Here is a 57,671-nt window from a genome sequence, read left to right on the forward strand (position 1 = left end):
TCATTACTATAGCTGCGGTACTCAAAACTAACCTCCAATTACTACAAACTGATTTAACTAGCAAATTGTATTCTATCATTCTTTTAGCGGGCAGGCAACAAAATACTTTAATCATAGTCAATTCTGTGATAGTATTAAAAAAGTTTATTTTTATAGGAAGTAATAGAGGAGTATTTTTTTATGAAAAAGATGGCAGTAGCGATGCTTGCGGCACTTCTTACCGTTTCATCTCTTACAGGATGTTCAAAAGCAGGTAATGATACTAACGCAGCATATTTAAAAGACACAGATGTATCCAAGTATGTAACACTTGGAGATTACAAGAATCTTACAGTTGAGGTTGCTTCACCTGAAGTTACTGATGATGAGGTTGCTAGCTATATCCAGTACGTACAGAATTCAATGGCAGCTACAGTAGAAGTAACTGACAGAGCTGTTCAGACAGGAGATACAGTTAATATTGATTACGCCGGCAAATATGCTGATTCAGGAGAGGCATTTGATGGCGGTACAGCTCAGGGATATAATCTTACCATCGGTTCTCACACATTTATCGATGGCTTTGAAGATGGTCTTATCGGAGCAGAGCTTGGTCAGACCCTGGATCTTAACCTTAAGTTCCCTGATTCATACAGCAATGCAGACCTTGCAGGCAAGGATGTTATTTTTACAGTAACAGTTAACAAGATTCTCATTAAGCCCGATTTTGACGATGCTTATGTAGCAACTCTTGGAATCGAAGGCGTATCTACAGTTGATGAGCTTAGCAATTACATAAAAGGAAAACTCATGGAGGATAAGCAGACATCCTATGATACATCTGTTCAGAATGAGGCACTTGAGGCAGCTACAAACGGATGCATGTTTGAGAATCCGCCTCAGGCTATGCTTGACAGATTTGCAGGTCTTTACGCAGATCAGATGGAGCAGGTAGCTCAGTACTATTCTGCTAGCTACGGACAGTCAATGACAGCTGATTCAGTACTTCAGGTGCTTATGTCACAGGAAGGATATTCAGGAGAGGCTGAGGATTATAAAGCAGAGCAGGCACTTAAGCTTGCAAAGCAGTACATCATGCTTGGTGCTATAGCAGCACAGGAAGGCATTGAGGTTACAGAGGATGAGCTTAATGAGAAGCTTACATCCGATATGGAAACAGCAAATGCCAGCGCTGCTGATTCTGATAAGGTAGACAGTCTTGATGCATACAAAGAGACTGTTGATGTAGAGAATATCAGAGAGAGCCTTCTTAGCAAGAAGGTTATTGAGTTCCTTGCTGCAAATGCAAATGTAGTTGAGCCTTCTGATGATGCAGAGGCAACAGAAGAGACTGCAGCAGAGGAGAACACTGAGGAAGCATCAGATGCTTCTGAGGATGGAGAATAATTTTTGAACAACTAATGTTTAAATATGGAGGCATATTATGGAACTGACAGATATCAGAGAGCTTTTTAGAGAGCCGGATAAGTACGCAGACAAAGAAGTAACCGTAGGCGGATGGATTCGTAACATTCGTGATTCTAAGACAATTGGATTTATTGTTTTGAATGACGGTACATATTTTTCACCTCTTCAGGTGGTATATTCTGATGAGCTTAATAATTTTGCAGAGGTTAGTAAGCTTAATGTTGGTGCCGCAATCATTGCTACAGGTAAGATTGTAATGACTCCAGATGCAAAGCAGCCCTTCGAGATGCAGGCTACAGGAATAGAGATTGAGGGACCTTCAACTCCCGATTATCCCCTTCAGCCTAAGCGTCATTCACTTGAGTACCTTAGAACACTTCCTCATCTTCGTGCAAGAACAAACACATTTGAGGCTGTTTTCAGAGTAAGATCACTGGCTGCATATGCTATTCACTCATTCTTCCAGGAGAGAGGCTTTGTATATGTTCATACTCCTCTTATTACAGGAAGTGACTGTGAAGGTGCCGGAGAGATGTTCCAGGTAACAACTCTTGATCTTAACAACGTTCCCAAGAATGAGGAAGGCGAAGTAGATTACACCAAGGATTTCTTTGGCAAGCCTGTTAACCTTACTGTTTCAGGTCAGCTCAACGTTGAGACCTATGCTTTTGCATTTAAGAATGTTTATACATTCGGACCTACATTCCGTGCTGAGAATTCAAACACAACCCGTCATGCAGCTGAGTTCTGGATGATTGAGCCTGAGATGTGCTTTGCAGATCTTAAGGATGACTGTGATTGTGCCGAGGCAATGCTTAAGTATGTTATTAACTATGTACTTGAGAATGCACCTGCTGAGATGGAGTTCTTCAACTCATTCGTAGATAAGGGACTTATTGATCGTCTTAAGAATGTTGCAAACAGCGAGTTTGGTCGTATCACATATACAGAGGCAATTGAGATTCTCAAAGAGCATAACGATGAGTTTGATTATAAGGTAGAGTGGGGCTCAGATCTTCAGACAGAGCACGAGAGATTCCTTACAGAGAAGGTATTTAAAAAGCCTGTATTTGTAACTGACTATCCGAAGGAAATCAAAGCCTTCTACATGAAGCTGAATGAGGATGGTAAGACTGTTGCAGCAGCTGACTGCCTTGTACCCGGTATCGGTGAGATTGTTGGCGGAAGCCAGAGAGAGGATGATCTTGAGACTCTTGAGAAGAGAATGGATGAGCTAGGACTTAAGAAGGAAGATTATCAGTTCTATCTTGATCTTCGTCGCTATGGCTCAGTTCGTCACGCAGGCTTCGGTCTTGGTTTTGAGCGCTGCGTAATGTACCTGACAGGTATGGGCAACATCCGCGATGTTGAGTCCTTCCCTCGTACAGTTGGTAACTGCGAGTTATAATTTTTTAGCATCTTATGACTGTTGCTTCCTTGACAGGAGGCAACAGTTTTTTCTTTTTGTTTTCATGTGAATTTTTTTTGAAATATGTATAAGGATAAAAGCTGACAGCTTAATCATGTTATAATTAGATATAAAATTTTGTTGGAGATTTTGCGGATATCTATCTGCATGAATGATGGGGAAATATGCGAAGATTTAAATTCAAATCTTTTAATAAATATATATGTACAGTACTTGCTGCGACGATGCTTTTTAATTCCGGGTCACTTGCCTTTGCGACCACCAGTGAGGAGCTGAAAAAGCAGCAGAAGGAACTTGAAAAAGAACAGAAGGAACTGGAAAAGAAACAGGATGCGTTGGAATCCGAAAAGAGAAGTAGCCAGAGCGGACTTAACAGCGCAAATCAGAATATTAGTGCAATAGAGGGTGAACAGGCAGAAATTCAGGCGGAGCTGGATGCTGCCAATGAAGAACTTGTGGGACTTCTTACAAGTATCGATCTGATTCAGGCAGACATCACAGATACTGAAGAGAAAATTGTTCAGACCCAGGCAGAGTATGACGAGGCCAAGGCTCTGGAAGAAGAGCTCTACGAAGCTATGAAAAAGCGCATACGCTACATGTATGAAAAGGGCGAGCTTACTTATGCAGAGCTTCTTTTGCAGGCCCAGAGTTTTGATGATCTTCTTAATAAAGCAGAGTATGTAGAGTCTTTGTATGAATACGACAGAACAAAGCTCGGCGAATATGTGGCAGCCAAAAATGCAGCAGAAGAATACGGAGATCAGCTGGCAGAAGCCAAATCTGAGCTTGAAACCTCCAAGTATGAGCTGGAGGAGGAGCAGAAATACACAGAGACGGTTATTGCAAATTATAAGAAAAAATATGCCAACTTTGATGTACAGCTGGCTAAGGCAAAACAGGATGCGGCGGTATATTCTGCACAGCTTCAGAAGCAGACATCCGAGATTAAGGAATTGCAGGCAAAGATTGACTCCAAGGAAGCTGAAGTTAAGAAGACCAAGAAGGCCGCAGATGAAGCAGCATCTAAGGAGGCCGAGGAGGCAGCAAAGAAAAAGGCTGCCGAAGAAGCCAGCAAAAAGGCCGCAGAAGAGGCTCTTGCCAAGGCAAATACTGATGAGGATGATGAAGATGACGATGATGCAGACACTGATACAGATTCTGCATCTGCCGGTAATGCATCAGACAGCAGCTCATCAAAGAGCGCAGAACCTGCAGCACCTACAGGCTCAGCTACAGGGCAGAGTATAGCCAATTATGCTTGTAAATTTGTAGGTAATCCTTATGTGGCAGGCGGCACAAGTCTTACCAACGGCGCGGATTGTTCAGGCTTTGTATATGCGGTATATCAGGCATTTGGAATCAGTGTGCCAAGATCATCCTATGCGCAGGCAGCATACGGAAAGGCAGTGTCCTATGAGAATGCACAGCCCGGAGATGTTATCTACTACGGCGGTCATGTGGCGATATATCTTGGCGGCGGACGTATAGTTCATGCTAGTACCGCCCGTACCGGAATAAAATACGAAAACGCAACCTATAGAACAATTCTTACCATCAGAAGATTTATATAAGAGGATAGAGATTTGGAATGGAGTAAATTGCTTTGCGAGGACAGAGTAAGATCTATAAAAAAGAGAGAAGGCTCAAATGATCTACGCAGTGAGTTTGAAAAGGATTATCACAGAATAATCGGCAGTGCGTCTTTTAGACGCCTTCAGGATAAGACACAGGTCTTTCCGCTAGATCAGTCTGATTTTGTCAGAACCAGACTGACTCATTCTTTGGAGGTTTCCTCCTTTTGTAAGTCACTTGGACAAAATATAGCCAGAAAGATTTTGGCAGAGATTAAGGATGAGAGTTTTCTGCCCTCATATCAGCAGGATATCTGCGATATTTTACAGTGCGCAGGACTCCTTCACGATATAGGTAATCCGCCCTTTGGACATTTTGGCGAAACTGTTATCAGAGAGTGGTTCAAGAACAAGCTTCCTGATCAGGAGTTTTCAGGTAAGCCTATAACAGAGATTTTGAATCCTCAGATGCTGGGAGATTTTTATAACTTTGAAGGTAATACCCAGGCGCTTCGCGTGGTATCAAAACTTCACTATCTTGTGGACGAGCATGGTATGAACCTGACAAAGGCTCTGCTTGCAACTATCATCAAGTACCCTGTATCATCCCTTGAGGTGGACAAGAAGAGTCCCGACATCTGCTGTCATAAGATGGGATATTATTATGCGGACAGAGAGCTTTTTAATGATATTCAGGAATCCTGCGGATTAAACGGAAGAAGACATCCTCTTACATTTATTCTTGAAGCGGCAGATGATATTGCTTACAGAACTGCCGACATAGAGGATGCGTATAAGAAGGGACTCATTAGCTTTGACTTGCTGGTACGTGAGCTTGAGAGCAGATGCTTTGAGGATCAGTCCGATAAAATCTACAGACAGCTCCTTGATTCACTTAAATACAGATATGGAAAAGGTATCGAGCTTGGCGTAAGTGATCCGGGTGAATATGCCGTTTCGAACTGGGTTGTTGCTGTTCAGGGTAAACTCATTTATCTTGCTACGGAGGGCTTTGCTGCAAACTACAAGAGTATTATGGATGGTTCCTTTGGAAGTGAACTTCTTGAAGGAAGCGGTAAAGTCTATGGAAGTAAGACGCAAGAAGAGGCTGGTAACAGCAATGACGGCGGAGATAATTCGGGAGATAGACCGGATAATAAAGAGCATGTTGCCGAAGGTAAGCATATCGTTGATGCTCTTGGAGAAATAGCAATTAAGTATGCCTTCAATTCAGAACCAATTTTGAAGATAGAGGTAAGTGCAGATCAGATACTGACGTATCTTTTGGACAGACTGGTTCCTGCGGCAATTCATTTTGACACAGATTCAAAGCTAAGGCCTATTGATTCCAGAATGATTTCTTTTATCTCTAACAACTATAAGAAGATTTATCAGATTTACTCTGAAGGAAAATCTGAGGAAGAAAAGCTTTATCTAAGGCTTCTTCTGGTTACGGATTATGTATGTGGTATGACAGACAGCTATGCTAAGAGACTTTATCAGGAGCTTAACGGACTGATTTGAGTTGTTTTTTCTAATCTGTTAATTGATTACGGGTTAGTTAATGCATTTTTTATAATGGTTTTACTTGCAATTTTTAAGGTCAACATATATGTTAATTTAGTGGTGTGATGAAAATATTGTGTGTGCGATGTAGGTTTTACTTAGCATGAACATGATTCATCAGAAAAAAGATCAGAAAGAGAGAAAATATGGCAAGAGAAATGGTTGTAGTTCTTGACTTTGGCGGACAGTATAAGCAGCTGATAGCCAGACGTGTTCGTGAGTGCAACGTTTACTGCGAGATTCATCCCTATAACATCGGGCTTGATAAGCTTAAAGAGATGAATCCCAAGGGCATCATTTTAACAGGTGGCCCCAACAGTGTGTACGGCGATCAGGCAGTATTGTGTGAGAAGGAGCTTTATGAGCTGGGCATTCCGGTTCTTGGAATCTGCTACGGCGCACAGCTTACTGCATTTTTGAACGGAGGCGAAGTTAAGACAGCGCCTTTAAGTGAGTACGGTAAGACAGAGACTTATCTTGATCCTGCATCTGAATTGTTCGCAGGCCTTACGGAGAACGAGGACGGCGTTCCTGTAAGAGAGGATAGCGAAGGTCATAAAGTAGTTACAACCTGGATGAGCCATACAGACTATATAGCAAAGGCTCCCGAGAGCTTCAGGATTACAGCTCATACACCTAATTGTCCGGTAGCAGCTATGGAGAATGCTGACAGAAAGATTTATGCTGTTCAGTTCCATCCGGAAGTTATGCATACTGAGTGCGGAACTATTATGCTCAGGAATTTTGTAATGAATGTATGTAAGTGTGCAGGCGACTGGAAGATGGCAGACTTCGTTGAGAGAAGTATCGCCGAGATCAGAGAGAAGGTTGGAAACGGCCGCGCTCTTTGCGCTCTTTCAGGCGGCGTTGATTCATCAGTTGCAGCCGTACTTATGAGTAAGGCTATCGGTAAGCAGCTTACCTGCGTATTTGTAGATCACGGTCTTCTTAGAAAGAATGAAGGCGACGAGGTTGAGGCAGTATTTGGACCAAACGGCGCATACGACCTTAACTTTATAAGAGTAAATGCTCAGGACAGATTCTATGAGGCACTTAAGGGTGTTGAAGAGCCTGAGAAGAAGAGAAAGATCATCGGTGAGATGTTCATCCGTGTATTTGAGGAAGAGGCCAAGAAAATCGGAGCCGTTGATTTCCTTGTACAGGGTACTATCTACCCCGATGTTGTAGAGAGCGGAATCGGCGAAGGTGCAGTTATCAAGTCTCACCACAATGTAGGCGGTCTTCCGGATTATGTTGATTTTAAAGAGATCATCGAGCCACTTCGCATGCTGTTTAAGGATGAGGTAAGAGCATCAGGACTTGAGCTTGGTATTCCTGAGCATCTCGTTTTCAGACAGCCATTCCCCGGACCGGGACTTGGAATCCGTATCATCGGTGAAGTTACAGCTGAGAAGGTTCGTATCGTACAGGATGCAGATGCCATCTACCGCGAGGAGATTGGCAAGGCAGCAGCTGCTTACAAGGAAGATAACGGCAAGAATCCCGAATGGCTTCCTGCTCAGTATTTCGCAGCACTGACAAATATGCGATCCGTTGGTGTTATGGGTGATTTCAGAACCTATGATTATGCAGTAGCGCTCCGCGCAGTAAATACATCTGACTTCATGACAGCAGATGCTACTAACGTTCCATGGGAGATTCTGCAGACGGTAATGAACAGAATCATTAACGAGGTTAAGGGAGTCAACAGAGTAATGTACGATCTCACCTCCAAGCCTCCGGGAACAATAGAACTGGAGTAACGGATAATCGCCTGCAAGGCCTGTGTTTATCAGGTTTTGCAGGCTTTTTGTTTTGCCTTTGACGTCGTTTTGTCGTAGATTTGCTCTTTACAATCTATTGATCATTTTGTATAGTAGTCGATGGATTTAGGAAAGTTTTCTTTTCAATAATTCTTTTGAATGGTTGCTTTAATCATAAAGTGGCTAAGATATTCCAAACATATGGATTTATATACCTTTTTGTAAGCGGTGGGGTGAAGCTGGTATATAAGACAAAAATACTTATATGATTTATATACCTATTTGCAAGGTTGTGGAGTAGAGCTGGTATATAAGATAGAAATATACTGATTTCTTATATACTTTTTTCTGCGCTCAATGAATTATTTGAGGTAGGAAGTTAGGAAAAGCAGATAGAAAAGTATATAAGTTATATCTAATTATTTAATTTATATACCTGGCATCGAAGAGTTGTGAGAAATAGGTATATAAATATTGCTTAAGGAGTTCTCTTATATATGTTGTGTAAAAAGGATGAAACCGGCAAGTGGGCTTCTTGAAATTGGAATATAGATACCGTTTGTAATAAGGATTATTGTGAGGAATGAATTAGTATTAGAAATAGGAGATATCAAAACAAAATGGAGGAAGTAAATAATAAAATAGAACAGAGAACTGGATATGACAGTGAATGGATAAGCAAAGTCAGTAGAAGGAAAGCAGTGCTGGAAAAGCTGATCATGGATAGAGAAGCATCAATAAATAGTTCACCGGAAGGCCATTTAAGAGTGCAGGATAGAAACAGCTATGCCTTGTATTATTGGATAAAAAAGACGGGGGATACAAACGGAGAGCTCATACCTAAGAAAAATAGAGATATTGCTAGGAAGCTGGCTCAAAAAGACTATGATAAAAAGCTGGCTAGAGTGATAAAAAAAGAACTCAAGGAGATAACTAAGTATCTTGAGTGTATTAAGGAAAATGATATCAGTTCAATATATGAAGGTTTAAGTGATAAGAGAAAACTGCTTGTAAAGCCGCTTATAACATCGGATGAGGAATATATAAAACGATGGAAAGAAAAACCATATGACCCTATGGGATTTGATGAAGGTTCGGCAGAATACTATTCAGATAGCGGGATAAGAGTCAGATCAAAGTCAGAAATAATTATCGCAAATATGCTGGAGAAATATGGAGTGCCATATAAATACGAATGTCCACTCAAATTAGGGAAAAGAGGTATAGTGAGCCCTGATTTCACATGCCTTAATATTAGGACACGAAAAGAGTATATCTGGGAACACTTTGGGATGATGGACGATGAGAATTATGCTAACAAGAATGTTGCTAAAATCAATTCTTATGAAGAAAGTGGTTATCAATTAGGAAAAAATATGATTATGACTTTTGAAGCTTCTCAACAGCCCATAAATTCTAATATAATAAAGAATATGATTACATCCTGGCTTTTATGAGTAGGGCGGAATAAGGAGTTTGTTGGGTTACTATGGGGAAAGTAATATTCTTAGATATTGATGGGGTTCTTAATTCCAATTTCTGGAATGCTGATCATCAAAGAGAAATAAGTGACGGAAAATACATAGATACTGAAAAGGTTAGGCTGTTGTCGAAGCTTGTGAAAAAAGCTGAGGCAGAGATTATTCTGCATTCTGGATGGAGATTCTGGTTTGACACAGATTTAAAACCTCTTCGTTCAGAGGCAGGTTATCTTGCAGAGCTTTTGAAAAAGAGGGAATGCAATCTTTTGGACCGCAGAGGATGATGGAAAGCTAATTGGTGAGCTGTATGTGTTTCTGAATCTTGATGATAAGGACTTTGCAGATGGCACTAAAACAGCTTACTTATGTGCATTCCGTGTGCAGGAGAATTATCGCAGACAGGGCATAGGAACAGCACTGATCGAGAAGGCGGTAAAAGAGCTGGCAGATAGAGGCTTCACCGGAGTAACCATAGGCGTAGACGAAACAGAAGAACTTAATATAAAGCTTTATAGGCGTCTTGGCTTCAATACTAAGATTAAGGATTGCAATGTGGATCCCTGTGCAATGAACAAGGATATGGAACCTGATTCCTGCGACATATTTTGGCTATTGTATAAGGATATTTCAGGAGTAGAGAATTTGGATAAAGTAACCTTAAACATCATGACCAGAGAACTGTGTCATGAGCTATATAAAAACTGGGAAAACGATGATTCCATATATATGGATATGTCGCTGTTTAAACCGTATAATTATAGGGAGGAAGCGGTTGACAGATACTATGATTCCAAACAGGAACCATCCCGCAGATTGTTTGCAGTAATGCTTGGAGACAGGCCTATAGGCGAGGTCCAGCTTAAGCAGATTGATCAGGACAAAAAAGAATGCACTCTTAGCATTCACATGCAAAATGATGCTGTTAAAGGAAAGGGATATGGGACGCAGGCCGAACGCCTGGCTATCCAGTATGCATTTGAAGAGCTTGGCATGATTGCTGTAAACGCAGATACTGTTGTAAAGAATGTTAGAAGTCAGCATATACTTGATAAACTGGGATTTGAGTTTATCAAAGAGGAAGGCGATTTCAAATATTATAGATTGGAGAAATGATTATGAGTACACACATTGAGCCATTTGAGGCAATGGATTCCAGGCCCTGGAAGATAGTGAATACCTGTACTTTTTTGATAATGAATGGGCGCCGGGAATGCCTGGAACCGCACTTTGCCCGTTAGCTCCTGAGCTTGGTATTAACTGGCCCATTGATATTGACACAAATGATTTAAATCAGATCTCGGAGAAGGATTCAAAGGCTCCGACACTTACAGAACTTCGCAGTAAGCTTGGTATGGATTAGATTATTGCGAATACATAATTTTCTGGCGAATCTATGGAAATTATGTAGTTTACAGGTATGCTTTCAGAAAGAACAGTGCTATAATTGCAATGTTGCTGTCGATAATTAGTAAATTATTTTGGAGGATATCGATATGGTTATGTTTTTAAAGCTTCGAAATTTCTAATAGGCATGAGACCTTAATAAATAGTTTCGTGCCTTGTAATCAGGAACAATAAACTATTTAATTTAAGGAGATTACAAATGGAATTTCAAGACAATATAATAAAAGAGTATTTACGAAATGTTTATTTTATTACAGGTACACCTTGCGGAGGAAAAACTACTGTTTCAAGAGCACTGGGAAAGAAATATGGCATAGCGGTGTATGACATCGATGAGCGTTTTCCGGGGCATCAGGCTATTTCAGATAAAGAGCATCAGCCCAACATGAACAAAGCTTTCAGAGATGCAGATGAGTTCTTCGGAAGAAGTGTTGAGGAGTACAAAAAATGGCTTCTTGATAACACCAGAGAGCAGCTGGATTTTGTGATTTTGGATCTTATGAGACTATCTCAAAATGGTCGTATCATCTGCGATTGTCATTTGACATTGGAGCAGGCGGAAAAATTGACTGATCCATCAAGGATTGTGTTTATGATTCGCGAACCTGTCAATCTGATTGATGAGTATTGCAACAGGCCGGACCATCAGGATTTCAAGGAATTTATAGAAAGTGCTACAAATCCGGAAGCAGCCAAGGCTAACTGTAATGAGACTTTATGTAATCTTAACAGGAAGGTTTACGATTCCATTAAGAAGAGTGAATTCAATTGGATAGAGCGGGATAATAGCAGGTCTGTAGATGATACGGTAAAGCTTGTTGAAAACTGCTTTGGATGGAATTTGTAATAAGATTTTGTAATTAAGAGTGAAAGGAGTTATGCAGAAATACATGACTCCTTTTATTTGACTAGTGAAGCCTATGAGGACGGGCCCGGCAGAACCGGTATGAAAATGTATATCTGAAATCATAAATAATAAAAAGGGGAAAACATGCAGGAAACAACAGAGAAAGTACAAACGGACGATTACAGCGAGCAGCACAAAAAAGCATGGGAGTTTGATGCCTATAACTTCTGGGTTAGGACAGCGGGAACTCCTGCTGAGAGAGCAGCTAAGGATAAAGCGGATCCAAGAAAAATGCTAAAGCAGCATGCGGGTTATTTTGATTCTTTTGAGGGAGTAAAAGTAGCAAATATCTGCGGCTCCTGCGGAAAGAAGGCCATACCGCTGGCGCTTCTTGGATCCGAAGTTACCATATTCGATATTTCCGAGGATAACAAAAAATATGCCATGGAAACCGCAGATGCGGCAGGAGTATCAATAAATTTTGAGGTGTGTGACATCCTTAAGATTGATATGGAAAAGTATGCAGGGTACTTCGATGTGGTATTTATGGAAGGCGGTATTCTCCACTATTTTCATGACATTGGAGAATTCATGAACATCATGTATTGCCTTCTTAAGCCTTATGGAAAACTGATTTGCAGCGATTTTCATCCCTTCACCAAGATAGCTGATATTTTGAAATTCGGTCAGCCCACTCCCGGGTATTTTTATTCGGAGGTATTTGAAGGCGAGATGGCCCATGCCAGGTTCTATGATGAGGAGATTCGCAGGCAGATTCCTAAATGTAAGTACAGGAAGTATACGATTAGCGAAATTATAAACGGCATCATTAGTACGGGATTTACACTGGAGCGTTTTGATGAGCATCCTGCATGGGAGGATGACAAGCTTCCCGGTGAGTTTACCGCTATCGCCAGAAAAGCATAAAGAATTGTAGAAAATTGCAGATTCAATTAAGGTGTTAGTGGTTACTGATTACCGGTAATAAATACGCAGATTGGGAGAAAAAACAGAATGGATTATTGCAGAATTTCAAGCGACAAAATAAACGAACTATGGGAATTGCAGAAGGCCTACAAGAACGAAATAGGCGAGGATGCGCCTTCTGAGCAGGATATGAAGGCTTTGGGAAAAGCTATCGAAAGAGAAGTAATAGAATTTTACGGAGCCTTCGATGGTGAAACTTTGGCCGGCTGCTGCTCTGTTACTAAGGGCTTTTCAACCTTTAACTATGCTGTCAGCGGCGTTTTTGAGGATTTTTACATTGCCCCGAAGTACAGGCACAGTGGGATTGCAAGAGAACTTGTCAGCTATGCCTATACTGAGAGCCAGGTTTGTTCGTTGACAGTTGGATGCGCAGATTGTGACGTAAAAATGTATGAGTCTCTAGGTTTCTCCATACCCCTCGGCAATATGCTTGCCTACGAATAAATGAGGCGATGCTTGCTAAGACAAATGGAATCTTGAAGCTCCCAAAGGACCCGGGGATGTTTGTTGCCTCAAAATAAGAATAAGGTTAAAATATCGCTATGCAAACAAAAAAGATATTAGACCTGAGGATGACAACATGAAAAAACAAATCGGCGTAATTGGAGATATACACAGTAACTATACTGCTTTCAAAACAGCGGTCCAGTATATGACGGAAAGAGGAATAACAGAGTTTATCCTGCTTGGAGACTATGTCTCAGATACCACGGATACTGCCGAAACTATGCAGTATATTTACGAGCTTATAAAAAAATACAAGGTGACAGCAATAAGAGGAAATCGTGAGGATTACCTTTTGGGTCAAAGGAGGGTTCTTCGCGGTGAGTCGGATGCACCACTGTGGCTTTACAATTCTGCCAGCGGGAATCTTCTTTACACCTATGAGCTTTTGACAGATGAGGATTTGGATTTCTTTGAGTCGCTTCCGATCAGCTATAGATACAAATGTGAGGGATACCCTGACATAATCTGCTGTCACGGATCTCCGGTTAACAATCGTGAGCTTCTTTTATTTCACGACGATACTGCGAAAAAGTGGCTTGAAAAGATAGATGCAGATTACATTGTTGGAGGTCACACTCACGTTCAGGGCGAATGCCACCATAATGGGAAGCACTATTTCAACACCGGATCTACAGGTATTGCCATAAGTGCACCGGGGTTGGCGCAGTGTCTTATTTTGCATGGTTTTGATGAAAATGAACCGGAAGGTCCTTCCTGGGAAGCAGAGTTTTTGAACCTGCCCTATGATGTGGATTATGTAATAGATGCCCTTTATGAAAAAGGACTTATGGAAAAAGGAAAATGGTTTGTAGTCAATAATGAGCACATATTAAAAACAGGGAAGGATGTAACCCCTGAACTTATTAATAAGGCCATGATTCTTCAGGAAAAAGAAACAGGAAACCCTGTAGACTGGCCGTATATCGAAGAAGAATACTTTACACAAGCTGCAAAGATTCTTGGAATTCCGGACTACAGGGTTCCCCGTAAGGATGCTATTTAAAGCATTTAATTCAAAATAATATCAACGTTTTGCTGCGTCGCAAATAAGGTCTACACTTGTTTCGATTCCAAGGGATGAGCTTTTTACGCAAAGGTCATAATAAGCCGCATTACCGAATTCGGTATGAGTGTAGTACTTGCAGTATTTTTTTCTTGCCTTATCTACTGAGTGAAGGTGTTCAAGAACCTTATCCTCAGACAGATCGGGCATTTTTTTCTGCATGCGCTCAAGTCTGAAGCGTTCTGAGGCGGCGATGAAAACGTGGAGAGTTCTGTCAAACTCTTTAAGGATAATATTGGCATTACGTCCCACAATTACGCAGTTGCCCTTTTCGGCAACTTTTTTAATTGCTTCTCTTTGTGCTACGAAAAGTCTTTCATCAAGAGGCTTGTTGTAGAAATCAAAAAGGCTCTGTCCAAAGCCCCATTCTCTTGGAACTCGCTCGTCATAGTAGCGAACCTCTTCAGGTGAAAGTGAACCGCTCTCCATGGCTGCCTTTAATATCATATCCTTGTCGCAGTAGTAGTAGCCAAGTCTGTCGGCAACTGCCTGACCTATTGTGCTTCCACCTGCTCCAAATTGTCTGCTGATTGTAATAATATTTTTCATGAATCAATCTTAAAGAACCTTGTTCAGGAAATCGATGGTTCTTTCCTCCTTTGGATTTAATAAAACTTCCTGCGGAGTGCCTTCTTCTACGATGAAGCCTCCATCCATGAATATGACTCTGTCAGCAACTTCTCTGGCAAAGCCCATCTCGTGAGTAACGATAACCATGGTCATTCCGTCTGCAGCCAGGTCCTTCATAACCTGCAGAACTTCTCCGACCATTTCGGGATCAAGAGCTGATGTAGGCTCGTCGAAAAGCATTATATCGGGCTGCATGCAAAGTGCTCTTGCAATTGCAACACGCTGCTTCTGACCGCCGGAGAGCTGACTTGGATAGCTCTCGGATTTATCTTCAAGTCCAACCTTTTTAAGCATGTTCTTAGCTCTTGTTACTGCTTCCTCCTTAGAGCATTTTTTCAGCTGTACGGGAGCAAGTGTAAGGTTGTCCATTATGTTCAGATTGTTAAAAAGATTAAAGTGCTGGAAAACCATTCCGATGTTTTCACGGACACGGTTGATATTAACCTGTTTCTGAGTAATGTCATTTCCATCTATCACAATTGTGCCGGAAGTGACCTTTTCAAGCTTATTGAGACAACGAAGGAAGGTGGATTTTCCTGAACCGGAGGGGCCGATTACACATACCACTTCACCCTTTGTGATCTCTGTAGAAATGTCCTTAAGGACTTCAAGATTACCAAAGCTTTTCTTTAAATGCTCTACTTTAATTTTGATTTCGCCTTTATCTGCCAACGCTAAGCCTCCTTTCAACTACCTTTGCACTTCGTGAAAGGATAGTGATAACAATCAGATACATAATTCCAACGATAGCCCATGTCTGGAATGACATGAAGGTGTTAGCCTGGACATTTTTGGCTGTGTTAACAAGCTCCGGGAATCCAATTACTGACAGGATGGATGTATCCTTCAGAGTGATAATGAACTGATTGATGAATGTAGGAATCATAGTGCGGATAGCCTGAGGCAGTACGACCTTTCTCATGGCCATGCCGTAGGTAAGACCAAGGGAGCGGGCAGCTTCCATCTGACCCTTATCTACAGACTGAATACCTGCGCGGACAATCTCTGCCATATAAGCACCACAGTTAAGGGCAAGACAGATGGTACCAGCCTGAAGTGCAGTGAGACTTATGGAAAAACCGCCGATTATTGTATTAAAGAAATACGGTACTCCAAAATAGACAAAGAACGCCAGAACGATCATAGGCACGCCGCGGATCACATCGACGAAAATCTGGGATATTACATTAGATACTCTGTTTTTCAGAACACCCATGATTCCGAAGATCATACCGATTATACATGCAAAGAACAAACCTAAAAGAGCAAGCAGGAGAGTTCTTCCGAGGGCTACAAGTAGCATCCCTCCGTAAACTGAAATTATTTTAACCATAGAATAAATTCCTCATAGAACCGGGCAGGAAAGACCTGCCCGGCGGATTTGTTGAAACAGCAAACCTTTTATTCACCAAGATATTTAGCAATGATCTCGTCGTAGGTACCGTTTGACTTGATGTTTGCAAGACCCTTGTTGAACATATCAACAAGCTCCTGGTTGTCTGCATTGAAAATAGCGAAACCATAAGCTGCAGGATCGTTGCCCGTGCCATCAACAAGCTTCATTGAGATGCCTGTGTCCTTGATGTTAGCTGCCATGATCGGTGTGTCATCAAATACAGCAGCAACCTGTCCACCTACAACTGCCTGATACATGGTGGGTGAATCCTCAAAGTAAGTGATTGTGAAGCCATACTGATCAGCAAGACTCTCTGCGTATGTAGCACTCATAGAACCTGTCTTTACAGCAACTGCTTTTCCATCAAGGCCATCAAAACCTGTGATGTCTGAAGATGCTTCAACTGCCATACTCTGGTTTGCATCATAATAACCATCTGAGAAGATCCAGCCTGATTCTTTTCTCTCGTCTGTGATTGATGCGCCTGCGATCATACCATCAGCCTGTCCGGCCTGACATGCAGCGATTGAAGCGTCCCATCCAAGAACCTGTACTTCATATTCAAAGCCCTGGTCCTTAGCGACAGCATCGAGGATATCCATATCAATTCCTACGAAGTTGCCGTTGTCATCTGTGTACTCAAAGGGTTTGAAAGCTGTATCTGTTGCGATTTTCCAAACCTTGCCTGAAGCGTCTGATGTAGTAGCTTCTGCAGTCTCTGTTGTCTCAGCAGCTTCAGTCTGTGCAGCGCCATCAGCGGGTGCTTCTGATCCGGAACCACCGCAGCCGGTTGCAGCTACCATTAAACAACTCATTACCAGTGCCAACATTCTTTTTTTCATAACTATATACTCCTTCCTTTTCTGCATTCATCTACGAATGCGGTTACTATTTTCATGCTTTCCTCATTATTATAATAGGAAAACTCCGGGTGCCATTGCACACCTATTGCAAATCTGTGGTTATTCACAGCGATTGCCTCAATAAGTCCGTCTTCTGAAACGGCCATTTTAGTGACTTCCGGGGACAGCTCTTTGATAGCCTGATGATGGTAGCTGTTTACCTCGTGGATTCCACTGCCAATGATTTTTGCTAAAAGCGTGTTGTCAAAAACTTCTACGTCATGGGCTTTTCTATCATAGGGCGGCGTCATGTGATGTTCTACGCTGCACTGATATTCTGTGGGAAGATCCTGATACAAAGTGCCTCCAAGATGTGCATTTAAGAGCTGAATTCCGCGGCAGATACCAAGAAGCGGTTTATCATCACGAAGACATTTGTCTATGAGATAACACTCCATTGTGTCCCTTGTAATGCAGGGCTTTCCGCAGGTCTTTTTTGCTATCTCGCCGTATACATCGGGAGACACATCATGACCGCCTGTAAAAAGCAGACCATTACAAAGACTATATGCTTCATCAAGCTCATCTTCATCAGATGTAAGCGGCAGCATTATGGGCAGACCGCCTGCCTCTTCGATAGCTTTCATATAGCCGGGAAGCATCCAGTAGCTCTCTTTATCATCATCATAAAGCGGAATCAAACCGATAACAGGTCTCAAGATACCCCTCCTCCCAATAAAGACTGTAAGGTCTATAAATCCAAAAAAGGCGCCCACTAATTCTAGCAGACGCCTATGTCTTTATTAGTGAATAATATACCGAATTCCTGAATAATTTGCAAGGTTTTTTAAAGTGCAAATATATTTTCTACTATTTGCTTTGCAGAGCGGTAGATAATCAAATATAATGAAGTTCTGGGTTAATTTTTCTTGTAGGGGATAAAGAGAAAAGTTAAGGGGTAATACAAATGAATAACAAATCTTTTGATTCGAAAAGAATCGCTGAGGGTTACTTGAAGAGGCCATGGCTCCATAAAAGCGTAATGGACAGATTGCTGGAGGATTTAGAACTCTCTGAAGGCTATCTTTTCAGAAACGGTCTGGATGTTGGCTGCGGAGCTGGACTTTCCACAAAAGCACTTAAGCTTATCTGCGAAAAGGTAACCGGAACGGATATCGCTGATTCAATGGTAGAGGTGTGCAAAGAGATCTACAGCGATAAGGCTTTTTCTTTTTATGTGGCAAAGGCTGAGGAGACCAAAGTGCCGGATGAAAAATACGACATCGTCACGGCAGCAGGCTGCATAAACTGGGTTGATGAAAAGCGGTTCATGGAGAATATGAAAGAGGTAGTTTCTGATAAAGCTCTGATAGTTATCTATGATTTTGGTATCACTGATAAAATGGCAGGAAACAGCGCTTATACAACATGGTACCAGAATGAGTATCTTAAGAAGTTTCCCAAACCACCAAGAAAAGAGAATAAATGGAGCCAGCAGGATCTGATTGACGGATTCAGAATGGAAAAGCAGACAGAGTATGAGATGGAGTATGGTTTTACTCTTGAAGACTTTGTAAACTTTATGCTTATCCAGTCCAATGTTAATGCCAGAATTGAAGGCGGAGAAATATCGGAAGATGATGCCAGAAGCTGGATGATGGAGTCACTAAGACCTGTTTTTGAAGACCTTGAAAGGAAGCTGATTTTCTACGGCTACAGCTGGTATATAAGGAAAGAGTGATGTTATGCATTTTGTAGATGCAAAAGGAATACTCATAACAAGCGACGGGCGCTGTGGGATGAACATTTACAGAGGATGTACCCACGGCTGTATTTATTGTGACAGCAGAAGTAAGTGCTATCAGTTCACACATCCCTTTGAGGATATCGAGGTTAAGCAGAATGCGCCGCAGCTTTTGGAGGCTGCCCTTAAATCAAAGAGGAAAAAGTGCATGATAGGCACAGGCTCCATGTCTGATCCATATATGCACTGTGAGGAAGAGCTCGGACTGACAAGAAGGTGTCTGGAGATAATTCATCAATATGGATTTGGCCTTGCCATTCAGACAAAGTCCGACAGGATTCTCAGAGATATCGATCTTCTTGATGAGATAAACAGGAAAACAAAGTGCGTTGTTCAGATTACACTTACTACCTTTGATGATGAGCTTTGCAGCATTTTGGAGCCTAACGTATGTAACACCAAAAGAAGGATAGAGGTTCTGTCTAAGATGCAAAAAAGAGGGATTCCCACAGTAGTATGGCTGTCTCCCATTCTTCCTTTTATAAATGATACGGAGGAAAACGTGGGACAGATACTTGATGCCTGCGCACAGACAGGGGTTAAGGGCATCATCAATTTTGGTATGGGACTTACTCTGAGAGAGGGTGACAGAGAGTATTATTATGCTGCTTTGGATAAGCATTTTCCGGGGCTCAGGCAAAAATACATTACTACCTATGGCAATGCCTATGAGGTTCCAAGTCCCAATTCAAGGGCACTGTTTGCGCTTATGCGAAGGGTTTGCAAAGCTAACAATATGATGTATAAGCCGGATGATTGCTTTTCATATATGAATGAGTTTCCGGAAAAATTTAAACAGATGAGTCTGTTTGATTTCACCTAAGATAAACCACATAAAGAAATAGAAAAAATAAGACAGCGAGGTTCGATTTAATTTTGTATTTTTTATGGATGACAGAGAAGGAAGATTTTAATAGAAAGGATATTGGGGTAAATAGAAGTGAAAAAGATAGTAATTAAGATAGCAAAAATCATTTTGGGAGTATTGTTGGTGCTGATAATTGTGGGCACCATCGGAATGGCAAAGCTTGTTACAGACGGCGTGTTTTATCAGAATAAGGGCAACGATACCCAGGGAAATTCAATTAAACAGATGGCGACATATGGTTTTGATCTGGATGGTTTTAATGAAGCACATAAAGGCGTGGAGATTTCTGCAACAGCAGAGGATGGAAATGTTGTTCCGGGAACATATTTTGATATGGGCAGTGACAAGTGCGTAATACTTGTTCACGGCGCAGGCGGAGACAGAGTAAGCACTTATCCTCTTGCACAGCAGTACTTAGAGAGAGGCTATGATGTAATTGCTTTTGATGACAGAGGTCACGGACTTAATCCTGATGAAAAGGTGACTTTTGGAGTTCATGAAGCACTTGATGTAAAGGCTCTTGTAAAGTATGCAAGAAATGATCTTGGAAACAGTGAAGTCATCGTGCATGGTCAGTCCATGGGGGCTCAGGTTACAGCGGTTTATGCATCAAATGTAACACCCGGCGCGGAAGATGCGGCAGATGCGGTTATCTGTGACAGCCCTGTTCCCGGTATGGAGTATATGATCAGAAGTGTTATTGCAGATGATGATCCGGTAGAGATGGAGTCATTTGTGACATCATATTTTATAGAAACCGGAAAACTTTACTCAAAGCTTTTCTATCATGTTAACTGGGATGATGGCGATACAATCAAGGTTGTAGCAAATGATCAGCTTCCTACACTGATTTTTGTATCAGAAAAGGATACAGTTTGCCTTCCTGAGATGGTTGAAAAAGTATACGAAAATGTAGGAAGCCAGGTAAAGAGTATTGCATACGTAAACAGCGCTCACATTGAAGGAGTAATTGATGATCCTGCAGGCTACATGGAATATGTCGATAACTTCCTTGCTAATGCCGGATTATAAAGGGCATAAAGCGAAATTTAAGAAATAAAAAGTAATTTGGAGTTTAGTAATGAAAGAAAGAGAATCAATTGGAAGCAGATTGGGATTTATTCTGCTTTCAGCAGGGTGCGCAATAGGAATCGGTAATGTGTGGCGATTCCCATACATGGTTGGAGAAAATGGCGGCGGTCTCTTTGTACTTGTCTATGTATTGTTTTTACTTATTCTTGGAGTGCCGATAATGACCATGGAGTACGCCATAGGAAGATCAAGTCGTCTCAGCGTACTTTCAGCATTTAAAAAGCTTGAGCCTAAAGGCAGTAAGTGGCATATTTACGGATACTTTGCCATCGCAGGAAACTATATTCTTCTTATGTTTTATTCCGTAGTGTCCGGATGGATACTCAGATATTTTGTGCTGGCTTTGATGGGAGCTTTCCAGGGTCAGAGTCCTGAAAAAATAGAAGAGCTTTATGGCACAATGATGAGCAGCCCAAGAATCCTGATATTCTTTATGGGTGTCACAATGCTGATAACTGTGTTCATCACTTCCATGGGTCTTGAAAAGGGAGTTGAAAAGATCACGAAGATAATGATGATCATGCTGATCATTATAATGATCGGACTTGGTATCTATTCACTGATGCTTCCCGGATCAATCGAAGGCGTTAAGTTTTATCTTATGCCCAACATGGAAAATGTCAGAAAAGTAGGTATCGGAAACGTACTCTACGGCGCTTTGAACCAGAGCTTTTTCACACTTAGCCTTGGAATGGGCGGTATGGAGATTTTTGGCAGCTATATAAAAAAGGATCGAAGCCTTGTGGGCGAAGCTATGCTGGTGGCAGGTCTTGATACCTTTGTTGCAATAGTTGCAGGTCTTATCACTATTCCTGCCTGCTTTGCATACGGAGTAGCACCGGATAAGGGACCAAGCCTTATTTTCATAACCCTTCCCAATGTGTTTGCATCAATGAGGGGCGGCAGAATAATCGGAAGTCTCTTCTTCCTTTTCATGTACTTTGCGGCTCTTTCCACTATGGTTGGTGTATTTGAAAATGATGTAAGTTTCTCAATAGACCTTTTGGGATATGACAGAAAAAGGGCAGCAGCCTTTGCAGGCCTTGTTATCACTTTGGGATCAATTCCCTGTGCCCTTGGCTTTAACTTATGGAGCGATTTTCAGCCTCTTAAAGCAGGCAATTGCATAATGGATCTTGAGGACTTTTTTGTAAGTAATCTGGTGCTGCCTATAGGATCACTTATATGCTGCCTGTTCTGTACAAGCAAGTACGGCTGGGGATTTGATAATTATATTGAAGAGGTCAACAGCGGTGTTGGTATCAAAATGAGTCTTGCCCTTAAGTGGTACTTTAAGCTGGTACTTCCCGTGATTTTGGTATTTCTTACTGTTTTCGGACTTTGGAGCTATTTTGCATAATACATAACAAATCATTTAGAATATATAGAACTTATTAACCTTGGTTTTTTGGAAGGAAAAATAATGAGCATTTTGAACGTTGAGCATCTCACACATGGTTTTGGCGACAGAGCTATTTTTGATGATGTATCATTCAGACTTCTTAAGGGCGAGCATATAGGCCTTGTGGGAGCAAACGGTGAAGGTAAGTCCACATTCATGAATATAATTACAGGCAAACTTATGCCTGATGCCGGTAATATTGAGTGGGCCAAAAATGTTAAGGCGGGCTATCTTGATCAGCACGCAGTACTTAAGGAAGGAATGACAATAAGAGACGTGTTGGCATCTGCTTATGAGCCCCTTTATGAGATGGAGCGCAGGATGAATGAGATCTGCGATGCCATGGGCGAAGCGGACGAGAAGCAGCTTGAAGCATTGATGGAAGAGCTTGGTACCATTCAGGATCTTTTGACCAATCATGATTTTTATCTTATAGATTCTAAAATAGATGAGGTATCAAGAGCTCTTGGCTTTCTCGAGCTTGGTCTTGACAGGGACGTAACGGAGCTTTCCGGAGGACAGCGTACAAAGATACTGCTTGCAAAGCTCCTTTTGGAAAAGCCGGACATCCTTCTTTTGGATGAGCCTACAAACTATCTGGATGCCGAGCATATCGTCTGGCTTACAAGATATCTGCAGGAATATGAGAATGCTTTTATTCTGATCTCCCATGATATACCTTTCCTTAACAGCGTGGTAAACATAATTTATCACATGGATGGTACAACCCACAGCCTTGAGCGATATGTGGGTGACTACGATAAGTTCATGGAAGTCTATGAGATGAAAAAGGCACAAAGAGAGGCTGCCTATAACAGACAGCAGCAGGAAATTGCTGATCTTAAGGACTTTGTCGCAAGGAATAAGGCACGAGTTGCCACAAGAAACATGGCAATGGCCAGACAGAAAAAGCTTGATAACATGGAGCTTATCGAGAAGGTACAGGAAAAACCAAAGCCGGAATTCTATTTTAAGACTGCAAGAACTCCCGGCAAGGTTCTTTTCGAGACTAAGGATCTGGTCATCGGATATGATGAGCCCTTATCAAGTCCTCTTAACCTGATGATAGAGAGAAATACTTTCGTGGTACTGACAGGAGCAAACGGCATCGGTAAAACCACACTTTTAAAGAGCCTTCTTGGTCTTATTCCTTCTCTGTCAGGATGGGTACAGCGCGGGGAGCATGTGGAGATAGGATATTTTGAGCAGGAAATGTCTCCTGATATCGAAACCACATGCCTTGAAGAGATATGGAATGAGTTCCCTTCCTTTACACAGTATGAGGTTCGCTCTGCTCTTGCCAAGTGCGGACTTACTACCAAGCACATAGAGAGTAAGTGCAAGGTTTTATCAGGTGGCGAGCAGGCAAAGGTCAGACTCTGCAAGCTCATGAACAGAGAGTCCAACATACTTGTACTGGATGAGCCGACAAACCATCTTGATGTTGATGCGAAGGAGGAACTTCACAGAGCGCTTAAGGAATACAAGGGTACAGTTCTTATGGTATGCCATGAGCCTGATTTTTATGAGGATCTTGCTACGCAGATTATCGACTGCACCAAGTGGACCACCAAGCTTTAATCTGACTTACAGCCCCGGTAATTGATTTTTTATAAGTCCTTTACCGGGGCTTATATATTGTATAAAATTAAATAAAAAAGTAAGGAGCGCAGATACTAATGGCAAAAGAAGTATGGCAGCCCGGAAATATGCTTTATCCCATTCCCGCAGTTATGGTGAGCTGTGGCAGAGAAGGTGAAAAGCCAAACATCATAACAGTTGCATGGGCAGGAAATATATGCAGCTCTCCGGCGATGCTTTCCATATCCGTAAGAAAAGAAAGATATTCCTACGACATAATAAAAGAGACAGGGGAGTTTGTTGTAAACCTGACAAATACTGAGCTTACAAGGGCCACCGATTGGTGCGGCGTAAGATCAGGAAGAGACTATGACAAATTCAAGGAGATGCACCTTACTCCTCAGAAGTCCCAGAAGATAAGTGCCCCGGGAATAGAAGAGAGCCCTGTAAATATTGAATGTAAGGTAAAACAGGTACTTGAACTTGGAAGTCACGACATGTTTGTGGCTGAAGTTGTGGCAGTTACCGTGGATGAAAAATATCTGGACGAGAAGGGCCGCTTTGACCTTGTGGCAGCGGATCTTGTGGCATATTCTCATGGCGAATACTTTAAGCTTGGCAAAAAGCTTGGAAAGTTTGGTTACAGTGTAGCTAAGAAGCCGGCTAATAAGTCATCAAAAAAGGCCGGAAATAAGCAGGGTAATAAAAAGAGTCACAAAAAGAAAAAGTAACCTAGGCATAAATAATTAAAGGACAAAACAGGAGGTAAGGGTTATGGCAGTGGAATTTATGCGCACAGGACAGCAGGGAATTCTGGTGTGGGATACAGATACAGGCTATAAGTTTGGTATAGATCTGTTTCTTTCCGATATGGATGGAAGACAGGTGAAAAATATAGTGAATGTAGAGGATCTGTCAGATGTAAGTCTGATATTTGGTACTCATGATCATGTTGACCACATCGACAGAGAGGCATGGAAAAAGATAGGAAAGCTTTATCCTTCCATTAAGTTTGTAGCACCTATAGCCTTTAAAGATGATCTGCCTGGAGACCTCGATATCAGCGCCGACAGATTTATTTTTGTTGATGAAAATATCAGTGCTGATGAAGGACCCGTGCATATCGAGGCGATTCCTGCAGCTCACGAATTCCTTGATACCGGAGAGGATGGAACACACCCTTATCTTATCTATATTGTTACCTTTAATGGGAAAAAGATCTGTCATCTGGGAGATACCTGTCTCTATGAAGGCATTTACGGAAAGCTCAGAGAAAAGGGGCCATTTGATGCAATGTTTGTGCCCATTAACGGAAGAGATGCAAGAAGACTTAGAGAGGATTGCATTGGAAATATGACCTATCAGGAGGCAGCAGACCTTGTGGGTACACTTAAGCCCGGCCTTGCAGTTCCCGGTCACTATGACATGTTCCTCTTTAACAGTGCTGACCCGAAAGAATTCAAAGACTATATAGATATTAAATATCCAGGTCAAAAAACAGAGATTTTTGAAGTTGGGAAAGCTGTACAAATGCAGTAAACAGCTGCATTTTTCCTAAAAAATTATTTTATTATTTAGAGAATTAATAGATTTGTTTGATAGAGTATTAGTATGATGTACTGTTTGTTTTTATGAGGTTTTTTAATGACAGCACAGAGTACGAAATACTATGGATACGATAAAGCTACATATGAAGATTGCAGGCAGCTGATCGATGATACCAACTGGAATCATATTAATATTCTCAGTCTATGGTTCATCATCGTTAATTTGTTTTGCGTCATTTTTTCACTGCTTGATCTTTTTAGTGTAAACCAGGTTGATATTAAGTTTTATATCACCTATGGTGCTATTTCTATAGGCACTTTTGCTTTTTCAAGATGGTTTCAGAAAAAGTATCCTCATAAGTTTGTAAAACTACAGCTCCTTTTAGGCATCCTTTTGTGGATGGTATACAGTATTCAGCTTTCTGTCAGTCAGCCGTACATGGCAGCCACCATGTTTATGATCATGCTGGTGGTAATTTCATTTTCTTTTATAACAAATATGCTTAATATGCTGATGATAATAGCTGTGCAGGTTTCAGTTTTTGTCTATTCATCATACCTGGTTAAGCCTGCATCCATAGTAATGCAGGATATTTACAACGCAGTAACTTTCACGGGTCTTGCCGTTATCCTGCACTTTGCATTCCAGAGAACAAGGATGCAGCAGTTTGTAACCTATCAGAAGAATACCCAGATTCAAAGAGAACTTGAGATACAGTCAAGCTTTGATGCCCTGACATCTCTTCTTAACAGAGGCAGGTTTTTCTCCCTTGCAGGCAATGTACTTAATAATCCCCACGATGAATACATGGCTGTTTGTCTTCTTGACCTTGATGAATTCAAGCAGATAAATGATAAGCTTGGACATCAGATGGGTGATAAAGCCATACAGGTGGCGGGAACAACTATTATAGAAAACCTGAACATAGATATGTCTGAAAAATGGAGATTCCAAGAAAAGGTTCTTGAGGAAAAGCAGAGCTTTCCCGGAAGGCTTGGCGGCGATGAATTCATAGTTATGATCCGCGGAGCATCAGACAGAGAAGAGGTTACAAAACTGCTTCAGAGTATGCTGGATTCTCTTAATCATGTGGAAATAGGCGAGCTTCACGGCATACATGCATCCTTTGGTGTGGCAGAAATTTTGCCGGAAGACCGCGATATAGATAAGGCTTATAAGAGGGCAGACGAAGCCCTTTATGAGTCAAAACGCGCAGGTAAAAATCAGATCAGATTCAGTAATGTAGAAGGACAGGGAGGCGGACTATGATTTCAATGGAATCTAAAGTTTTTGATCTTCTGGTTCTTTGTATGTTTGCTGCATTTCTGATCGCTATCGTTTCAACATACAATTCATTTATTGAAAAGAAACGTTCCCTGCAGCTAATGGAGATACTGATAGGAATACTGGAAGCAGATGATCCGAACCTTGACGGACATTCACTACATGTACATAACCTTTGTATGGCCATCTATGAGTTTTTGCCCTACAGCTACAGATTAAAGGTGAGACAGCGGGATCTTCACTATGCATCACTCCTTCTTGATATCGGTAAGCTTGCGATTCCAAGGGAAATCGTGGGACACTCAGGTAAGCTAGGTCAGTCTCAGTGGGAAATTATGAAAAAGCATCCCGACTTTGGAGTTGAGATACTTGATGATATAGATGGGTTTCCCAAGGTAAAGGAGTATATTCTTTATCATCATGAGCGCATAGACGGCAATGGTTATCATCAGCTTACAGGAGATCAGATACCCCTTGGAGCTAAGATCATAGCAGTTGCGGATACATATTCTGCAATAACAATGAATCGTTCCTACAGAGCAACACTTCCCTATGCGGCAGCAGTTTCAGAGCTTAAGCTGGCAGCGGGAAAACAGCTTGATGAATACCTTGTTAAGGTTTTTTGCAACATCCCTATGAATAAGATTGATGAATGTTTGGAAGATGTCAGAAGAAAGATGGATAGATTTTCTTATGAAGGAAAGGACTGAAAATGAGATCACAGCTAAAGAGGTTTACATCCGTCATACTGATTTTAATAATGACTACGTCGCTGGTATCCTGCGGCATGCAAAAGAAGCCGGATCAAATCCTGACTGTTGATCCTGATACAGCGACCCACATAACGTTGGCACTCAGATCAGGCATATACGTTGATGCCATAGAATCCTGTCTGATTCCCTTTGAGGAGGAAAACAGAATTATCTGTGACATAGTTGAGCTGGGCGAGGAGGAGCTTCACTCCGGATTAATAAATGATGCGGCAAATGATACCGGTGCCTACGATCTGTGCATGGTAGATGGTTCCTGGATGGCAGAATTCACTTCAAAGGGCGTTTTGATGAACCTTAGTGAAAACGGATATGAGCTTGATTCCGACATCATCGAGGCAACCAAAGAAATCTGTTACCATGACGGTGACGTTTACCTGGCACCATATTATGGAAACGTAACAGTTCTTTTGTATAACAAGAGGGTTGTTCAGAAAGCGGGCTATGATGGAAGCCAGCTGACATCTCTTAAGACCATTAAGGAAGTATGCGACAAGGCTAAGCAGTATGGAAATCTGGGATTTATGTATAGAGGCGACTCAGAGAACAACTACGTGGTAGACTTCCTTCCAATCCTTTTATCTTATGGTGGATGGGTTGTTGATGAAAACAATAATCCTACGGTAAATACCAAGCAATTTAAAGAAGCCCTCAGATTCTATATGCAACTTATTGAAAGCGGAAAAGCAGAGAGCAGGGATAATCTCATTATGGCCATAGCAAACGGTGCTGCGGCCATGGCTATAGGATGGCCCGGATGGTATACTCCTACCGCAAGATCGTCATCCGATTATATTGCGCTTACAGGTAAAACTACAGATAGCGCAGTTGCATACAACGCCAATGTATACGGTATCTGGACCATTGGAATTCCCGAGAATGCACCGAATAAAGAGCTATCACTGGAGCTCCTTAAATACCTGATGGATCCGCATGTTCAGATGCAAACTATAGATAGCGGAGGTGTTCCATGCAGGTATTCCTGCCTTACTGATCAGAAGGTATTAAAGGAAAATCCTCCCTTCGAAGCGGTATTTCAAGCTCTTGAAAATGGCGTATACAGACCTGTTATGGAAGAGTGGCCGGATTTTTATAAAATCCTTGGAGCGGAAATGGAAAACATCATCAAAGGAAAAAAGACCATAGATGAAGGGCTCCAGGATGCGCAAAACAGCCTTGAAGCCCTAATGAACTGATTTGATCATATTCTTTTGCAGATTGATTTGTAAGATTTACAATCTTGCTTTTATACCAAGTTTTTCGTGCATTTTCTTTTTATTCTTATACATGCGCTTGTCGGCGAGCAGATAAACAGCATGGGAGTCTCCTTCAGGGATTTCCGTGCTGTATGCATATCCGGTGGCAACGCTTCTTCTGAATTCGGGATACAGTACGTTCTTAACTTCCAATGCATCCTTAAGTCTTGTAATCATGGTATCAACATCGTAGATGTTGTTTTTTGTCAGAATGGCCGCAAATTCGTCTCCGCCTATACGGGCTATGAAGGCCTTCTCGGCAAAGCAATGCTGTAAAATGTCAGCGAACTCCTTCAGATATTTATCGCCTGCAGCATGTCCGTCATTGTCGTTTATTTCTTTTAGACCGTTCAGGTCAAGACTTACAATGCAGTAGGTTTCATTTCCCTTATCAAGATCATTCATATATTTCTCAAATCTTGATCTGTTTGGAAGATCTGTCAGGCCATCTGCATAAGCAAGGTGAGTCAGAGATTCATACTCTTTTCTTCTTGCGTAGGATTCTGATATATAAATGAAATAGTTGATAAGTGTCGCAAATACAAAGGTAAGGCAGCCCAGAGGAATTACTATCTTGATAACAATATTTCCATAGATTACCCCTGCCATCTCAAGAACATGCAAAACCATGCTGAAAAGGAATGATATTGCAAGTATTGCAAGACCAAGAAGCTGGATCTTATCAGAGGGTTCAAGCTTTTTCTGTGCGATATCTCTTCCTATGGTCACGCACAGGAAAATGAAGCATATCATGGATATGCCTTGGAAATATGAGAAAGTCCTGTTTATATGAGCAATTCCAGTTAAGTGCATGAGCATAAAGAACAGGCAGATCATAGTGCTGGTTGCAGCTGTGACCATAAAGATCCAGTCCTTATAGTGCTGCTGGGTACAGCCGATTATCATATAGATCAGGGGTACCAGCATGTAAAGCGCGAAAAACTCTAATTCCGTCGAGTGTCCACGCGTAGAAACGATAAGATCCGCAACCCTGAAATAACACAGAATCCATACGCCTACATCCACAAACAACAAAGACGAAAAGAGCTGAGATAAGATCCCGGGAAGCCTTCTGTAAAATATCAGCGTTATCACACCAAAGGAAAGACCAAAGATTATCAGGAAAACTCCTGTTCCCAGTCCCAAGAGATTACTGAATATGTAATGTATCATTATGGACAAAAAGTCGCCGTATTTGGGTATGTCAAAATAGCTGTAGGATGCATTCTCGTTGATGGAGAATTCCAAAGTCAGCGTAAAGGGCCCATTAATCTTGGGCAAACTTACGGTATTGTAGCTTATTCCAATGAATTTTCCATTGGGTATATAATCAGCATATTTTTCCTGAACCATTACATTGTTACAGGTCACGCGCCATGAGCAATATTTTGACATGAACTGTATGGTAGGGAAGGTAATGTCATCAGAAATATCAACAACCTTGGTCATCTTAAGGACATCACCCTTTTCAATGGGGCTGCCCGGCCTTTTTATAAATTCTCTCAAATTGACGTTTTCATAAATATCAGATCCAAGTTCGATATCCCATCCATCATTAAGTTTATAAATCTTCCTGGAGCTGTGGGGCATGAAGGTGCCATAGCATATCACCACCAGAATGATGAAGGTAAGAAAGGCTATCATCAGAAAGTGCATACGTTTTTTCATGTGCCTTCTTCACCTCCCTTCTGACTGATTTTTCCGGAGATGATATCATCAAGGAATTTTGAGAGCTTATCTTCATGATGCTGCTCTTTAATTCTGTACATACGGGTGTCAGCCATAATGAATACAGAGTTGGCATCGGTAAGCTTGGGTTCATTACTGTATGCAAAACCACAGGATGCGGAGAGCCTTATTTTCTTATCTGCGTCGTTGAAAACAGCCATAAGAGTTTCCAGTTTTTCTATCATTTTTTCACAGATGCCGGATTCCGGATTCTCTATTGCGACAAGGAATTCATCGCCGCCGGTTCTGCCGATAAGAGAAGCACCATCAAAAGCCTGCTTTAGGATATCTGAAAAGCAGCGGATCATTCTGTCGCCTTCAAGATGTCCAAGGGTGTCGTTTACGGGTTTAAGGTTATCCATATCTATGCTGATAAGGGCATAGTTTCCCTTAACTGTAGCCATGTACTGCATACATTTTGCACGGTTCATGAGTCCTGTGAGAGGGTCTGTATAGGCAAGGCCTTCCAGATGTTCTTTTACATAGGCAGCATTTATATGCTCTATTCCATGGTAGAAATAGAACACGAAAAGGCTCATAACAAATCCGAGAGCACCCAGGTTCATGAAAGTAATGCCTGTGTAGGCAACGCCGCCACCGCCAAATTCATTGAAGAAGTTGTATTTTGCGATATCGATGACGCAGCAGAAAATGAAAACCACAAGTCCAATGATAAGGATTGAATCTGAGGTCATGCCGGTGTAATCCGGGGAATTCTTCCTTGACTGGTATCTCCTGTATATATTCATGACAAGTCTTGGAAGCAAAATGGCCGCTTCAAGCAAAGCCATAATATGAAGTGCGGTTACGAAATAATTTATATGCACCAGGTTAGTAAGCTGAAGTATAAGTGTTAATGCAGGAAACAGAATATTTATGGACAGAAATACCTTTGCAAGATTGGTATTCAGCTCAGGGTGCGTGGACACAAGGAATACGATGATAGAAAAAGGTATCGAATACAGTGTCACATATTCCATTATGCAGAAATAAAAATCATTATCGCCTATGAAATTGAAAAGGTCATTATAGCAAAGGATATAGGCGCCAAGATTGAAGGATATAACCGAACTGAAAATCAGAGAAAGGTCCTGGCCGTGATACATATACAGATAGGAGGACAGAGTCAGCAGCATAAAGCCAAACAGGCACAGAAAGATTCCTATGAACAGATCAAGACGTTTGCTCTGTAAATAGCTGCGCTCCAATTCAAAAAGATTTCCGTAATAAACCGGCGAAATGCCTGAGAATGCGTTGTTTTCGGTAACGTCAAAGGTTATGGTTATTGTTTTTCCAATGGCACTTTCGGGAATGGAGATGAAGTTGTAGTGTTTTGGAAGCATAAGATTTTTGTCTGCAAAATCCTTGCCGTACTCATATACCTGCTCATCATCTATCCATACAGTTACTGTGGACAGAATGCTTCTGAACATAATTGCGGCTGCAGGGGCAGTCATGTCAGGGATGGTGCTTGTTATAGTAACAACATCACCTTTAGAAGTATTGCCAAGATTAAAATTCTTAAGATTTACATTTTCATAGTGATTATCGCCATGACTAACAGACCAGCCATCATTTAGCTGGGTATTAAAGTACGTATTTGGTGTGGACAGATATGAGCTGCCAAAAATTATCAGTGTTATTGGGAGGAGTATTAAAATAATAGGCAGCAGCCACACATTTATGCGTAAATAATCACGTAATCTCATGGCGTACTCTCCTGACAATAAGTATAACAACTTTACAGTAGCTATTTATTAAAAAAGGGTTATGTTTTTATGAAAAAAGGAGGTCATTAGAAATGACCTCCGCTTCCTCCGTGCGATGTTCCTGAGGATCCTGTGTGGGTAGATGAACCACCGTTGTCCTTCTGGATTTTTGTTTTTGAAAGGGTCTTGTGGGTGAATCTGTCATACTGACTCGTTAAGTGAAGACCTCCATCAGAATAATTGGATGCTCCCTTGGCCGGGGTCACAGTCTTTAGCTGACCTATAAAGCCCAAAAGCACAATCAGAGCAAAAACAAGTGCGATTGCGAGACAAATGAAAAACTTACCGGGGGTAAATATTCCGGATTCGTAGTCAGATTGAAGCTCGTCTTCGCAGAGAGATATGAATTTATAATAAGCATCGTAATAGCGATTTTCCGACAGATAAGATTTGATCTCATCAAATATATAGTCCTGATCGGAATCGGTATATACGTCGATGGCTGTACCCGTAGTCTCAAAACGCCAGCTTCTGTCCTCCATTGACAGAAGGAATATAATTCCGTTGTGGCTATCGCCCATTCCATAGCCGTTGTAATCGTAGAAGTCATCGGCGTATTCCATGGGAGATCTGTCTCCGGTGGAAGGCACTGTAAGAAGTACTATAGCGGAATTGTATTGCTCCTGAAGAGGATATATTCTGTCCGCCAGAGCCTGTTCCTCTTCATCAGTGAGGAGATCTGCGTAGTCTACAACAGGATAAAGTGAACCATCGGTAGCATAGATAGGCTCTACCAGTCCGCTTGCATCAGCTTTGGCCACAGCAGGAATGAATAATGATATGACCATAGCTGCAAACAGCACGGGCAGCGTCTGCAATATTATATTTTTCTTATGTTTACGAATATATTTCATCATTATACGCCCTACTAATTATTTGCTAAAAAACATGAACCATATTGCTATGTTAAGCAGAGTAGCACCGGCCGATGTGCAAAGGAAAAGAATCAAAGCCTTTATTTTGCTTACAGGCAGGTCGCCGACAAATTTACCGTTTTGTCCATTCATGGCAAAAAGGAAATTCTTGCCATTCCAGGTAGTATTAAGAAGCCATACGGGATATAGGGCATACTTATGGGATATGGACACAACATCATTTGTTTTTGCCTTAACTGTGGATGTGGTATAACCGGAAACAGTGTCCTTTATATCACTTTCTACAGAATCAGCCATGCGCTTAACTATATGGGCTTCAGTATCCTTGGCATCCACGTCATATCTGTTGGCCAAAAAGCCCGCAAGATAGCCGCTGTTGAAATCTACAGCCTGACTAAAGTCAAAGGGCTCTATGGATTCCATCAGGTCATCCGGCATTTCTTTTGAAGCATCATGGGGCACGTTTTTAAAGCTCTCATTACCTTCTCTGTGAACATCGAAGAATGAGGTTTCGGTATATTCGTAATCTCCATCACTCCAGTGACGGACATTGGTTGCGGTAAAGTTGTAATTACCTTTGATCTTGCCGTTGTAGATCCAATAAGGGATGTAGATTCCTCTGACCTTATCAATATGATTCTGCTCAAAAAAGGCAGACGGTAATAAAAGCTTATTCTTAACATATCCGGAATAGGCTTTCATTGCATCTTCTTTAGTGGTCTTAAATGGAATTACATAGTTAGGCCTAAGATCGCCGGCAAATTTCTCTTTTACTACAACATTATTACTGCAAAAAGGACAGGTTAAGGAACCTTCGGTCTCGGAAGCGATGATCTCACCTCCGCAGGACTGGCATGAGTAAACTACCATTCCGTTTAGCTCGTCGGAATTCCACTCATTGCTGTCAGCCTTGGCATCCTTGTCCTGTTCTTCCTGTCTTGGTGCCTTATAGTCTCCTACCTTAATCTGCGTGTCGCAGTAAGGGCAGGAGAGCATCTGGCTTTTTGCATTAAATTCCATTGCCCCGCCACAGGCGGGGCATTCATATTCGGTTAATCCCATAGATAATTCCTTAAAAATCAGAGTAATAGATTACTGGGGTCTGGGTGATCCACAGTTTGAGCAGAACTTGCCGCTGTTAACTGTTCCGCAGGAGCAGGTCCAGTCAGTTGAGGGCTTGGGTGATCCGCAGTTGCTGCAGAAATTACCTGTGTTAACTGTTCCGCAAGAGCAGGTCCAACCTGCAGCGGGAGCAGCCTGAGGTGCTGCCTGGGGAGCAGCCTGCTGACCCATTGCAAAGAGGTTGGCTGCATTAGCGCCGCCTGCCTGCTGTGCCATGTTCATGCCTGCAAATGCCATCATGGGACCTGTGGCTGTATTCTTAGCTGCATCCTGCATAGCCTGTGCCTGGGCACCAACAAGAGTAGCAGCTGCCATGTTGGGATTAGCATAAACTGCATTCTTCTGCAGTTCCTTGATCATCTTTTCATCTTCTTCAGATGCATTTACTGAGTTGATACCGAAGGTAGAAATCTTGATACCATAGGTCTCTCCCCACTTTGAGGAAAGAACTTCGTTAAGAGCATCAGCGATCTCTGTGGTGTGTCCCGGAAGTGCGCTGTAGCGAACTCCTGTCTCGGAGATCTTTGCAAATGCAGGCTGAAGAGCTGTAAGGAGCTCACTCTTAAGCTGAGAATCAAGGTTATCACGCTTGTATTCTCCCTGGAAGTTGCCGCAAAGATTTGTATAGAAGAGGATAGGATCAACTATCTTGTAGCTGTACTCACCGTGGCAACGGATAGCGATATCAACATCAAGACCGATGTTCTTATCAACAACGCGGAAAGGAACAGGATTAGCTGTGCCGTACTTGTTGCCGATGATATCCTTTGTATTTATATAGTAGATTCTCTGATCGTTAGCCACATCGCCGCCAAAGCCAACGCGTTTTCCGAACTTTTTGAAGGTCTCAGCAATGTTCGAAGAGAGACTTCCGTAGAAAAGAGAAGGCTCAGTGCTTGTGTCGTAAACGAACTCACCGGGCTCTGCGCAGACTTCAGTAACCTTGCCCTGATCTACGATGATCATGCACTGTCCGTCAGCAACAGCAATGATGGAGCCGTTTGAAATGATATTATCGTTTCCTTTATTGGAGCTTGTCTTTCCTGTGCGACGCTGACCCTTAACAGCAAGAGTGTCTGCGGGAAGTGCATCACAATAGAAATAGTCTCTCCAGGAATCTGCAAGTACACCTGCTGCAGCGCCTATACCAGCTTGTAAAATACCCATATAACATATCCTCCTTAAAATATATCTTTTCTTTGAAAAAACTTTACAAAGATTATAGCATATTTATGAAAAAATAATTCGGAATTTCGTTATCCGATCAAGCGGAATAGGGATGATTATTTTGCAAAATAGTGTGATAATGGGAATTGATATAAAAGTGAATACGAAATAGTGGTTATTTTGGAAGGGAAGTTTATACTTTTTTTATAAATTGGACACAATTTTTTCGAATGTACACAATTGATTTATATATGTGTTATAAATATAATAGAACAGAACGACTCTGAAAGTAAGGGGATAATATATGGATAATAACTTAAATAACAATAACAATCCCGGTGGCGATAACGGCCCCAGAAAACAAAATATATTGCTGCTGGTAGTGGCGGCACTGGTCACAATGCTCTTTATGACATATTTCATGCGTGCTATGACATCCACCAGCAATAAAGAGATATCTTATTCAGAATTTATCACTATGATAAAGGAAGAGCAGATTGAAAGTGTTGTAATTGAAAATGACAGGATAAACATTATTCCTAAGGTAGGTAAGAACGAGCTGAAGTTCAATCCTTTCTACGGATCTGCAACGGTTCTTACATATTACACAGGTAAAGCCGAGGATGATGCTACTCTGACAAAGAGACTGTTAAATGCAGGTATTGAGGTAAGCAGCGAGGTTCCGGATTCATCGGGAGCAATACTTTCCTTTGTAATGTATTACATCCTTCCGATTCTTCTCATGTGGCTCATCATTTCCTTCGTGTTCAGACGTATGTCCAAGGGCGGCGGACCGCTTGGCATCGGCAAGAACAATGCAAAGGTATACATGCAGCGTGAGACGGGAGTTACCTTTAAGGACGTAGCAGGTGAGGATGAGGCAAAGGAGTCCCTGGTTGAGGTAGTAGATTTCCTCCACAACCCCGGACGATATGTAAAAATCGGTGCCAAGCTTCCTAAGGGAGCTCTTCTTGTAGGACCTCCCGGAACAGGTAAAACGCTTCTTGCAAAAGCAGTTGCAGGTGAAGCCCATGTTCCTTTCTATTCACTTGCAGGTTCTGATTTCATAGAGCTTTACGTAGGTGTCGGAGCAAGCCGTGTTCGTGAGCTTTTTGCTGAAGCAAGTAAAAATGCTCCCTGCATTATTTTCATCGACGAGATAGATGCTATCGGTAGAAGCCGTGATAATAAGTATGGCGGTAACGAAGAGCGTGAGCAGACTCTTAACCAGCTGCTTTCCGAGATGGATGGTTTTGATTCATCCAAGGGTGTTCTGGTTCTTGGTGCTACCAACAGACCGGAGATACTTGATAAGGCCCTGCTTCGTCCCGGACGTTTCGACAGACGAATCATCGTTGATAAGCCTGATCTCAAGGGACGTGAAGAAATTCTTAAGGTTCACTCCAAGGATGTAAAAATGGATGAGACCGTTGATCTTAAGGGAATCGCCCTTGCGACAAGCGGTGCTGTTGGTTCAGATCTTGCCAACATGATAAATGAAGCTGCTATCAATGCAGTTAAGGCTCATAGAGAATATGTATGCCAGCAGGATCTTATGGAAGCTGTTGAGCAGGTCCTTGTAGGTAAAGAGAAGAAGGATCGTATCCTCAGTAAAGAGGAGAGAAAGATCGTATCCTATCACGAGGTTGGACATGCACTTATCAGTGCGGTTCAGAAAAACACAGAGCCCGTGCAGAAGATCACTATCGTACCCAGAACAATGGGTGCTCTTGGATATGTTATGCAGGTTCCTGAGGATGAGAAATATCTTCAGACAAAGGACGAGCTTATTGATGATATCATCGTTACTCTCGGCGGACGTGCTGCAGAGGAGGTTATTTTCAACACTGTTACAACAGGTGCCGAAAATGATATCGAGAAGGCTACATCCATGGCCCGCAGCATGATCACAATGTTTGGTATGAGCGAGAGATTCGGACTTATGCAGCTTGAATCCGTTCAGAACAGATACCTTGACGGTAACAGAGTCCTTAATTGCAGCCAGCAGACAGAATATCTGGTTGATGAAGAGGTTAAGGAGCTCCTTGCAGGATGCTATGAGAAGGCTAAGCAGATAATCCGCGATCATCTTGATTCCATGGATAAGATTGCGCAGTTCCTTATAGAGAAGGAGACAATCACCGGTAAGGAATTCATGAAGATCTACAGAGAGGTTGAGAATATTCCCGAGCCTACAGATGAAGAGGCAGAGACTGCAAAACGTGGCAGAATCTATGCTACAAGACCTGAGTCAGCAGCAGTTGGCGAGAATATCCCCACTAAGGAAGAGAAAGCCGCAATGGAAGCTGAATCGCAGCCTGCCACTCCGACTTTCGATGTCACTGTCGGAGATACGCAGGTTCAGGATCAGACTGATGATGCAGAGGATGAAGATGAACCTCTGATTGACTGGACACCTGATGCTCCTCAGACAGCTTTCAGGAATCCATACGAAGAGAACCCTTCCGCACCTGCACAGAATGATGCAGCACCCAGCGGCGGACGTTTTTCACATGTTCCTGACAATTTTGATAATAAATAAACTTATTTATAGGGCTGTCGCATTGCGGCAGCCTTAATGCTATTATTTTTATATGGAAGAAAAATTCAACGTACAGGAAGAACTTAAAAAACTGCCCAACCAGCCGGGCGTTTATATAATGCGTGATGAGAATGATACCATCATGTATGTCGGGAAGGCTATTAACCTCCACAATCGTGTGAGGTCTTATTTTCGTAAAATTGTGGGCCGCGGGCCTCAGATAGATCGCATGGTATCGCAGATTGCAAGGTTTGAGTACATAGTTACTGACTCTGAGCTTGAGGCACTGGTGCTTGAGAATAACCTCATTAAGGAAAACAGCCCCAGATACAACACCATGCTTAAGGATGATAAGACCTATCCCTACATCAAGGTCACTGTGTCCGAGGATTTTCCAAGGATTCTTTTTTCCAGAATCATGAAAAAGGATAAATCAAGATATTACGGTCCTTTCACCAGTGCTGCGGCAGTTAAGGATACTATCGAGCTGATAAATAAGATATATGGTCTTAGGACCTGCAACAGGGTTCTTCCAAGGGATATAGGTGTGGACAGACCCTGCCTTAATTATCATATGGAGAGGTGTTCAGCCCCCTGCGACGGGAAAATATCCAAGGAAGAATACGGACAGAGAATAGCCGGTGCCTTGAATTTCCTTGATGGAAACTATGCGCCTATCATGAAAGATCTGTCAGATAAGATGGAGGCGGCTTCTGAGGAATTAAACTTTGAGCGAGCCGCATATTACAGGGATCTTCTTGCCAGTGTAAGGCAGGTGGCACAGAAGCAGAAGATGACGGATGCAGCTATGGAGGATAAGGATATTCTTGCAATTGCAGCAGATGAAAATGACGCTGTGGTGCAGGTGTTCTTTGTACGTGATGGAAGACTTATTGGCCGCGAGCATTTTTACATGACCCATATTTCAGGAAATCCCAGAGATGAGATTCTTCTTAACTTTGTAAAGCAGTTCTACGCAGGAACACCTTTTATTCCAAGAGAGCTTATGCTGCCTGAACCCATAGAGGATATGGAGATAATAGAGAAATGGCTTACTGACCGCAAGGGCAGCAGGGTTTATATCAGCGTTCCTGAGCGTGGTCAGAAGGAAAAGCTCATGGAGCTTGCTGCGCAGAACGCAGAGCTTGTTTTATCCAAGGACAAGGAGAGATTAAAGCGCGAAGAAGGCAGAACCATTGGAGCCGTAAAGGAGATTGAGAGTATCCTTGGCATCAAGGGACTTACCAGAATGGAGGCCTATGATATTTCCAATATCAGCGGCTTTGCCAATGTTGGCTCCATGGTTGTTTATGAAAAGGGAAAACCCAAGAGAAGTGATTATCGAAAGTTCAGGATAAAATCCGTTACAGGTCCCGACGATTATGCCTGCATGAAGGAAGTTCTTACACGAAGACTTATGCACGGCCTTGAAGAGAGACATGAGCTTGAGCTTAGGGAAATCGATGCACAGTACGGAAGCTTTACGAAATTTCCGGATCTTATTTTGATGGACGGCGGACGAGGCCAGGTGAATATCTGTCTCAAGGTTCTTGATGAGCTTGGCATAAACATTCCCGTGTGCGGTATGGTAAAGGATGACAATCACAGAACAAGAGGCCTTTATTACAACAATACAGAGCTTCCGATAGACAGGCATTCAGAGGGCTTTAAGCTTATCACCAGGATTCAGGATGAAGCCCACAGATTTGCCATTGAGTATCACAGGTCCTTAAGATCCAAGACTCAGGTAAAGAGCTCCCTTGATGATATTCCAGGTGTAGGACCTGCAAGACGCAAGGCTCTAATGAGACACTTTAAGTCAATTGACGAGATCAGAAATGCGGATGTGGAGGAGCTTAAATCCATTCCGGAGATACCGGAAAACGCCGCAAATGACATATATAATTACTTTCACAAACAGGGATAATATGGTAAACTGTCTTTGTTTAACAAGGGGGTAACACATGGCAACAGTAAAGCTTAAAACAGTTGTAAAGAAAATGGAGCTTGAAAATCTCACAAAAGAGATAGATATCTCCAGAATCAGAATTCATCAGCCCGATATTAACAGACCTGCCCTTCAGCTCGCAGGATACTTTGAGCATTTTGAAGCAACGAGACTGCAGGTTATCGGCTTTGTTGAATACACATATATGGAATCCATCCCGGATGCAGACAAGGAGAGGGTATACAGAGAGTTTCTTTCATTTGATATACCGGCAGTAGTTTTCTGCAGAAGTCTTATCCCGGATCCGTTATTTGTGAAAATAGCCATAGAGGAGCAGGTACCGATAATGGTAACCCAGAAGTCTACCTCATCATTTATGGCAGAGATTATCAGATGGCTTAATGTAGAGCTTGCGCCCTGCATTTCAATTCATGGCGTTCTTGTAGATGTTTATGGTGTCGGTCTTCTTATTACAGGTGAGAGCGGAATCGGTAAATCCGAGGCAGCTCTTGAGCTTATAAAGAGAGGACACAGACTTGTATCCGATGACGTTGTTGAGATCCGCAAGGTCAGTGATGTAACACTTATCGGTACAGCACCCGATATCACAAGGCATTTCATTGAGCTTAGAGGTATCGGTATTGTCGATGTTAAGACACTTTTTGGCGTATCAAGTGTCCGCGATACTCAGAACATCGATCTTGTGATCAAACTTGAAGAATGGGATAAGGATAAGGAATACGACAGACTCGGTCTTGAAGAGGAATACACAGAGTATCTTGGCAACAAGATAGTTTGCCACAGAATCCCGATCCGTCCGGGCCGTAACCTGGCGATCATTTGCGAGTCGGCAGCAGTTAACCACAGACAGAAGATGATGGGTTACAATGCCGCTCAGGAGCTCTACAACAGAGTTCAGAATTCACTTGCCCGTGGGCAGGAAGACGAAGACTAAAGAACAGAGGAAAACATAATGGAAAATAACGCATCAAGTCTTGTAGAAAAATATGTATTTGGAGTAGATATAGGCGGAACAACCGTTAAGATCGGTCTTCTTGATATGGATGGCCATAAGGTAGAAGTATGGGAGATTCCCACCAGAACTGAGAACAACGGTGAGAAGGTTCTTCCCGATATTGCCGAAGCTATCCGTAAGAAGATGGAAGACAGAGGCATCAAGGATTCACAGGTAGTAGGTGTTGGCGCAGGTGCTCCGGGCCCCTTCAGTGATGATGGAACAATTTTTAAGGCAGTTAACCTTGGATGGAGTGAGTTCAATATGAAGGATGAGCTTCATAACCTTGTAAAGATGCCTGTTAAATGCGGTAATGATGCTAACGTTGCAGCTCTTGGTGAGTACTGGATGGGCGGTGGCCAGGGCTACAAGGATATGCTCATGGTTACTCTTGGTACAGGTGTAGGCGGCGGAATCATTCACAACGGCAAGATCTTTAATGGTGCAACAGGTGCCGGCGGTGAGATCGGACATATCCATATCGAGGATAATGAGCCTTTGCAGTGTGGATGCGGTAATCACGGATGCCTTGAGCAGTACGCAAGTGCTACTGGAGCAGTTCTTCTCATGAACAGAGTTCTTGAAGAGAGCGACGAGGAGTGTGTTCTCAGAGGCAAGGATTTTGTATGTAAGGACATTTTCGATGCTGCTAAAAACGGTGACAAGCTTGCAAATGTAGCAATCACACGCTATGGTGATTACCTTGGAAAAGGTCTTGCAATGATAGCTTCAACCATTAACCCTGAGATCATCGTATTTGGCGGCGGCGTATCCAAGGCAGGAGATATCCTCTTTGATCTGGTTCGTCCTTCCTTTGAGAAGTATGTTTTCCACGGCGCAAAGAGAACAAAGTTCGCTCTTGCTAAGCTTGGAAATGACGCAGGATTATTTGGAGCAGCTAAGCTGGTTTTGGATTCAATTAAGTAAAATGAGATCAGGATTATCAGAAGAATTATCCCGAATTATTTCGGATAAATGCATAACAGAAAATGAAGATTTGAGCAGGCACACCACCTTTAGGATCGGTGGGCCTGCCGATTATTTTGTGCGAATAAATAGTGCGGCAGAGCTTTCTTCACTGCTCAAGCTTTTTTCAGAGCTTGAGATGGAGTTCTTTAAGGATTTCTATGTGATTGGAAACGGAAGTAATCTTCTTGTTTCAGACAAGGGCTTTAGAGGCGTTATTGTCGCTCTTGGCGGCGAGTTTTCAGATGTCCGTCTTTTGGATGACAACCATATTTTTGCGGGGGCAGCGGCCTTTAATTCTGCTGTTGCAAATCTTGCAAGGGATAACAGCCTTACAGGCTTTGAGTTCGCCCATGGAATCCCCGGTACAATAGGCGGCGCACTTATTATGAATGCAGGTGCATACGGCGGAGAGATGAAGCAGGTTGTTAAGAAGATCCGTGTGATGGAGCCTGATGGAAGTGAAGTTGAGTTTTCAGGTGAAGAGGCCGAGTTTGGATATCGCACAAGCATATTTAAAAACAGACCCTGCATTCTCCTTGGCGCAGAGATAGAGTTGTCAAAGGGTGATAAGGGCGAGATTGAGAGCACCATGAATGACCTTATGGGCAGAAGAAGAGAGAAGCAGCCTCTGGAGTTTCCAAGTGCAGGTTCTACCTTCAAAAGACCTGAGGGGAATTTTGCAGGTAAGCTTATTGAGGAAGCCGGTCTTAGAGGCTACAAAGTGGGCGATGCTCAGGTTTCTGAGAAGCACTGCGGATTTGTGGTGAACAAGGGTAAAGCTACGTCTGAGGATGTCGATAAACTTATCAGAGATGTACAGGACAAAGTATTTGAGAATTCCGGAGTGAAGCTTGATCCGGAGGTTATCAGACTGGGAGAATTTTAAGGATGAGGATTGTAATCGTAACCGGAATGAGCGGTGGAGGCAAATCGACAGCAATTCATATGCTTGAGGATGATGGTTTTTACTGCGTAGATAATCTTCCGCCGAGTCTTTTTGAAAAATTCATAGAGCTTATATCGGTTCCAGACAGTGAGATAACCAAGGTGGCTCTTGGCTTTGATGTTAGAGCCGGACAGCGATTCGAGGATGCACCAAGAATTATTGAGGAGGCCAGAAAAAGAGGACTGAATGTGGAGATTCTTTTCCTGGAATGCTCGGATGCCGTTCTTGTTAAGAGATACAAGGAATCAAGAAGACGTCATCCCTTATCTCCCGATGGACGAATCGAGGACGGTATAACCAAAGAAAGAGAGCTTTTATCCAGAATTCGCTCTCTGGCAGATTATATCATTGATACCTCACAGCTTCTTACCAGAGAATTCAAGATGGAGATGGATAAGATTTTTGTGGCAAATGAGAAGCACGACAATCTTATGGTGACTATTCTTTCCTTTGGATTTAAGCACGGTATCCCTTCAGATGCGGACCTTGTTTTTGATGTGAGATTTTTACCGAATCCATTTTATATAGAAGAATTAAAGCATCTTACCGGCAATGATAAAGAAGTTCAGGATTATGTAAAGAGCTTTCCTGAGTGCGGACAGTTCCTTGATAAACTAACGGACATGCTGGAATTTCTGGTGCCCGGTTACATAAATGAGGGCAAATACCAGCTGGTGGTGGCTATCGGTTGTACCGGCGGTCAGCACAGATCGGTAACAATAGCTAATGAGATTTATGAAAAGCTTAAGGACAGAAATGAGTTTGGCATTAAGAAATATCACAGAGACCTTAAGCATGCAAGGTAATATATATGTCATTTTCCGGCGATGTGAAAAATGAACTTGAAAAACAGGTTGCTCCCGGACGCCATTGTCAGCTGGCAGAGATAGCGGCAATACTAATTAATGTCGGGTATGTTGAACGAAAAGCCGATGATGAATACAGGGTTTTTCTGGCTGATGATTCCGAGAGGGCTATTAGAAAGTTCTTTACATTATTAAAAAAAGCATTTAATATAGACACTGGTACGCTTCAAGATGGGAGTAAGGAAATCATTGGTGGCAAGGTTTACAGGCTTGTACTCAGTGGTTCTGAGAAACCAAAAGCGCTACTTAAGGGAATACACTACTTTAACGATGATGGTAGTCTTAGAGACGAGAATTCAGGCATAAATCATCAGCTTATTATGAAGGCATGCTGTAAAAGAGCCTTTTTACGTGATTCCTTTTTATGCATCGGTTCTATAAGTGATCCGAGCAAATCCTATCATCTGGAGTTTTCCTGTGGGAGCTTGAAGCTTGCTGAGGAGCTCAGGACGATGATAGAGAGCTTCGACATAGAGGCGAAGATTATACAGCGTAAGAAATATCACGTTGTATATATCAAGGAGAGCACATCGATTGTGGATCTTCTTAATGTTATGGAAGCACCTGTCAGTCTGATGAATATGGAGAATGAGCGTATCGTGAAAGAGATGCGAGGTGCCATTAACAGAAGAGTTAACTGCGAGACGGCTAATATTACCAAGACAGTTAACGCAGCTTCGAGACAGACGACAGATATTTTATATCTCCGGGATCACTACGGATTCGAGAATTTACCGGAGAGTTTAAGGGATATGGCAGAGGCCAGGCTTCAGTATCCCGATGCAACATTATTGGAACTTGGGAAGTACCTTGATCCACCTGTTGGAAAATCAGGAGTAAATCACAGGTTGAGAAAGCTTAGCGAATTGGCAGAGAAGCTAAGAGGTTAATTTACTAAGTTTGAGGAGGAAAATTATGATATCAAAATCTATCGAAATCAAGCTTCCGGGTGGCCTTGAAGCTCGTCCGGTTGCAGAACTGGTTCAGCTTGCAAGCCGTTATGACAGTACAGTTCATATCGAAGCTCAGTCTAAGAAGGTCAATGCCAAGAGTATTATGGGTATGATGACTCTTAGTCTTAATAGCGGCGAAGAGGTTACTGTAATAGCTGATGGACAGGATGAAGAGGATGCCGTTAAGGGAATGGAGAGCTTTCTTCTTGGAGAGCTTCAGCTTTCATAACTGATTTTGGATTTTTATAATGGAATTAACCCATCTGATTTCTTATAATGAGATTAGATGGGTTTTTTATTCAATAGGGAATTCCTTCGGATTTCCTATTGAATAAAAAGCGCTCCGCTAAGGATGCGACTGGTGCGCAGATGAATTTTGCAAGCTAAAGCTTGCGCGCACCAGCGCGCAAAGAGTCGCGAGCGACTCTTTGTTAATAGCCAAATCACTTATTGAGGTATTTTTTATGAAAAAGAAAAAAATGCTGTTCATTTACAACCCTAAAGCCGGCAAGGAGCGAATCAGAAGTAACCTGATTGATATCATTGATATTTTCGCAAGGGGAGACTATGACATCACTGTATATCCCACCAAGGAGCGTGGAGATGGAACTGCTGCGGTGATGGAATATGATGACAGCTACGACATCATAACCTGCAGTGGCGGAGACGGTACCCTTGATGAAATTGTTAGCGGAATGTGGAAGTCAAAAAGAAAGACTCCTATAGGCTATGTTCCCGCAGGTTCTACCAATGATTTTGCTGTAAGTCTCGGCATTCCGTCGCAGATGCATGAAGCGGCCCAGACCATTATAAGCGGTAAAGAATATGCCTGCGATATAGGAATCATGAATGAAGAGACCTTCGTATATATAGCGGCTTTTGGTCTTTTTACTGATGTTTCATACCAGACAAGGCAGGATATTAAGAACATTTTGGGCCACATGGCATATATTCTTGAAGGTGCCAAAAGGCTTTCCGAGATACGTTCTTATCATATGAAAGTAACCACCGATGAAGGTGTTATTGAGGATGATTTTGTATTTGGAATGGTTACAAATTCCAGATCAGTGGGAGGATTTAAGGATATAACCGGTAAAAATGTCACCATGGACGACGGAGTTTTCGAGGTCACTTTGGTAAAGCTTCCTGACAATATGCTGGACATGAGTAATCTTTTGGCAGCATTTATTAACAGGGACATTAATACCGAGCTTATGTATTGCTTTAAGACGAAGCATATTGAGTTTGATTCAAAGGAGAGTATTTCCTGGACAAGGGATGGAGAGTTTGGCGGTAACCATACTCATGTAGATATAAGGAACGAGAACAAGGTTATCAATATTATGATTCCTTAACACATACGTTCATTTTTTGTTCATAAAACGTTTAAAGACTATTTACTTCAAATCATATCTTAGACATTTATTTTCGCTATACTAAAGATGTCAGATGAAGAAAGGCAATACCAATTATAATAACTTTTTCATAATAAGCCAAGGAAACACGAGTTTCCTTGGCTTCCTCCCTTTTATAGGGCTTTTATTATTACACAGTCTCCGGTTCCGGATAATCTACGCCGAATGTTTCAACAGTAACCTTTTCCATAACCTGATCCTCTAAGGGACGATCATTCCAGTCTGTTTTTGTCTCAGCAATCTTATTAACAACGTCCATTCCTTCGATGACTTTACCAAAAGCAGCGTATGCGCCATCAAGATGAGGAGCGTTTTTATGCATGATAAAGAACTGTGAGCCTGCTGAATCAGGAATCTGTGTACGTGCCATGGAAAGCACACCCTCTGTGTGAAGCAGGTCGTTCTTGAAACCGTTCTGAGAGAACTCACCCTTTATTTCATAGCCGGGGCCGCCCATTCCTGTGCCTTCGGGATCGCCGCCCTGAAGCATAAAGCCCTTAATTACGCGGTGGAAAATAACACCGTCATAGAAATTGTGATTGATAAGTGAAATGAAGTTGTTTACAGTGTTAGGTGCGATCTCGGGATAAAGCTCAGCCTTTATAACATCGCCGCCCTTCATTGTGATTGTAACGATAGGATTTTTGTTTTCAGACATATTTTTCTCCTTAATATGAATCCGATTTGTAAATCGTAAATGATTTTGGGTTTTCGTGGAACAAACCCGGGATTAATTATACAATAATTAATAGAATAAAAATACAAATAAAAAGGCGTGAAAATGCTTAAAGAAATCATTTTTTGCATAAAGAATAAAGAGGATGAGGCCTTTGTGGCAAATGTATTTGATACCTCTTCATATATAAAAACAGAAGGAATTGAAAGCCGGGTCATATTCCCGGAGGAAACAGTTTACAGTAAGGATAGGCTTCTTACTTCGCTTCTCGATGGAGCTTTTGAAGATAATACAGGAGATAAGCTTTTTCTTACCGATTCATCGGAGCTTGCAGGGTATCTTCTCTCAAGCGGGGGATATGTAGTTGGCATAAGCTATGAAGGCAATGCTGAGGAGCGGTTTGAAGGTCTTAAGTATGTTTTTACGGAAATAGAAGAAGTGGGGATGGATTCCTTTATAAAGGCCTATCAGCGCTACGCCCATCTTCCATGGGATATCCTCACAACAGACAGATGCCTTATCAGAGAAACTACGGTTGAGGATGTGGATGTTTTCTATGAACTGTATGCAGATCCTGAGATGACAAGATACATGGAGGGACTCTTTGCAGATCCTGAGGATGAGAAAAAATATCAAAGAGATTACATAGAAAAGGTTTATGGTCTCATGGGCTTTGGCACCTGGACTATCGTGCTTAAGGAGACGGGGGAGATAATCGGAAGAGCCGGTTACAGCGTAAGGAATGGCTTTGATGACATAGAGCTGGGCTTTCTTATAGGCACTGCATACCAGAGAAAGGGTTATGCTTATGAAGTTTGCAAGGCGATTCTGGATTACGGAAGGGATATCCTTCAGTTTGAGAGAGTTCTGGCCTTTGTAAAAGCAGAGAATACAGTTTCTATTCATCTTTGTCAGAAGCTTGGAATGTCAAAAGAGGGCGAAGCTGATATCGAAGAGAATATCTACGGCGATGAATATCACGACGGAACGCGCATACCTGCGCAGGAAATGCACTTTGGAAAGTATGTAAAGATGGCGATAGAATTCTAAAAAATTAAGATTTTTTGAGGATTATTTCTGAGTTTGTCCACAAGAAGTTATATCTTGTCTATATCTTGCAGTTGATATTTAGGTTTATTTCAGTTACGATACTTATGATAGAGAGGGATTAATTATTACGTAGTACCTGAGACATTAGGAGGTATGGATGGATTCAAAAGAAATCTTTTCGTTAATTGCAGGCCTTATCGGAGGACTTGCGCTATTTCTGTATGGAATGAATGTAATGAGCGGTGGTCTTACCAAGACTGCCGGCGGTAAGCTGGAGGTGGTTCTTAGTAAAGTAACCAGCCACCCGATCGTAGCTTATCTGTTCGGTGTTGGAGTAACTGCTCTTGTACAGTCATCATCTGCGTCAACCGTTATGGTTGTCGGTCTTGTTAATTCAGGAATCATGACCTTAAAGGAAGCGGTAAATATTATCCTTGGTGCTAACCTTGGTACCACTTTTACTGCGTGGCTGCTTTCATTAAATGCTATAAGCAGTGACAATTTCCTGATCAATTTGTTAAAGCCCACATCATTTACGCCATTTCTGGCGCTTATCGGTATTGTCCTTTATATGTTCTCCAAGAATGATAAAAAGAACAACATCGGTCTTATACTTATTGGTTTTTCAGTATTGATGTTTGGAATGAGCATGATGTCTGAGGCGGTATACCCTCTCCGCAGCAGTGAAGCCTTCCAGACAATCATTATGACCTTCAGTAACCCGCTTATCGGTTTCTTTGTAGGCGTGCTCTTTACGATGGTAATTCAGAGTTCTGCCGGAACCATCGGTGTAATGCAGGCTTTGGCTGCGTCGGTAAGTATCACCTACAGCGTAGCACTTCCCGTTGTAGTAGGTGCCGAAGTTGGAACCTGTATCACAGCTATTCTTTCATCACTGGGAGCAAACAAAAACGGTAAGAGAACAGCTCTTATGCATTTGTATTTCAACGTGATAAAAGCTGTTTCATTTATGATCTTATTCTACACAATACATTCATTTGTGAATTTTGCATTCATGAGTAGTCAGGCTGGAATGGTGGGTATAGCTTCTATCCACACACTTATTAACCTTGTGGCTACGCCTCTTATGCTTCCTTTCTCCGGACTCCTTGTTAAGATGGCATACAGGACTATTCCTATTGATGAGAAAGAGCGTGAAGAACAGCAGGATATGCAGAATATCACCAAGCTGGACGAGCGTTTCCTTACAAACCCGCCCTTTGCTCTTGAACAGTCAAGACAGGTTGCCATGGATATGGCGGACTTCTCAAGAGAGGGACTTGAAAAAGCTACATCCCTTATTGATGAGTACAATCCCGAGGTTGCTGATGAAGTCAGACGCATCGAGGAGAAGGTTGACAGATATGAGGATCAGCTGGGTACCTACCTTATGCAGATCAATAACCATCACCTTGCTGAGAAGGATTCCAGAACCCTTTCGATCATCCTTCACTGCATCACTGATTTTGAGCGTATAAGTGACCATGCATTGAACATTGCACAGACAGCCCGTGTGATGAATGAGAAAAATGAGAAATTCTCAAGTAAGGCAAAAGAAGAGCTGAAGACCTTCTCAAATGCAGTAAAAGAGATCGTGGACCTCTCATTCCAGTCCTTCGCAAACCAGGATCTTAAGCTGGCACAGTCTGTAGAGCCTCTTGAAGAAGTTATTGACGGAATCAACATGGAGGTTAAGAGACGCCATGTAAGAAGACTTCGTAAGGGCAAGTGCACAATAGACATGGGCTTTATCCTGTCAGATCTTGGTACGGATTTTGAGCGTATCGCCGATCACTGTAGTAACATCGCAGTATGTATCCTTGAAGTTAGCGAGGGAATGTTTGATACTCACGAGTATCTTGAGCATCTTAAGGCAGAGAAAAACAAGGAATTCGAGATCGCAGTTGATCTTTATGAGAGAAAGTACAGACTTCCCGCAGTTAAGAAGGGCTTTGATGATGAGGATGATATCAATCCTTCCTTCATTGAAGATCATGAGACCATCGTTAACATCATGAGAGCTGAAGATCAGGATATAATTGACGAAGCTGTTTCTTCTGCCGAGAAGAAGAAAGAGAAGTTTGTAGATAAGGCAAAGGATGCAGTAAAAGAAAAGGTAAAAGACAAGTCAAAAGTAAAAGTTAAAGATAAGACTAAGAAGAAAAAAGATAAGTAATGTTTTAGCGCTTTAGTTTTTTGTTTTAGTTAAGAAAGGAAATTATGAGTACCAGAGTTATTGAATTAAAGAGAAGCGTGTTTGAGAGTAATGATGAGAGAGCAGAGCTCCTTAGAGGCGAGCTTAAGGATAAAGGAATTTTCCTCCTGAATCTCATGTCATCTCCCGGATCAGGAAAAACAACAACACTTAAGGCTACTATCGCTGCCCTTAAGGACAAGTACAAGATTGGCGTTATGGAAGCAGATATCGATTCAGATGTAGATGCACAGAAGATCGCTGAGACAGGTGTTAAGGCTATTCAGCTCCACACAGGCGGTATGTGTCACCTTGATGCTGACATGACAAGACAGGGTCTTGACGCACTTGTAGAAGGTGATGTTGATCTTGCTATCCTTGAGAACGTAGGAAACCTTGTTTGCCCTGCTGAGTTTGATACAGGTGCTTCCAAGAATGCAATGATCCTCTCAGTTCCTGAAGGACATGACAAGCCACTAAAGTATCCTCTTATGTTCAGCATCTGCGATGTTGTACTTATCAATAAGATTGATGTTGCTCCTTATTTTGATTTTGATCTTGAGAAGTGCAAGGAGTACATCCACATGAGAAATCCCAAGGCTGAGATCATTCCCATCTGTGCTAAGACAGGTGAGGGAGTTGATAAGTTTGCAGAGTGGCTCAGCAATCAGGTTGAAGATTGGAAGAAATAATGCTTCAGGGAAAAATTCATTCAATAGAGACCTTCGGTTCCGTAGACGGACCGGGGGTCCGTTTTATCATATTTTTAAAAGGCTGTAATCTGAGATGTAAGTATTGCCATAATGCCGACACCTGGAATCCTGAGTCAAATGACCTTAGGACTGCTGATGAACTTCTTGATAAGGCAGAGAGGTACAAGAGCTACTGGGGAGATGAGGGCGGCATAACCGTAAGCGGCGGAGAGCCACTGCTTCAGATGGATTTCCTTAGGGAGCTTTTTTCCAAGGCAAAAGAGCGAGGAATAAATACCTGCATCGATACGGCAGCAGAGCCCTTTACAAGGGAGGAGCCTTTCTTTTCAGAGTTTAAGGCTCTTATGGAAGATACAGACCTTTTGCTGGTGGATATTAAGCATATTGATAATGACGAGCATATTAAGCTCACAGGTAAGCCAAATGAGAATATCAAGGACTGTCTTAGGTATTTGTCAGATATAGGTAAGCCTGTATGGATCAGACATGTGCTCGTTCCGGGAATTACGGATAATGATGAATATCTAAAGAAAACCAGAGAATTCATCGATACTCTCAGCAATGTAAAAAGGATAGATGTTCTTCCATATCATTCCCTTGGACAGTTCAAGTGGGAAGAGCTTGGAATTCCCTATCAGCTGGTGGGAGTAGATTCGCCTTCTGCAGAGAAAATCGAAAACGCAAAGAGGATTCTCGGTGCAAATTAAAGAGTAATAAAACAAACTATAAAAACTAACAAGAAAAATATAAATAATGTTAAAAAATTGCCAAAGTTGACAAAAGTTATCAGCTTTGGCTTTTTTTCGCGGTTTAAGGTTGAAATGTTACTCAGTATATGTAAAAATACCATTCGGGTGTCAAATTTTAGGATATACATATTGTGGTTTCTGTATTACAATATACTATATAGTGGTTTAATAAATTTGACATACATAATCTACTTAATGTTGCACAGGCAACTGCACATAGATTCTGAGGGTGGTATCGTTTTTTTTCGCTAGAGAGGAGAAGATATTATGAGAGAACAGTGGAGAGGATTTAAAGGAAATAAGTGGACCGACGAAGTTAACTTAAGAGACTTTATCCAGAACAATTATACTATGTACGAGGGAGACGAGAGTTTCCTTGCAGACGCAACAGATGCCACAGACAAGCTTTGGGGCAGATTACAGGAGCTTCAGAAGGAAGAGCGTGCTAACGGCGGCGTACTTGAGTGTGAGACAGAGGTTGTATCAGGTCTTACCGCTTATGGCCCCGGATACATAGATGAATCAATGAAGGACCTTGAGACAGTTGTTGGTCTTCAGACAGACAAGCCTCTTAAGAGAGCATTCATGCCTTACGGCGGAATCAAGATGGCTGAGCAGGCTGCTGAGACATACGGTTTTAAGGTAAATGAGAAGTATCACAAGATTTTTACAGAGTATCATAAGACACACAACCAGGCTGTTTTTGATGCTTATACACCTGAGATGATGGCAGCTCGTCACAGCCACATCGTTACAGGACTTCCGGATACATACGGACGCGGACGTATCGTTGGCGACTACAGAAGAGTAGCCCTTTACGGTATTGATTTCCTTATCGAGCAGAAGAAGGAAGACTTCTCACTTTGCGGTTGCGGTGTTATGACTGATGAAGTTATCCGTCAGCGTGAAGAGATTGCAGAGCAGATCCGTGCTCTTCGCGGAATGAAGGAGATGGCTTCTGTTTACGGATTTGATATTTCACAGCCTGCAACAAATGCAAGAGAGGCTGTTCAGTGGTTATACTTCGGATATCTTGCAGCTATCAAGACACAGAACGGTGCTGCAATGTCTGTTGGACGTGTTTCCACATTCCTTGATATTTATATCGAGAGAGACCTTAAGGAGGGTACACTTACAGAGTCTGAGGCACAGGAGCTTATCGATCACCTCGTTATGAAGTGCCGTATGGTTAAGTTTGCACGTATCCCCAGCTACAACCAGCTCTTCTCAGGAGATCCCGTATGGGCAACACTTGAGGTCGGCGGACTTGGAATGGACGGTCGTCACATGGTTACCAAGAACGACTACAGATTCCTTCATACTCTTGAGAACATGGGACCTTCACCTGAGCCTAACCTTACAGTACTGTATTCTTCAAGACTTCCTAAGAACTTCAAGAAGTATGCAGCTAAGATCTCTGTTACAACATCTTCTATCCAGTATGAGAATGATGATGTTATGAGACCTGTATGGGGCGATGACTACAGCATCTGCTGCTGCGTATCAGCTACACAGACAGGTAAGGAGATGCAGTTCTTCGGTGCAAGAGCAAACCTTGCCAAGTGTCTTCTTTACGCTATTAACGGCGGTAAGGACGAGAAGTTCCTTGATAAGCAGGGCAACCACATGCAGGTAGGTCCTGAGTATGCTCCTATTACTTCAGAGTATCTTGATTATGACGAAGTAATGGCAAAATACGACAAGATGATGGATTGGCTTGCAAGCCTTTATGTAAATATCCTTAACCTCATCCAGTACATGCACGATAAGTACTACTATGAGGCAGCTGAGATGGCTCTTATCGATACAGATGTACGTCGTACATTCGCTACAGGTATCGCAGGCTTCTCACATGTTGTAGATTCACTTTGCGCTATCAAGTATGCAAAGGTTAAGACTGTTCGTGATGAGTCAGGTCTTGTTGTTGATTACAAAATCGAGGGAGACTTCCCTAAGTATGGTAACGATGATGAGAGAGCAGATGAGATCGCAGTATGGCTCCTTAAGACCTTCCTTAAGAAGGTTAAGAAGAACCACACTTACAGAGATTCAGAGCCCACAACATCAATCCTTACTATCACTTCAAATGTAGTTTACGGTAAGGCTACAGGAGCTCTTCCGGATGGAAGACCTGCATTTGCTCCTTTTGCACCCGGTGCTAACCCGGCTTACGGCGCTGAGCAGAATGGACTTCTTGCTTCACTTAACTCAGTAGCTAAGCTTCCTTACGAGTATGCTCTTGATGGTATATCCAATACACAGACCATCAATCCCGGAGCACTTGGACATGATGATGAAGAGAGAGCAGACAGACTTGTAAACGTAATGGATGGCTACTTTGATCAGGGCGCTCACCACCTTAACGTTAACGTATTTGGTGTTGAGAAGCTTAAGGACGCTATGGAGCATCCTGAAAAGCCTGAGTACGCTAACTTTACAATCCGTGTATCAGGTTACGCTGTTAAGTTCATCGATCTTACAAGAGAGCAGCAGCTTGATGTTATTAACAGAACTTGCCATGAGACAATGTAATTAACACATTACAGAAGTGTAGAAAAAGGAAACGGAAGCGAAAATCGCTTCCGTTTTTTATTGTGTAGCATCTTTTAATAACCCCCCTGCTATGCAGGGGGACAACAGCTGCTTTAGCTTACAGTAAAATACCTCCCGTGTTAGAATTACTTACGGTTCGCCAACCAAAGTAAAACACAGGAGGTAGTCCAAAATGGACATGAATAGTTTATCACACACAAAGTGGGACTGTAAGTATCACATTGTGTTTGCACCAAAGTTCAGAAGAAAGATTGCATACGGGCAGTTAAAGGCTGACATAGCAAATATTCTCAGTACATTATGCAAAAGGAAAGGTGTAGAAATAGTAGAGGCGGAAGTGTGCCCGGATCATATACATATGCTTGTGAGAATCCCTCCAAGTATGAGTGTTTCGAGCTTTGTAGGGTATCTAAAAGGAAAAAGTACGCTTATGATATTTGAAAGGCACGCGAATCTTAAGTACAAATTTGGAAATAGGCATTTCTGGTGTAGAGGATATTATGTTGATACAGCAGGAAAAAATGCGAAAAAGATTCAAGAATATATAAGAAATCAATTAAAAGAAGATTTAGAGTATGACCAGATGACATTAAAAGAGTACATCGACCCGTTCACGGGTAAGCCGGTAATACAAAACAAATAATACGAGCCCAGGGGGCTCAGTAGATAAATGATGTTGCGGCTGGCGAACCATTCGGCGAGTCTTTAGACTCAGTGCCGGTAACAGGCCCTTATAGGGCCAGAACAAACCACCGGCTAAGCCGGTGGTTCTGATTAAAGCCTTCTCCCTTTAGGGAGAAGGTGGCACGAAGTGCCGGATGAGGGTGTCGCCGAAGGCGACCGATAAGTGTTACTAAAACGAAAAAGGATTTTTATGATAGATAAGAAAGAACTAACACAGTATTCTCAAAAACTAAGGAAAGAGATGACTAAAGAGGAACGGCACCTTTGGTATGATTTCTTAAAAGGCTTGGATATATCGATTAGAAGACAGAAAGTAGTTGGGAATTATATCCTGGACTTTTATTGTCCAAAGAAAAAATTGGCTATTGAATTAGATGGATCACAGCACTTTGAAAAAGAAGGCAGGGATAAAGACATCATAAGGGATAATTTCTTAAAAGAACGAGGAATTACTGTGCTAAGATACTCAAATTATGATATTAACATGAATTTTGAGGCTGTTTGTGAAGATATAGCCAGGAAGTTGGGGGTTGAGTAGAGTGGAGCTTTATTAGTGAACCCTCATCCGTCGCCTACGGCGACACCTTCCCCCTAAAAGGGGGAAGGCTTTGTCCAGGTGATCAGTTTTAACTAACTATCCTCTGGAAGGGGAAGGCTTTACCTTGGTGATCATTTCGTATCTTCGGTGCATTGTAAGGGAAAGACTAAAAAACGGAAGCGAAAATCGCTTCCGTTTTTTATACTGCTAAATGCAGCAGCTGAGTTGCAATTGTAAAGTATGCAAGAAGTGAAACGGCATCAACGATTGTGGTGATCATGGGTGATGCCATAACTGCGGGGTCAAAGCCGAGCTTGTCAGCACACATAGGAAGCAGGCAGCCGATACTCTTTGCTATTATTACTACAAGGAAAAGAGTAAGGCATACAACAGCTGCAACCGGAAGTGCTAACTTGTCGATCACAAGGAGCTTTACAAAATTGGCAAGGGAAAGTGTGAGACCGCAGAGAACGGCAACTCTTACTTCCTTCCACCAGACCTTGAATATCTCTGAAAACTCGATCTCTCCAAGGGACAGGCTTCGGATAATTGAAACGCTGGCCTGGGATCCTGCATTACCGCCGGTGTCCATCAGCATGGGAATGTAAGCTGTAAGAACCACATAAGCTGACAGGGCATCGGAGAATTTTGTGATTATGGCTCCCGTAAAGGTGGCACTTATCATCAAGAACAAAAGCCATGGCATTCTGTTTTTATAGATATCCAGGATTCCGATACGTGAGTAGGGCTTATCGGAAGGGATGATAGCTGCCATCTTCTCGATATCCTCGGTAGCCTCTTCTTCGATGATATCTACTACGTCATCGATGGTGATGATACCGATCATACGATTCTCGTTATCAACAACAGGCATGGCCGTGAAGTCGTACTTCTGGAACATGTGGGCCGTTTCTTCCTGGTCCGTCATGGTATTGATACTGATGACATTGGTGTTCATTATGTCACCGATCTTTTCATCGGCATCACGGATAAGCAGGTACCTCAGAGCAACCGTTCCGACCAGTATTCTTTGGTTCGTTACTACATAGCAGATATTGACTGTCTCGGAATCAAGTCCTATCTTCTTTATTCTCTCAATGGCCTGAGCCACGGTCATGTACTCTTTCAGGTCCACGTACTCCACTGTCATCAGGGAGCCGGCAGAGTCTTCGGGGTATCTTAGAAGATGATTGATATCAGCTCTGGTATCAGGCCTTGCATTGGCAAGGATCTTCTTTACGATACTGGCAGGCATCTCCTCCAAAAGGTCGGTAGCATCATCGGCCATCAGGTTATCGATGATGTTGCCTGCTTCCTTATCGGACAGAGACTGAATAATGTACTGCTGGTCATCTATTTCCAGATTAGCAAAAACATCAGCTGCAATATCCTTTGGGAGGATTCGGAACATCTTAAGAGAATCCTCGTTCTCCATGTCATCCATGATGGCAGCTACGTCGGCTGTATTCATGTCCTGGAGGGTCTGTCGCAGCTTGGTATACTGCTTGTTTTCCAATAATTCTTTTATAAGATCAAAAATGGTGTTGTCTTCCATAGAATTCTCCAATATTAGAAGGTATTGATACCTAGAAGTTTAGCACACTTTTGAAAAAATATTTCAAAATTTTATAATTTCTTAATCTTTTTAATAGTAATGTTCGTTGAGGGCGAAATTGACGAATGCTAAAATTAAATAGGATAATGCATTATTTATGGACGTAATTACGTTTAGAGGCTTCTTATGGAGAAAATTAAGAAATGGCAAAACTGGCTGCTTGTAGCAGTCTGTATTGTTATTAATCTCATAGGAAGAAATATAGCGGCTTTTTTTGGCATGCCTTTTTGGCTTGATGCCATAGGGACGCTGATTTCAGCGATAGTGCTTGGCCCGATAGGCGGTTCAGTCTCCGGGCTTTTGACCAATGCGATAATTTCTGTGTTTGACAAAGAACCCTTTGCTTATGCCATAGTTTCTGTGGGCATAGGTGCATCTGTGGGTTACTTTTTCCCTAAGACGAAAAATTACAGCATGTTTGAGGTTGTGGCAACTTCGGTATCTGCCGGTTTGGCAGCGGTTATTTTGTCGACTCCTTTTAACATGATTTTCTATGAAGGTCGTACAGGCAACGTTTGGGGCGATGCTCTTATAGACATGCTCTCCCAGGATGTAAAAGTGCCGGTAATATGCACTGTTCTTGGGGAAGCTTTCGTTGATATACCTGATAAAGCCTTAAGTGTATTTATAGGCGTATTTTTCATTAAGGCATATAAGAGAATAACAGACAGAAGAAAGGGCGGTGCAAATGCAAGGTTCCTATTGCTGGCCCTTGCCATTTTGATGATACCCTGCAAGGCAAAGGCGGCGGATTTTGCATCGGAATATGCGCCTTACATTTATACCACAGATGATGGTCTTGATACTGTGGAAATAAATGCTGCCGCGCAGACGGATGACGGCTTTATGTGGGTAGGCACCTATGCGGGGCTTTACAGATTCAACGGTGCAAGATTTGAAGAAGTAATTCTGGATGAACGGATAAGTAATGTCAGGAGGCTGGAGGTAGACAGCAAGGGTAGACTCTGGATAGGAACAAATGACCAGGGTATTGCATGTTATGATCCCGATACCGACGAAGTGGCCTTTTACTCAACGAAAGAGGGACTAGCTGCAAACTCTGTTCGTGCTATATGCGAAGAC

General features: G+C 42.2%; 52 protein-coding genes and 1 pseudogene (2 of these 53 cut by a window edge). 40 read left to right on the forward strand and 13 right to left on the reverse strand.

Features of this window, described 5'->3' with window-relative positions:
* Positions 1–25 carry the 5' end (the start) of a hypothetical protein gene (locus G610_RS0108010; RefSeq protein ID WP_026524383.1) on the reverse strand. It extends 446 nt beyond the left edge of the window, so only the first 25 of its 471 coding nucleotides appear in the window; it begins with the start codon at positions 23–25; its stop codon lies off the left edge, out of view.
* A gap of 155 nt (positions 26–180) precedes the next feature.
* Here G610_RS0108010 and tig point away from each other — a divergent pair, with 155 nt between their 5' ends.
* The 13 genes and pseudogenes from tig (at position 181) to G610_RS20225 (ending at position 13,968) form a co-directional block, all read left to right on the forward strand.
* Positions 181–1,386 (forward strand): trigger factor, encoded by a 1,206-nt coding sequence (gene tig, locus G610_RS0108015; protein WP_026524384.1) that lies wholly within the window; start codon positions 181–183, stop codon positions 1,384–1,386.
* A gap of 37 nt (positions 1,387–1,423) precedes the next feature.
* Entirely contained in the window at positions 1,424–2,815 is a 1,392-nt protein-coding gene (gene asnS / locus G610_RS0108020) for an asparagine--tRNA ligase (RefSeq protein ID WP_026524385.1), read from the forward strand.
* Positions 2,816–3,000: 185 nt separating this feature from the next.
* Positions 3,001–4,410 carry a C40 family peptidase gene (locus G610_RS0108025; protein WP_026524386.1) on the forward strand — a complete coding sequence of 470 codons (1,410 nt, stop codon included), beginning with the start codon at positions 3,001–3,003 and terminating at the stop codon, positions 4,408–4,410.
* Positions 4,411–4,422: 12 nt separating this feature from the next.
* Positions 4,423–5,934: a dGTP triphosphohydrolase gene (gene dgt / locus G610_RS0108030; RefSeq protein ID WP_026524387.1), complete on the forward strand. Its 1,512-nt coding sequence runs from the start codon at positions 4,423–4,425 to the stop codon at positions 5,932–5,934.
* 188 nt (positions 5,935–6,122) lie between these two features.
* The gene (gene guaA, locus G610_RS0108035; RefSeq protein WP_026524388.1) at positions 6,123–7,739 is read left to right on the forward strand and encodes a glutamine-hydrolyzing GMP synthase; all 1,617 of its coding nucleotides are present in this window, start codon (positions 6,123–6,125) and stop codon (positions 7,737–7,739) included.
* A gap of 620 nt (positions 7,740–8,359) precedes the next feature.
* On the forward strand, positions 8,360–9,196 hold the full coding sequence (locus G610_RS20210) for a hypothetical protein (protein ID WP_051197843.1): 837 nt from the start codon (positions 8,360–8,362) through the stop codon (positions 9,194–9,196).
* A gap of 32 nt (positions 9,197–9,228) precedes the next feature.
* On the forward strand, positions 9,229–9,504 hold the full coding sequence (locus tag G610_RS20215; protein WP_051197846.1) for an HAD domain-containing protein: 276 nt from the start codon (positions 9,229–9,231) through the stop codon (positions 9,502–9,504).
* A 25-nt stretch (positions 9,505–9,529) separates the two neighbouring features.
* Positions 9,530–10,333 carry a GNAT family N-acetyltransferase gene (locus G610_RS22110; RefSeq protein WP_051197847.1) on the forward strand — a complete coding sequence of 268 codons (804 nt, stop codon included), beginning with the start codon at positions 9,530–9,532 and terminating at the stop codon, positions 10,331–10,333.
* A gap of 40 nt (positions 10,334–10,373) precedes the next feature.
* Positions 10,374–10,580, forward strand: a pseudogene (locus G610_RS22650) (hypothetical protein); the annotation flags it as partial.
* Positions 10,581–10,823: 243 nt separating this feature from the next.
* Positions 10,824–11,471: an AAA family ATPase gene (locus tag G610_RS0108060; protein WP_026524390.1), complete on the forward strand. Its 648-nt coding sequence runs from the start codon at positions 10,824–10,826 to the stop codon at positions 11,469–11,471.
* Positions 11,472–11,615: 144 nt separating this feature from the next.
* A complete protein-coding gene (locus G610_RS0108065; protein ID WP_026524391.1) occupies positions 11,616–12,398 on the forward strand; it encodes a class I SAM-dependent methyltransferase in 783 nt (260 codons plus the stop codon).
* An 87-nt stretch (positions 12,399–12,485) separates the two neighbouring features.
* Complete coding sequence (locus G610_RS0108070) at positions 12,486–12,902, forward strand: GNAT family N-acetyltransferase (RefSeq protein WP_026524392.1); 417 nt, start codon at positions 12,486–12,488, stop codon at positions 12,900–12,902.
* A 136-nt stretch (positions 12,903–13,038) separates the two neighbouring features.
* Entirely contained in the window at positions 13,039–13,968 is a 930-nt protein-coding gene (locus tag G610_RS20225; RefSeq protein WP_035797260.1) for a metallophosphoesterase family protein, read from the forward strand.
* A 21-nt stretch (positions 13,969–13,989) separates the two neighbouring features.
* Here G610_RS20225 and G610_RS0108080 read toward each other — a convergent pair whose 3' ends face one another.
* The 5 genes from G610_RS0108080 to G610_RS0108100 all read right to left on the reverse strand — a co-directional run bounded on the left by G610_RS0108080 (position 13,990) and on the right by G610_RS0108100 (position 17,615).
* Positions 13,990–14,577, reverse strand: a complete 588-nt coding sequence (locus G610_RS0108080; protein ID WP_026524393.1) for a cytidylate kinase-like family protein — start codon at positions 14,575–14,577, stop codon at positions 13,990–13,992.
* A 9-nt stretch (positions 14,578–14,586) separates the two neighbouring features.
* Positions 14,587–15,330 (reverse strand): amino acid ABC transporter ATP-binding protein, encoded by a 744-nt coding sequence (locus G610_RS0108085; protein WP_026524394.1) that lies wholly within the window; start codon positions 15,328–15,330, stop codon positions 14,587–14,589.
* The gene (locus G610_RS0108090; RefSeq protein ID WP_026524395.1) at positions 15,320–15,991 is read right to left on the reverse strand and encodes an amino acid ABC transporter permease; all 672 of its coding nucleotides are present in this window, start codon (positions 15,989–15,991) and stop codon (positions 15,320–15,322) included. The genes G610_RS0108085 and G610_RS0108090 overlap by 11 nt, the downstream gene beginning before the upstream one ends.
* Positions 15,992–16,059: 68 nt before the next feature.
* Positions 16,060–16,896 carry a transporter substrate-binding domain-containing protein gene (locus tag G610_RS0108095; RefSeq protein ID WP_026524396.1) on the reverse strand — a complete coding sequence of 279 codons (837 nt, stop codon included), beginning with the start codon at positions 16,894–16,896 and terminating at the stop codon, positions 16,060–16,062.
* 2 nt (positions 16,897–16,898) lie between these two features.
* Positions 16,899–17,615 (reverse strand): gamma-glutamyl-gamma-aminobutyrate hydrolase family protein, encoded by a 717-nt coding sequence (locus tag G610_RS0108100; protein ID WP_051197849.1) that lies wholly within the window; start codon positions 17,613–17,615, stop codon positions 16,899–16,901.
* A gap of 248 nt (positions 17,616–17,863) precedes the next feature.
* Here G610_RS0108100 and G610_RS0108105 point away from each other — a divergent pair, with 248 nt between their 5' ends.
* The 10 genes from G610_RS0108105 (at position 17,864) to G610_RS0108150 (ending at position 28,441) form a co-directional block, all read left to right on the forward strand.
* On the forward strand, positions 17,864–18,637 hold the full coding sequence (locus G610_RS0108105; RefSeq protein WP_026524398.1) for a class I SAM-dependent methyltransferase: 774 nt from the start codon (positions 17,864–17,866) through the stop codon (positions 18,635–18,637).
* A 4-nt stretch (positions 18,638–18,641) separates the two neighbouring features.
* Positions 18,642–19,523, forward strand: a complete 882-nt coding sequence (locus G610_RS0108110) for an SPL family radical SAM protein (protein ID WP_026524399.1) — start codon at positions 18,642–18,644, stop codon at positions 19,521–19,523.
* Between the two features lie 117 nt (positions 19,524–19,640).
* Positions 19,641–20,600 (forward strand): alpha/beta hydrolase, encoded by a 960-nt coding sequence (locus G610_RS0108115; protein WP_026524400.1) that lies wholly within the window; start codon positions 19,641–19,643, stop codon positions 20,598–20,600.
* Between the two features lie 49 nt (positions 20,601–20,649).
* Positions 20,650–22,020, forward strand: coding sequence for a sodium-dependent transporter (locus G610_RS0108120; RefSeq protein WP_026524401.1), 1,371 nt, complete (start codon positions 20,650–20,652; stop codon positions 22,018–22,020).
* Positions 22,021–22,083: 63 nt separating this feature from the next.
* Positions 22,084–23,643: an ABC-F family ATP-binding cassette domain-containing protein gene (locus tag G610_RS0108125; protein WP_026524402.1), complete on the forward strand. Its 1,560-nt coding sequence runs from the start codon at positions 22,084–22,086 to the stop codon at positions 23,641–23,643.
* A 98-nt stretch (positions 23,644–23,741) separates the two neighbouring features.
* Complete coding sequence (locus G610_RS0108130; protein ID WP_026524403.1) at positions 23,742–24,374, forward strand: flavin reductase family protein; 633 nt, start codon at positions 23,742–23,744, stop codon at positions 24,372–24,374.
* Between the two features lie 43 nt (positions 24,375–24,417).
* A complete protein-coding gene (locus G610_RS20230; protein ID WP_051197850.1) occupies positions 24,418–25,182 on the forward strand; it encodes an MBL fold metallo-hydrolase in 765 nt (254 codons plus the stop codon).
* A 105-nt stretch (positions 25,183–25,287) separates the two neighbouring features.
* The gene (locus G610_RS0108140) at positions 25,288–26,460 is read left to right on the forward strand and encodes a GGDEF domain-containing protein (RefSeq protein WP_026524404.1); all 1,173 of its coding nucleotides are present in this window, start codon (positions 25,288–25,290) and stop codon (positions 26,458–26,460) included.
* Positions 26,457–27,185 (forward strand): HD-GYP domain-containing protein, encoded by a 729-nt coding sequence (locus G610_RS20235; protein ID WP_051197852.1) that lies wholly within the window; start codon positions 26,457–26,459, stop codon positions 27,183–27,185. Before G610_RS0108140 ends, G610_RS20235 begins: the two co-directional genes overlap by 4 nt.
* Positions 27,186–27,187: 2 nt before the next feature.
* Positions 27,188–28,441, forward strand: coding sequence for an extracellular solute-binding protein (locus G610_RS0108150; RefSeq protein ID WP_026524405.1), 1,254 nt, complete (start codon positions 27,188–27,190; stop codon positions 28,439–28,441).
* Positions 28,442–28,477: 36 nt separating this feature from the next.
* Here G610_RS0108150 and G610_RS0108155 read toward each other — a convergent pair whose 3' ends face one another.
* From G610_RS0108155 to G610_RS0108175, 5 genes are all read right to left on the reverse strand, one after another.
* Positions 28,478–30,169, reverse strand: coding sequence for a GGDEF domain-containing protein (locus G610_RS0108155; RefSeq protein WP_026524406.1), 1,692 nt, complete (start codon positions 30,167–30,169; stop codon positions 28,478–28,480).
* A complete protein-coding gene (locus G610_RS0108160; RefSeq protein WP_026524407.1) occupies positions 30,166–31,938 on the reverse strand; it encodes a GGDEF domain-containing protein in 1,773 nt (590 codons plus the stop codon). The genes G610_RS0108155 and G610_RS0108160 overlap by 4 nt, the downstream gene beginning before the upstream one ends.
* A gap of 86 nt (positions 31,939–32,024) precedes the next feature.
* Complete coding sequence (locus G610_RS20240) at positions 32,025–32,855, reverse strand: TPM domain-containing protein (protein ID WP_051197854.1); 831 nt, start codon at positions 32,853–32,855, stop codon at positions 32,025–32,027.
* A gap of 15 nt (positions 32,856–32,870) precedes the next feature.
* The gene (locus G610_RS0108170) at positions 32,871–33,935 is read right to left on the reverse strand and encodes a hypothetical protein (protein ID WP_035797233.1); all 1,065 of its coding nucleotides are present in this window, start codon (positions 33,933–33,935) and stop codon (positions 32,871–32,873) included.
* Between the two features lie 30 nt (positions 33,936–33,965).
* Positions 33,966–35,162, reverse strand: a complete 1,197-nt coding sequence (locus G610_RS0108175; protein ID WP_026524409.1) for an SPFH domain-containing protein — start codon at positions 35,160–35,162, stop codon at positions 33,966–33,968.
* Positions 35,163–35,466: 304 nt separating this feature from the next.
* Between G610_RS0108175 and ftsH the strand changes: the two genes are divergently transcribed.
* The 9 genes from ftsH to G610_RS0108220 all read left to right on the forward strand — a co-directional run bounded on the left by ftsH (position 35,467) and on the right by G610_RS0108220 (position 45,756).
* Positions 35,467–37,704 carry an ATP-dependent zinc metalloprotease FtsH gene (ftsH, locus tag G610_RS0108180; protein ID WP_026524410.1) on the forward strand — a complete coding sequence of 746 codons (2,238 nt, stop codon included), beginning with the start codon at positions 35,467–35,469 and terminating at the stop codon, positions 37,702–37,704.
* A 52-nt stretch (positions 37,705–37,756) separates the two neighbouring features.
* A complete protein-coding gene (uvrC, locus tag G610_RS0108185; protein ID WP_026524411.1) occupies positions 37,757–39,631 on the forward strand; it encodes an excinuclease ABC subunit UvrC in 1,875 nt (624 codons plus the stop codon).
* A 37-nt stretch (positions 39,632–39,668) separates the two neighbouring features.
* Positions 39,669–40,607, forward strand: coding sequence for an HPr(Ser) kinase/phosphatase (gene hprK, locus G610_RS0108190; protein WP_026524412.1), 939 nt, complete (start codon positions 39,669–39,671; stop codon positions 40,605–40,607).
* Positions 40,608–40,625: 18 nt separating this feature from the next.
* Positions 40,626–41,594, forward strand: coding sequence for an ROK family glucokinase (locus G610_RS0108195; protein WP_026524413.1), 969 nt, complete (start codon positions 40,626–40,628; stop codon positions 41,592–41,594).
* Between the two features lies 1 nt (position 41,595).
* Positions 41,596–42,522 carry a UDP-N-acetylmuramate dehydrogenase gene (gene murB / locus G610_RS0108200; RefSeq protein ID WP_051197855.1) on the forward strand — a complete coding sequence of 309 codons (927 nt, stop codon included), beginning with the start codon at positions 41,596–41,598 and terminating at the stop codon, positions 42,520–42,522.
* 2 nt (positions 42,523–42,524) lie between these two features.
* Positions 42,525–43,388, forward strand: a complete 864-nt coding sequence (gene rapZ, locus G610_RS0108205; RefSeq protein WP_026524415.1) for an RNase adapter RapZ — start codon at positions 42,525–42,527, stop codon at positions 43,386–43,388.
* A gap of 5 nt (positions 43,389–43,393) precedes the next feature.
* Positions 43,394–44,338 (forward strand): DNA-binding protein WhiA, encoded by a 945-nt coding sequence (gene whiA, locus G610_RS0108210; protein WP_026524416.1) that lies wholly within the window; start codon positions 43,394–43,396, stop codon positions 44,336–44,338.
* Between the two features lie 25 nt (positions 44,339–44,363).
* A complete protein-coding gene (locus G610_RS0108215) occupies positions 44,364–44,630 on the forward strand; it encodes an HPr family phosphocarrier protein (protein WP_026496285.1) in 267 nt (88 codons plus the stop codon).
* Between the two features lie 235 nt (positions 44,631–44,865).
* Positions 44,866–45,756, forward strand: coding sequence for a diacylglycerol/lipid kinase family protein (locus G610_RS0108220; protein WP_026524417.1), 891 nt, complete (start codon positions 44,866–44,868; stop codon positions 45,754–45,756).
* Positions 45,757–45,946: 190 nt separating this feature from the next.
* On the opposite strand, the gene G610_RS0108225 is transcribed toward G610_RS0108220, so the two are convergent.
* The gene (locus G610_RS0108225; RefSeq protein WP_035795537.1) at positions 45,947–46,474 is read right to left on the reverse strand and encodes a peptidylprolyl isomerase; all 528 of its coding nucleotides are present in this window, start codon (positions 46,472–46,474) and stop codon (positions 45,947–45,949) included.
* A gap of 123 nt (positions 46,475–46,597) precedes the next feature.
* Between G610_RS0108225 and G610_RS22115 the strand changes: the two genes are divergently transcribed.
* The 7 genes from G610_RS22115 to G610_RS0108260 all read left to right on the forward strand — a co-directional run bounded on the left by G610_RS22115 (position 46,598) and on the right by G610_RS0108260 (position 54,973).
* Entirely contained in the window at positions 46,598–47,542 is a 945-nt protein-coding gene (locus tag G610_RS22115) for a GNAT family N-acetyltransferase (protein ID WP_051197857.1), read from the forward strand.
* A 157-nt stretch (positions 47,543–47,699) separates the two neighbouring features.
* Positions 47,700–49,718, forward strand: a complete 2,019-nt coding sequence (locus G610_RS20250) for a Na/Pi cotransporter family protein (protein ID WP_081667323.1) — start codon at positions 47,700–47,702, stop codon at positions 49,716–49,718.
* 44 nt (positions 49,719–49,762) lie between these two features.
* Positions 49,763–50,428, forward strand: coding sequence for a hydrogenase nickel incorporation protein HypB (hypB, locus tag G610_RS0108240; protein ID WP_026669726.1), 666 nt, complete (start codon positions 49,763–49,765; stop codon positions 50,426–50,428).
* Positions 50,428–51,156: a pyruvate formate-lyase-activating protein gene (gene pflA, locus G610_RS0108245; protein WP_081667325.1), complete on the forward strand. Its 729-nt coding sequence runs from the start codon at positions 50,428–50,430 to the stop codon at positions 51,154–51,156. The genes hypB and pflA overlap by 1 nt, the downstream gene beginning before the upstream one ends.
* 309 nt (positions 51,157–51,465) lie before the next feature.
* Positions 51,466–53,730, forward strand: coding sequence for a formate C-acetyltransferase (pflB, locus tag G610_RS0108250; RefSeq protein WP_026524420.1), 2,265 nt, complete (start codon positions 51,466–51,468; stop codon positions 53,728–53,730).
* A 193-nt stretch (positions 53,731–53,923) separates the two neighbouring features.
* The gene (tnpA, locus tag G610_RS0108255) at positions 53,924–54,394 is read left to right on the forward strand and encodes an IS200/IS605 family transposase (RefSeq protein ID WP_026495039.1); all 471 of its coding nucleotides are present in this window, start codon (positions 53,924–53,926) and stop codon (positions 54,392–54,394) included.
* Positions 54,395–54,625: 231 nt separating this feature from the next.
* Positions 54,626–54,973, forward strand: coding sequence for an endonuclease domain-containing protein (locus tag G610_RS0108260; protein WP_026524421.1), 348 nt, complete (start codon positions 54,626–54,628; stop codon positions 54,971–54,973).
* 199 nt (positions 54,974–55,172) lie between these two features.
* Here G610_RS0108260 and mgtE read toward each other — a convergent pair whose 3' ends face one another.
* Positions 55,173–56,528 carry a magnesium transporter gene (gene mgtE, locus G610_RS0108265; protein WP_026524422.1) on the reverse strand — a complete coding sequence of 452 codons (1,356 nt, stop codon included), beginning with the start codon at positions 56,526–56,528 and terminating at the stop codon, positions 55,173–55,175.
* A 186-nt stretch (positions 56,529–56,714) separates the two neighbouring features.
* Here mgtE and G610_RS0108270 point away from each other — a divergent pair, with 186 nt between their 5' ends.
* Positions 56,715–57,671, forward strand: partial view of a ligand-binding sensor domain-containing diguanylate cyclase gene (locus G610_RS0108270; protein WP_026524423.1) — the 5' portion only. 2,847 nt of this gene lie beyond the right edge of the window; only the first 957 of its 3,804 coding nucleotides appear in the window; the start codon lies at positions 56,715–56,717; its stop codon lies beyond the right edge, outside the window.

The sequence above is a fragment of the Butyrivibrio sp. MB2005 genome (assembly GCF_000424285.1).
GTDB lineage: Bacteria > Bacillota > Clostridia > Lachnospirales > Lachnospiraceae > Butyrivibrio.

What these genes read in the sequence shown, in the direction of transcription:
- tig (WP_026524384.1), top strand. Translation starts at nt 181, where the DNA reads ATGAAAAAGATGGCAGTAGCGATGCTTGCGGCACTTCTTACCGTTTCA.
- asnS (WP_026524385.1), top strand. Translation starts at nt 1,424, where the DNA reads ATGGAACTGACAGATATCAGAGAGCTTTTTAGAGAGCCGGATAAGTAC.
- G610_RS0108025 (WP_026524386.1), top strand. Translation starts at nt 3,001, where the DNA reads ATGCGAAGATTTAAATTCAAATCTTTTAATAAATATATATGTACAGTA.
- guaA (WP_026524388.1), top strand. Translation starts at nt 6,123, where the DNA reads ATGGCAAGAGAAATGGTTGTAGTTCTTGACTTTGGCGGACAGTATAAG.
- G610_RS20210 (WP_051197843.1), top strand. Translation starts at nt 8,360, where the DNA reads ATGGAGGAAGTAAATAATAAAATAGAACAGAGAACTGGATATGACAGT.
- G610_RS20215 (WP_051197846.1), top strand. Translation starts at nt 9,229, where the DNA reads ATGGGGAAAGTAATATTCTTAGATATTGATGGGGTTCTTAATTCCAAT.
- G610_RS0108060 (WP_026524390.1), top strand. Translation starts at nt 10,824, where the DNA reads ATGGAATTTCAAGACAATATAATAAAAGAGTATTTACGAAATGTTTAT.
- G610_RS0108065 (WP_026524391.1), top strand. Translation starts at nt 11,616, where the DNA reads ATGCAGGAAACAACAGAGAAAGTACAAACGGACGATTACAGCGAGCAG.
- G610_RS0108070 (WP_026524392.1), top strand. Translation starts at nt 12,486, where the DNA reads ATGGATTATTGCAGAATTTCAAGCGACAAAATAAACGAACTATGGGAA.
- G610_RS20225 (WP_035797260.1), top strand. Translation starts at nt 13,039, where the DNA reads ATGAAAAAACAAATCGGCGTAATTGGAGATATACACAGTAACTATACT.
- G610_RS0108080 (WP_026524393.1), bottom strand. Translation starts at nt 14,577, where the DNA reads ATGAAAAATATTATTACAATCAGCAGACAATTTGGAGCAGGTGGAAGC.
- G610_RS0108090 (WP_026524395.1), bottom strand. Translation starts at nt 15,991, where the DNA reads ATGGTTAAAATAATTTCAGTTTACGGAGGGATGCTACTTGTAGCCCTC.
- G610_RS0108095 (WP_026524396.1), bottom strand. Translation starts at nt 16,896, where the DNA reads ATGAAAAAAAGAATGTTGGCACTGGTAATGAGTTGTTTAATGGTAGCT.
- G610_RS0108105 (WP_026524398.1), top strand. Translation starts at nt 17,864, where the DNA reads ATGAATAACAAATCTTTTGATTCGAAAAGAATCGCTGAGGGTTACTTG.
- G610_RS0108110 (WP_026524399.1), top strand. Translation starts at nt 18,642, where the DNA reads ATGCATTTTGTAGATGCAAAAGGAATACTCATAACAAGCGACGGGCGC.
- G610_RS0108120 (WP_026524401.1), top strand. Translation starts at nt 20,650, where the DNA reads ATGAAAGAAAGAGAATCAATTGGAAGCAGATTGGGATTTATTCTGCTT.
- G610_RS0108125 (WP_026524402.1), top strand. Translation starts at nt 22,084, where the DNA reads ATGAGCATTTTGAACGTTGAGCATCTCACACATGGTTTTGGCGACAGA.
- G610_RS0108130 (WP_026524403.1), top strand. Translation starts at nt 23,742, where the DNA reads ATGGCAAAAGAAGTATGGCAGCCCGGAAATATGCTTTATCCCATTCCC.
- G610_RS20230 (WP_051197850.1), top strand. Translation starts at nt 24,418, where the DNA reads ATGGCAGTGGAATTTATGCGCACAGGACAGCAGGGAATTCTGGTGTGG.
- G610_RS0108140 (WP_026524404.1), top strand. Translation starts at nt 25,288, where the DNA reads ATGACAGCACAGAGTACGAAATACTATGGATACGATAAAGCTACATAT.
- G610_RS20235 (WP_051197852.1), top strand. Translation starts at nt 26,457, where the DNA reads ATGATTTCAATGGAATCTAAAGTTTTTGATCTTCTGGTTCTTTGTATG.
- G610_RS0108150 (WP_026524405.1), top strand. Translation starts at nt 27,188, where the DNA reads ATGAGATCACAGCTAAAGAGGTTTACATCCGTCATACTGATTTTAATA.
- G610_RS0108155 (WP_026524406.1), bottom strand. Translation starts at nt 30,169, where the DNA reads ATGAAAAAACGTATGCACTTTCTGATGATAGCCTTTCTTACCTTCATC.
- G610_RS0108160 (WP_026524407.1), bottom strand. Translation starts at nt 31,938, where the DNA reads ATGAGATTACGTGATTATTTACGCATAAATGTGTGGCTGCTGCCTATT.
- G610_RS20240 (WP_051197854.1), bottom strand. Translation starts at nt 32,855, where the DNA reads ATGATGAAATATATTCGTAAACATAAGAAAAATATAATATTGCAGACG.
- G610_RS0108170 (WP_035797233.1), bottom strand. Translation starts at nt 33,935, where the DNA reads ATGGGATTAACCGAATATGAATGCCCCGCCTGTGGCGGGGCAATGGAA.
- G610_RS0108175 (WP_026524409.1), bottom strand. Translation starts at nt 35,162, where the DNA reads ATGGGTATTTTACAAGCTGGTATAGGCGCTGCAGCAGGTGTACTTGCA.
- ftsH (WP_026524410.1), top strand. Translation starts at nt 35,467, where the DNA reads ATGGATAATAACTTAAATAACAATAACAATCCCGGTGGCGATAACGGC.
- uvrC (WP_026524411.1), top strand. Translation starts at nt 37,757, where the DNA reads ATGGAAGAAAAATTCAACGTACAGGAAGAACTTAAAAAACTGCCCAAC.
- hprK (WP_026524412.1), top strand. Translation starts at nt 39,669, where the DNA reads ATGGCAACAGTAAAGCTTAAAACAGTTGTAAAGAAAATGGAGCTTGAA.
- G610_RS0108195 (WP_026524413.1), top strand. Translation starts at nt 40,626, where the DNA reads ATGGAAAATAACGCATCAAGTCTTGTAGAAAAATATGTATTTGGAGTA.
- murB (WP_051197855.1), top strand. Translation starts at nt 41,596, where the DNA reads ATGAGATCAGGATTATCAGAAGAATTATCCCGAATTATTTCGGATAAA.
- rapZ (WP_026524415.1), top strand. Translation starts at nt 42,525, where the DNA reads ATGAGGATTGTAATCGTAACCGGAATGAGCGGTGGAGGCAAATCGACA.
- whiA (WP_026524416.1), top strand. Translation starts at nt 43,394, where the DNA reads ATGTCATTTTCCGGCGATGTGAAAAATGAACTTGAAAAACAGGTTGCT.
- G610_RS0108215 (WP_026496285.1), top strand. Translation starts at nt 44,364, where the DNA reads ATGATATCAAAATCTATCGAAATCAAGCTTCCGGGTGGCCTTGAAGCT.
- G610_RS0108220 (WP_026524417.1), top strand. Translation starts at nt 44,866, where the DNA reads ATGAAAAAGAAAAAAATGCTGTTCATTTACAACCCTAAAGCCGGCAAG.
- G610_RS0108225 (WP_035795537.1), bottom strand. Translation starts at nt 46,474, where the DNA reads ATGTCTGAAAACAAAAATCCTATCGTTACAATCACAATGAAGGGCGGC.
- G610_RS22115 (WP_051197857.1), top strand. Translation starts at nt 46,598, where the DNA reads ATGCTTAAAGAAATCATTTTTTGCATAAAGAATAAAGAGGATGAGGCC.
- G610_RS20250 (WP_081667323.1), top strand. Translation starts at nt 47,700, where the DNA reads ATGGATTCAAAAGAAATCTTTTCGTTAATTGCAGGCCTTATCGGAGGA.
- hypB (WP_026669726.1), top strand. Translation starts at nt 49,763, where the DNA reads ATGAGTACCAGAGTTATTGAATTAAAGAGAAGCGTGTTTGAGAGTAAT.
- pflA (WP_081667325.1), top strand. Translation starts at nt 50,428, where the DNA reads ATGCTTCAGGGAAAAATTCATTCAATAGAGACCTTCGGTTCCGTAGAC.
- pflB (WP_026524420.1), top strand. Translation starts at nt 51,466, where the DNA reads ATGAGAGAACAGTGGAGAGGATTTAAAGGAAATAAGTGGACCGACGAA.
- tnpA (WP_026495039.1), top strand. Translation starts at nt 53,924, where the DNA reads ATGGACATGAATAGTTTATCACACACAAAGTGGGACTGTAAGTATCAC.
- G610_RS0108260 (WP_026524421.1), top strand. Translation starts at nt 54,626, where the DNA reads ATGATAGATAAGAAAGAACTAACACAGTATTCTCAAAAACTAAGGAAA.
- mgtE (WP_026524422.1), bottom strand. Translation starts at nt 56,528, where the DNA reads ATGGAAGACAACACCATTTTTGATCTTATAAAAGAATTATTGGAAAAC.